Source organism: Streptococcus oralis (assembly GCF_016028255.1).
GTDB classification, from domain to species: Bacteria; Bacillota; Bacilli; order Lactobacillales; family Streptococcaceae; genus Streptococcus; species Streptococcus oralis_AC.
The window spans coordinates 1,959,707-2,017,377 of sequence record NZ_CP065707.1 but is presented as its reverse complement, the minus strand read 5'-3'; the positions used below and the strand labels follow the sequence as shown (position 1 = coordinate 2,017,377).

Annotated in this window: 46 protein-coding genes, 20 tRNA genes, 3 rRNA genes and 2 pseudogenes (1 of these 71 cut by a window edge); 62 read left to right on the top strand and 9 right to left on the bottom strand. The window is 41.0% G+C overall.

Annotation, left to right across the window (positions count from 1 at the left end):
- Positions 1-243: 243 nt before the first annotated feature.
- From rbfA to I6G42_RS09825, 23 genes are all read left to right on the top strand, one after another.
- On the top strand, positions 244-594 hold the full coding sequence (gene rbfA / locus I6G42_RS09935; RefSeq protein ID WP_001273601.1) for a 30S ribosome-binding factor RbfA: 351 nt from the start codon (positions 244-246) through the stop codon (positions 592-594).
- A gap of 96 nt (positions 595-690) precedes the next feature.
- A complete protein-coding gene (locus tag I6G42_RS09930; protein WP_000368739.1) occupies positions 691-924 on the top strand; it encodes a DUF1858 domain-containing protein in 234 nt (77 codons plus the stop codon).
- A complete protein-coding gene (locus I6G42_RS09925) occupies positions 924-2,258 on the top strand; it encodes a DUF438 domain-containing protein (RefSeq protein WP_038804487.1) in 1,335 nt (444 codons plus the stop codon). Before I6G42_RS09930 ends, I6G42_RS09925 begins: the two co-directional genes overlap by 1 nt.
- Before the next feature lie 9 nt (positions 2,259-2,267).
- Positions 2,268-2,522, top strand: coding sequence for a DUF1912 family protein (locus I6G42_RS09920; RefSeq protein WP_000119707.1), 255 nt, complete (start codon positions 2,268-2,270; stop codon positions 2,520-2,522).
- Between the two features lie 97 nt (positions 2,523-2,619).
- On the top strand, positions 2,620-3,015 hold the full coding sequence (locus I6G42_RS09915) for a helix-hairpin-helix domain-containing protein (protein WP_038804486.1): 396 nt from the start codon (positions 2,620-2,622) through the stop codon (positions 3,013-3,015).
- Between the two features lie 254 nt (positions 3,016-3,269).
- Positions 3,270-3,830, top strand: a complete 561-nt coding sequence (locus tag I6G42_RS09910; RefSeq protein ID WP_038804485.1) for a GNAT family N-acetyltransferase — start codon at positions 3,270-3,272, stop codon at positions 3,828-3,830.
- Positions 3,830-5,155 carry an ABC transporter permease gene (locus I6G42_RS09905; protein WP_227698173.1) on the top strand — a complete coding sequence of 442 codons (1,326 nt, stop codon included), beginning with the start codon at positions 3,830-3,832 and terminating at the stop codon, positions 5,153-5,155. Before I6G42_RS09910 ends, I6G42_RS09905 begins: the two co-directional genes overlap by 1 nt.
- 26 nt (positions 5,156-5,181) lie before the next feature.
- Positions 5,182-7,833, top strand: a complete 2,652-nt coding sequence (locus I6G42_RS09900) for a valine--tRNA ligase (RefSeq protein ID WP_038804484.1) — start codon at positions 5,182-5,184, stop codon at positions 7,831-7,833.
- A 59-nt stretch (positions 7,834-7,892) separates the two neighbouring features.
- Positions 7,893-10,124, top strand: coding sequence for a DUF262 domain-containing protein (locus I6G42_RS09895; RefSeq protein ID WP_000213323.1), 2,232 nt, complete (start codon positions 7,893-7,895; stop codon positions 10,122-10,124).
- Between the two features lies 1 nt (position 10,125).
- On the top strand, positions 10,126-11,301 hold the full coding sequence (locus I6G42_RS09890) for an AAA family ATPase (RefSeq protein WP_000244297.1): 1,176 nt from the start codon (positions 10,126-10,128) through the stop codon (positions 11,299-11,301).
- A complete protein-coding gene (locus I6G42_RS09885; RefSeq protein ID WP_001005796.1) occupies positions 11,298-12,107 on the top strand; it encodes a hypothetical protein in 810 nt (269 codons plus the stop codon). The genes I6G42_RS09890 and I6G42_RS09885 overlap by 4 nt, the downstream gene beginning before the upstream one ends.
- A gap of 22 nt (positions 12,108-12,129) precedes the next feature.
- Positions 12,130-13,362, top strand: coding sequence for a DNA cytosine methyltransferase (locus I6G42_RS09880; RefSeq protein WP_000185420.1), 1,233 nt, complete (start codon positions 12,130-12,132; stop codon positions 13,360-13,362).
- A 171-nt stretch (positions 13,363-13,533) separates the two neighbouring features.
- Positions 13,534-15,111 carry a hypothetical protein gene (locus I6G42_RS09875; protein WP_038804483.1) on the top strand — a complete coding sequence of 526 codons (1,578 nt, stop codon included), beginning with the start codon at positions 13,534-13,536 and terminating at the stop codon, positions 15,109-15,111.
- 131 nt (positions 15,112-15,242) lie between these two features.
- Complete coding sequence (gene rpoE / locus I6G42_RS09870; protein WP_000418420.1) at positions 15,243-15,833, top strand: DNA-directed RNA polymerase subunit delta; 591 nt, start codon at positions 15,243-15,245, stop codon at positions 15,831-15,833.
- A 331-nt stretch (positions 15,834-16,164) separates the two neighbouring features.
- Complete coding sequence (locus I6G42_RS09865) at positions 16,165-17,772, top strand: CTP synthase (RefSeq protein WP_038804482.1); 1,608 nt, start codon at positions 16,165-16,167, stop codon at positions 17,770-17,772.
- Positions 17,773-17,947: 175 nt separating this feature from the next.
- The gene (locus I6G42_RS09860) at positions 17,948-18,247 is read left to right on the top strand and encodes a DUF4651 domain-containing protein (RefSeq protein ID WP_038804481.1); all 300 of its coding nucleotides are present in this window, start codon (positions 17,948-17,950) and stop codon (positions 18,245-18,247) included.
- Positions 18,244-18,561, top strand: a complete 318-nt coding sequence (locus tag I6G42_RS09855) for a thioredoxin family protein (RefSeq protein ID WP_038804480.1) — start codon at positions 18,244-18,246, stop codon at positions 18,559-18,561. The genes I6G42_RS09860 and I6G42_RS09855 overlap by 4 nt, the downstream gene beginning before the upstream one ends.
- A 15-nt stretch (positions 18,562-18,576) precedes the next feature.
- Positions 18,577-19,203, top strand: coding sequence for a YtpR family tRNA-binding protein (gene ytpR, locus I6G42_RS09850; protein WP_038804479.1), 627 nt, complete (start codon positions 18,577-18,579; stop codon positions 19,201-19,203).
- A 42-nt stretch (positions 19,204-19,245) separates the two neighbouring features.
- On the top strand, positions 19,246-20,007 hold the full coding sequence (locus I6G42_RS09845) for an SDR family NAD(P)-dependent oxidoreductase (protein WP_038804477.1): 762 nt from the start codon (positions 19,246-19,248) through the stop codon (positions 20,005-20,007).
- Positions 20,008-20,083: 76 nt separating this feature from the next.
- Complete coding sequence (locus I6G42_RS09840) at positions 20,084-20,479, top strand: single-stranded DNA-binding protein (RefSeq protein ID WP_038804476.1); 396 nt, start codon at positions 20,084-20,086, stop codon at positions 20,477-20,479.
- A 156-nt stretch (positions 20,480-20,635) separates the two neighbouring features.
- Positions 20,636-20,920: a co-chaperone GroES gene (gene groES, locus I6G42_RS09835; protein WP_038804475.1), complete on the top strand. Its 285-nt coding sequence runs from the start codon at positions 20,636-20,638 to the stop codon at positions 20,918-20,920.
- Positions 20,921-20,935: 15 nt separating this feature from the next.
- Entirely contained in the window at positions 20,936-22,558 is a 1,623-nt protein-coding gene (groL, locus tag I6G42_RS09830) for a chaperonin GroEL (protein ID WP_038804474.1), read from the top strand.
- A gap of 124 nt (positions 22,559-22,682) precedes the next feature.
- On the top strand, positions 22,683-23,450 hold the full coding sequence (locus tag I6G42_RS09825; protein WP_000567567.1) for an epoxyqueuosine reductase QueH: 768 nt from the start codon (positions 22,683-22,685) through the stop codon (positions 23,448-23,450).
- A gap of 71 nt (positions 23,451-23,521) precedes the next feature.
- Here I6G42_RS09825 and I6G42_RS09820 read toward each other — a convergent pair whose 3' ends face one another.
- Both I6G42_RS09820 and recX read right to left on the bottom strand, forming a co-directional pair.
- Positions 23,522-24,055, bottom strand: coding sequence for a DUF402 domain-containing protein (locus tag I6G42_RS09820; protein WP_038804473.1), 534 nt, complete (start codon positions 24,053-24,055; stop codon positions 23,522-23,524).
- An 88-nt stretch (positions 24,056-24,143) separates the two neighbouring features.
- Positions 24,144-24,920: a recombination regulator RecX gene (recX, locus tag I6G42_RS09815; RefSeq protein ID WP_038804472.1), complete on the bottom strand. Its 777-nt coding sequence runs from the start codon at positions 24,918-24,920 to the stop codon at positions 24,144-24,146.
- Between the two features lie 37 nt (positions 24,921-24,957).
- Between recX and rlmD the strand changes: the two genes are divergently transcribed.
- The 24 genes from rlmD to I6G42_RS09695 all read left to right on the top strand — a co-directional run bounded on the left by rlmD (position 24,958) and on the right by I6G42_RS09695 (position 33,256).
- Positions 24,958-26,328: a 23S rRNA (uracil(1939)-C(5))-methyltransferase RlmD gene (gene rlmD, locus I6G42_RS09810; RefSeq protein WP_038804470.1), complete on the top strand. Its 1,371-nt coding sequence runs from the start codon at positions 24,958-24,960 to the stop codon at positions 26,326-26,328.
- A 58-nt stretch (positions 26,329-26,386) separates the two neighbouring features.
- Positions 26,387-26,458: transfer RNA gene (locus I6G42_RS09805), tRNA-Glu, on the top strand.
- Positions 26,459-26,691: 233 nt separating this feature from the next.
- Positions 26,692-28,238 (top strand): 16S ribosomal RNA (locus I6G42_RS09800).
- A gap of 51 nt (positions 28,239-28,289) precedes the next feature.
- Positions 28,290-28,362 (top strand) — tRNA-Ala (locus tag I6G42_RS09795).
- A gap of 122 nt (positions 28,363-28,484) precedes the next feature.
- Positions 28,485-31,388 (top strand): 23S ribosomal RNA (locus I6G42_RS09790).
- 77 nt (positions 31,389-31,465) lie between these two features.
- Positions 31,466-31,580: ribosomal RNA gene (gene rrf, locus I6G42_RS09785) — 5S ribosomal RNA — on the top strand.
- Together the 16S, 23S and 5S rRNA genes with 20 tRNA genes alongside form the textbook arrangement of a ribosomal RNA operon.
- A gap of 29 nt (positions 31,581-31,609) precedes the next feature.
- Positions 31,610-31,682: transfer RNA gene (locus I6G42_RS09780), tRNA-Val, on the top strand.
- A 2-nt stretch (positions 31,683-31,684) separates the two neighbouring features.
- Positions 31,685-31,757 (top strand) — tRNA-Asp (locus tag I6G42_RS09775).
- A 22-nt stretch (positions 31,758-31,779) separates the two neighbouring features.
- Positions 31,780-31,852, top strand: a tRNA-Lys gene (locus I6G42_RS09770).
- Between the two features lie 5 nt (positions 31,853-31,857).
- Positions 31,858-31,939, top strand: a tRNA-Leu gene (locus I6G42_RS09765).
- Positions 31,940-31,951: 12 nt separating this feature from the next.
- Positions 31,952-32,024: transfer RNA gene (locus I6G42_RS09760), tRNA-Thr, on the top strand.
- A gap of 21 nt (positions 32,025-32,045) precedes the next feature.
- Positions 32,046-32,117 (top strand) — tRNA-Gly (locus I6G42_RS09755).
- A gap of 7 nt (positions 32,118-32,124) precedes the next feature.
- Positions 32,125-32,210 (top strand) — tRNA-Leu (locus I6G42_RS09750).
- Positions 32,211-32,221: 11 nt separating this feature from the next.
- Positions 32,222-32,295: transfer RNA gene (locus I6G42_RS09745), tRNA-Arg, on the top strand.
- 16 nt (positions 32,296-32,311) lie between these two features.
- A tRNA-Pro gene (locus tag I6G42_RS09740) sits at positions 32,312-32,385 on the top strand.
- Between the two features lie 5 nt (positions 32,386-32,390).
- Positions 32,391-32,464, top strand: a tRNA-Met gene (locus tag I6G42_RS09735).
- 13 nt (positions 32,465-32,477) lie between these two features.
- A tRNA-Ile gene (locus tag I6G42_RS09730) sits at positions 32,478-32,551 on the top strand.
- Positions 32,552-32,562: 11 nt separating this feature from the next.
- Positions 32,563-32,652, top strand: a tRNA-Ser gene (locus I6G42_RS09725).
- A 12-nt stretch (positions 32,653-32,664) separates the two neighbouring features.
- Positions 32,665-32,738: transfer RNA gene (locus tag I6G42_RS09720), tRNA-Met, on the top strand.
- 3 nt (positions 32,739-32,741) lie between these two features.
- Positions 32,742-32,814 (top strand) — tRNA-Phe (locus tag I6G42_RS09715).
- Positions 32,815-32,829: 15 nt separating this feature from the next.
- Positions 32,830-32,900: transfer RNA gene (locus tag I6G42_RS09710), tRNA-Gly, on the top strand.
- 34 nt (positions 32,901-32,934) lie between these two features.
- Positions 32,935-33,008: transfer RNA gene (locus I6G42_RS09705), tRNA-Ile, on the top strand.
- A 6-nt stretch (positions 33,009-33,014) separates the two neighbouring features.
- Positions 33,015-33,102, top strand: a tRNA-Ser gene (locus I6G42_RS09700).
- Positions 33,103-33,168: 66 nt separating this feature from the next.
- Positions 33,169-33,256, top strand: a tRNA-Ser gene (locus I6G42_RS09695).
- 47 nt (positions 33,257-33,303) lie between these two features.
- On the opposite strand, the pseudogene I6G42_RS09690 reads toward I6G42_RS09695, so the two are convergent.
- Positions 33,304-34,420, bottom strand: a pseudogene (locus I6G42_RS09690) (ISL3 family transposase).
- A gap of 220 nt (positions 34,421-34,640) precedes the next feature.
- Here I6G42_RS09690 and I6G42_RS09685 point away from each other — a divergent pair.
- The gene (locus tag I6G42_RS09685; protein WP_038804463.1) at positions 34,641-35,345 is read left to right on the top strand and encodes a hypothetical protein; all 705 of its coding nucleotides are present in this window, start codon (positions 34,641-34,643) and stop codon (positions 35,343-35,345) included.
- Positions 35,346-35,447: 102 nt separating this feature from the next.
- Here the strand turns inward: I6G42_RS09685 and birA are convergent, their stop codons facing one another.
- Both birA and I6G42_RS09675 read right to left on the bottom strand, forming a co-directional pair.
- A complete protein-coding gene (birA, locus tag I6G42_RS09680) occupies positions 35,448-36,386 on the bottom strand; it encodes a bifunctional biotin--[acetyl-CoA-carboxylase] ligase/biotin operon repressor BirA (protein ID WP_038804462.1) in 939 nt (312 codons plus the stop codon).
- Entirely contained in the window at positions 36,383-37,243 is an 861-nt protein-coding gene (locus I6G42_RS09675) for an AraC family transcriptional regulator (RefSeq protein ID WP_038804460.1), read from the bottom strand. The genes birA and I6G42_RS09675 overlap by 4 nt, the downstream gene beginning before the upstream one ends.
- A gap of 107 nt (positions 37,244-37,350) precedes the next feature.
- On the opposite strand from I6G42_RS09675, the gene I6G42_RS09670 reads away from it, so the two are divergent.
- The 11 genes from I6G42_RS09670 to I6G42_RS09620 all read left to right on the top strand — a co-directional run bounded on the left by I6G42_RS09670 (position 37,351) and on the right by I6G42_RS09620 (position 50,132).
- Positions 37,351-39,513 (top strand): alpha-galactosidase, encoded by a 2,163-nt coding sequence (locus tag I6G42_RS09670; protein WP_038804459.1) that lies wholly within the window; start codon positions 37,351-37,353, stop codon positions 39,511-39,513.
- Between the two features lie 12 nt (positions 39,514-39,525).
- Positions 39,526-40,785 (top strand): extracellular solute-binding protein, encoded by a 1,260-nt coding sequence (locus I6G42_RS09665; RefSeq protein ID WP_038804458.1) that lies wholly within the window; start codon positions 39,526-39,528, stop codon positions 40,783-40,785.
- Positions 40,786-40,798: 13 nt separating this feature from the next.
- Positions 40,799-41,665, top strand: coding sequence for a carbohydrate ABC transporter permease (locus I6G42_RS09660; protein WP_038804457.1), 867 nt, complete (start codon positions 40,799-40,801; stop codon positions 41,663-41,665).
- A gap of 13 nt (positions 41,666-41,678) precedes the next feature.
- Entirely contained in the window at positions 41,679-42,512 is an 834-nt protein-coding gene (locus I6G42_RS09655) for a carbohydrate ABC transporter permease (RefSeq protein ID WP_038804456.1), read from the top strand.
- Positions 42,513-42,793: 281 nt separating this feature from the next.
- Positions 42,794-44,236, top strand: coding sequence for a sucrose phosphorylase (gene gtfA / locus I6G42_RS09650; RefSeq protein ID WP_038804455.1), 1,443 nt, complete (start codon positions 42,794-42,796; stop codon positions 44,234-44,236).
- 132 nt (positions 44,237-44,368) lie between these two features.
- The gene (locus tag I6G42_RS09645; protein WP_038804468.1) at positions 44,369-45,562 is read left to right on the top strand and encodes an O-antigen ligase family protein; all 1,194 of its coding nucleotides are present in this window, start codon (positions 44,369-44,371) and stop codon (positions 45,560-45,562) included.
- 143 nt (positions 45,563-45,705) lie between these two features.
- Positions 45,706-46,149, top strand: coding sequence for a MarR family transcriptional regulator (locus I6G42_RS09640; protein ID WP_038804454.1), 444 nt, complete (start codon positions 45,706-45,708; stop codon positions 46,147-46,149).
- Positions 46,150-46,152: 3 nt separating this feature from the next.
- Positions 46,153-46,917 carry a nuclear transport factor 2 family protein gene (locus I6G42_RS09635; protein WP_038804453.1) on the top strand — a complete coding sequence of 255 codons (765 nt, stop codon included), beginning with the start codon at positions 46,153-46,155 and terminating at the stop codon, positions 46,915-46,917.
- Between the two features lie 14 nt (positions 46,918-46,931).
- The gene (locus tag I6G42_RS09630) at positions 46,932-47,894 is read left to right on the top strand and encodes a zinc-binding dehydrogenase (protein WP_038804452.1); all 963 of its coding nucleotides are present in this window, start codon (positions 46,932-46,934) and stop codon (positions 47,892-47,894) included.
- Positions 47,891-48,619, top strand: coding sequence for an ABC transporter ATP-binding protein (locus tag I6G42_RS09625; protein WP_038804451.1), 729 nt, complete (start codon positions 47,891-47,893; stop codon positions 48,617-48,619). Before I6G42_RS09630 ends, I6G42_RS09625 begins: the two co-directional genes overlap by 4 nt.
- Positions 48,612-50,132, top strand: coding sequence for an ABC transporter permease/substrate-binding protein (locus tag I6G42_RS09620; protein WP_038804450.1), 1,521 nt, complete (start codon positions 48,612-48,614; stop codon positions 50,130-50,132). Before I6G42_RS09625 ends, I6G42_RS09620 begins: the two co-directional genes overlap by 8 nt.
- A gap of 90 nt (positions 50,133-50,222) precedes the next feature.
- Here the strand turns inward: I6G42_RS09620 and I6G42_RS09615 are convergent, their stop codons facing one another.
- Positions 50,223-50,555 (bottom strand): hypothetical protein, encoded by a 333-nt coding sequence (locus I6G42_RS09615; RefSeq protein ID WP_038804449.1) that lies wholly within the window; start codon positions 50,553-50,555, stop codon positions 50,223-50,225.
- Positions 50,556-50,581: 26 nt separating this feature from the next.
- Complete coding sequence (locus I6G42_RS09610) at positions 50,582-51,136, bottom strand: TetR/AcrR family transcriptional regulator (RefSeq protein WP_038804448.1); 555 nt, start codon at positions 51,134-51,136, stop codon at positions 50,582-50,584.
- 130 nt (positions 51,137-51,266) lie between these two features.
- Between I6G42_RS09610 and I6G42_RS09605 the strand changes: the two genes are divergently transcribed.
- Together I6G42_RS09605 and I6G42_RS09600 are read left to right on the top strand one after the other, a co-directional pair.
- The gene (locus tag I6G42_RS09605) at positions 51,267-52,166 is read left to right on the top strand and encodes a cation diffusion facilitator family transporter (RefSeq protein WP_038804447.1); all 900 of its coding nucleotides are present in this window, start codon (positions 51,267-51,269) and stop codon (positions 52,164-52,166) included.
- A 109-nt stretch (positions 52,167-52,275) separates the two neighbouring features.
- Positions 52,276-54,801: an ATP-binding cassette domain-containing protein gene (locus tag I6G42_RS09600; protein ID WP_038804446.1), complete on the top strand. Its 2,526-nt coding sequence runs from the start codon at positions 52,276-52,278 to the stop codon at positions 54,799-54,801.
- 102 nt (positions 54,802-54,903) lie between these two features.
- Here I6G42_RS09600 and I6G42_RS09595 read toward each other — a convergent pair.
- A pseudogene (locus I6G42_RS09595) lies at positions 54,904-56,180 on the bottom strand (ISL3 family transposase).
- A 128-nt stretch (positions 56,181-56,308) separates the two neighbouring features.
- On the bottom strand, positions 56,309-57,313 hold the full coding sequence (gene galR, locus I6G42_RS09590) for a DNA-binding transcriptional regulator GalR (RefSeq protein WP_038804445.1): 1,005 nt from the start codon (positions 57,311-57,313) through the stop codon (positions 56,309-56,311).
- Positions 57,314-57,477: 164 nt separating this feature from the next.
- On the opposite strand from galR, the gene I6G42_RS09585 reads away from it, so the two are divergent.
- Positions 57,478-57,671, top strand: partial view of a galactokinase gene (locus I6G42_RS09585; protein ID WP_038804444.1) — the 5' end (the start) only. 985 nt of this gene lie beyond the right edge of the window; the window shows 194 of its 1,179 coding nt (coding positions 1-194); the start codon lies at positions 57,478-57,480; its stop codon lies beyond the right edge, outside the window.

Genomic DNA, 57,671 nt, shown 5'->3' with positions numbered 1-57,671 from the left:
GCTCCTTTCTTAGGTGGTGAGGGACGCAAGCAAACCGATGGTTTCATTGCTTATTTTTGAGCCTAGAGTCTCAAAAATCCCCTGTGATGGAACTGATAAATCAGTTCCATCACTTTCACCACGGCGAAAGAAGCAGATGAGTTCAAATTGCACTTCGTTTCAATTTGAACTGAAAATCAAGAAATTTAAAAATAGCTAGGTCTGCTGGCCTGGCTTTTGGTTCAAAGTAGAGAAAGGAATATCATGGCAAATCATTTCCGTACGGATCGTGTGGGCATGGAAATCAAGCGTGAAGTCAATGAGATTTTGCAAAAGAAAGTCCGTGATCCACGTGTCCAAGGTGTGACCATTACAGATGTTCAGATGCTAGGTGACTTGTCTGTCGCCAAGGTTTACTACACCATTTTGAGTAACCTTGCTTCGGATAATCAAAAAGCTCAAATCGGGCTTGAAAAAGCAACCGGTACTATCAAACGTGAACTTGGTCGCAATTTGAAATTGTACAAAATCCCAGATTTAACCTTCGTCAAAGACGAATCCATTGAATATGGAAACAAGATTGACGAGATGCTACGCAATCTGGATAAAAACTAAGAAAGAGGGGGTGCCCCTCTTTTTTGGTGTATGCTAATCGTCCTTATGGTATAATATAAGCAGTAAAATCATTTTAGAACATACATGGAGATCGTCATGGATAATATCATCGATGTGTCAATTCCCGTTGCAGAAGTGGTAGACAAGCACCCAGAAGTCTTGGAAATCCTAGTGGAGCTCGGTTTTAAACCTCTTGCTAATCCCTTGATGCGTAACACAGTCGGTCGCAAGGTATCGCTCAAACAGGGTTCTAAGCTTGAAGGAACTCCTATGGACAAGATTGTCCGCACGCTAGAAGCGAACGGCTATGAAGTGATTGGATTAGACTAATGGCAGATGAACGGATTCATATCCTACGGGATATTTTGCTAGAATTGCACAATGGCGCCTCTCCCGAGTCGGTTCAGGAGTGTTTTGATGCAACCTTTACAGGTGTCTCAGCTATTGAGATTTCCCTCATGGAGCACGAGCTGATGAACTCAGACTCAGGTGTTACCTTTGAAGATGTCATGGAGCTCTGTGATGTCCATGCCAATCTTTTTAAAAATGCTGTTAAGGGCGTCGAAGTTGAGGATACTGAACACCCTGGCCACCCAGTTCGCGTTTTCAAGGATGAAAATCTGGCTCTCCGTGCAGCTTTGATTCGCATTCGGAGACTGTTGGATACCTATGAGTCTATGGAAGATGAGGAAATGCTGGTAGAGATGCGCAAGGGCTTGGTCCGTCAAATGGGGCTGTTGGGGCAATTTGATGTCCACTACCAGCGTAAGGAAGAGCTCTTTTTCCCCATCATGGAGCGCTATGGACACGATTCACCTCCAAAAGTTATGTGGGGAGTGGATGACCAGATCCGAGAACTCTTTCAGACAGCTCTAGAGACGGCTAAGGCACTACCAGAAGTGTCGATTAACACTGTAAAAGAAGATTTCGAAGCTTTTGCGACAGAGTTTGAAAGTATGATTTTCAAGGAAGAGTCCATCCTCCTCATGATTCTTCTTGAGTCCTTCACCCAGGATGACTGGATTCAGATTGCGGAGGAGAGCGATGCCTACGGCTATGCCATTATCCGTCCGTCTGAAAAATGGGTGCCAGAACGTCAGAGTTTTGTCGAGGAAAAGAGTAGAGAGGAGCCCGTGCAGCTAGACACGGTTGAAGGTCAAGTTCAGCAAGTCATCAATACGCCTGAAGGCCAGTTCACCATTACCTTTACCCCTAAGGAAAAGGAAGCGGTGCTGGACCGCCATAGTCAACAGGTATTTGGCAATGGCTATCTTTCCGTCGAGCAGGCCAACCTCATCCTCAATCACCTCCCTATGGAGATTACCTTTGTCAATAAAGATGATATTTTCCAGTATTACAATGACAATGCGCCAGCCGATGAGATGATTTTCAAACGGACGCCGTCTCAAGTCGGGCGCAATGTAGAACTCTGCCATCCGCCCAAATATCTAGAAAAGGTGAAGGCTGTTATGAAAGGTCTTCGTGAAGGAGTCAAGGACAAGTATGAGATGTGGTTCAAGTCTGAGTCGCGAGGCAAGTTTGTCCACATCACCTATGCCGCAGTACACGATGAAAATGGGGAATTCCAAGGCGTGTTGGAGTATGTTCAGGATATCCAGCCCTACCGTGAGATTGACACGGACTATTTCCGTGGATTAGAATAAGGAGAATCAATGAGTTACGAACAGGAATTTATGAAGGAATTTGAAGCTTGGGTTAATACCCAGATCATGATCAACGACATGGCGCATAAGGAAAGTCAAAAAGTTTACGAAGAAGACCAAGACGAGCGGGCCAAAGATGCCATGATTCGCTACGAAAGCCGCTTGGATGCTTATCAGTTCTTGCTTGGTAAGTTTGAAAATTTCAAGGCGGGCAAGGGATTTCATGATTTGCCAGAAGGATTGTTTGGCGAGCGAAATTATTAAAATAGTGATACTTTCTTGATTTTTTATCGAAATCTTGATAGAATATCTTTATTAAATCCTTGTCAGATCAGGGATTTTTTATTGAAAGGATTTTATCATGTCAAAGAAACTCCAACGTAAAAAACAATTAAGAAACAGTCTTCGTCGTTCAGGTGCATTTTCAAGTACTGTGACCAAGGTTGTAGAAGAGACCAAGAAAGTCGTGAAACACGCAGAAAAGTCTGCCAGCGAAGCAGGAAAAGTTGTCTCTAAAAAAGTGGAACAAGCAGTAGAAGCAACTAAAGAACAAGCTCAAAAAGTAGCCAATTCTGTAGAAGATTTCGCAGCTACTTTGGGTGGCCTCTCAGTAGATCGTGCGAAGACTTTCTATGATGAAGGCATCAAGTCGGCTGCTGACTTTAAAAACTGGACGGAGAAAGAACTCCTTGCCTTAAAAGGAATTGGCCCAGCTACCATCAAGAAATTAAAAGAGAACGGAATCAACTTCAAGTAATCTTTCTTGAGCCTTGCTTTTCCGAGAAAAACTTGCTACAATAGAGCCATTAGAGGTGTTTTGAATCCCACATTTTACAGAAAGTGGCGGCGCTGAGAAGTCCACAAATGTGTCAAAACTGGTTGCTGATGGATAAAAATGAAATAAACAAAGATGCGGGCATCTGCCCGAAACTGGGTGGTACCGCGGATAATACATTCGTCCCTGTCATGGATATGGCAGGGGCGATTTTTTGTAGAAAGCGAGGTAGAAGGATGACAAGAGCTGAGTTGCCAGAAAGAATCGAAACAGAACGTCTCGTTTTACGAGTCCGAACAGTGGCTGATGCCGAGGATATCCATGCCTACGTCAGTCTCCCAGAGGTCGCCTATCCAGCAGCATTTCACCCCGTCAAGACCTTGGAAGATGAGATTTATTATCTAGAGCATATCCTTCCCGAGCGCAATCAAAAGGAAAATCTCCCAGCGGGCTATGGAATTGTCGTTAAAGGGACCGATAAGGTCATCGGCTCTGTTGATTTCAATCATCGACACGAAGACGATGTACTGGAAATTGGCTATACCTTGCACCCAGACTATTGGGGACGAGGCTATGTTCCAGAAGCTGCGAGTACCTTGATTGACCTAGCTTTTAAAGAATTGAATCTGCATAAGATTGAACTGACTTGTTTTGGCTCCAATGTCCAAAGTCAACGAGTTGCAGAGAAACTTGGTTTCACCCTTGAAGCTCGTATCCGAGATCGCAAAGATGCTCAAGGAAACCGCTGTGATAGTCTGATATATGGCTTGCTGAGGAGTGAGTGGGAGGTGAAATAATGAATATAATGAAAAAAATACTTTCATACGTCATAGCTTTAGTTCCAATCTTATTATTAATTTCTTTATTATTTTTACTACCTATTGTTTTTTTAATATCTTTAGTTCCAAATAATTATTTACCTACATCCCCGATTTGGATAATAGAAGGCTTGATAGGAATCTTAATATTAGGGTATGGCATCAGGTTAAACAGATTTCCAATAAATTTAAAAGCTAAAAAAGTTTATTGGGCTATGTTCATATTATCAATCATTATAGCTACTATATTAGCTCTATATTTCAAGAATTTACTAATTATTTCTATTTTTTGCCAGTTATTCTTGCTTATAACCTATGTTTTGATATTTGAACAAAGATTTACAGGCTTTAAAACTTATCTTCAAAGAAGTAGGAGTGCACTTGTAGTCTTCAATCTATTTGATACTTTTTTTGTTCTTTTATATTATTTTTTAAAATATATTATACGAAACAATAAGGATAAGATTGATAATTTTTTAAATGAGTTACCAATAACTTATGTTACCATAGAGTGGATTTTTATTATTTTATCTATGTCTGTATTATTCATACTGTTGCCTGCCTTTAGAGGATATTTATCAGTTTGGTTTTATAAAAAACAAAATGGAATTCACAAACAATCAGGAAGAGTATTTTGGAATTCGAATATTACAGCATATGGTGTATCAATTATGTCGTTATGCCTATACATATCTATGTTTTTCCGAATCAGCTCTCTTAATGATAGTAGAGCCTTAGTTTACTTAATGCTTATGTCTTTTACTGTTTATTTTTGGACAATTGTTTGTGAAGGGATTGATAGAAGGGGAGAAGATAAAGAAAAAGTCTTATCGAATTGGGCTTTGATTGGTTTGTTGTCGATTTTTTTGATTCTTTTAGATCAGATTGAAAGTGATTTAATTGGCATTTTAACATGGTTTTTACCCATGCTATTGCCAACTTTTATAGGGAAAGTGAATAGCATAATACCAAAAGGTTATTCAAAGTCTCCTACCCCTTTTATGAAGAAACATCTTTACTGGCTACAAATGATGAGTTTTAATACATTGTTTATATTTAACATAATATCCTCTATATCAACGAAACAATTAATAAAAAATGAAAAAATAGAACAAATAAATGAATTGAAAATTTTTCTTATCTCTTTATTTGATAGCGAATCGTCTTCAAATTTTGCATCAGGAGTTTTGGTTTCATCTACTATGTTGCTAATTTCTATAGCTGTTGCTTATGGGCTAAGTAAATTAATTGTATATTTAATACGGAGATATTATATAGAGGCTTCAAATAGATATTTTAATTAGATTATATTTATAGAAAGGACAAACACATGTCTAAAGAACTTTCACCTAAATACAATCCAGCCGAGGTTGAGGCTGGTCGTTACCAAAAATGGCTTGATGCCGATGTTTTCAAGCCTTCAGGCGATCAAAAGGCTAAGCCTTATTCTATCGTCATTCCACCACCAAACGTAACTGGGAAACTCCACCTTGGTCATGCTTGGGATACGACTCTTCAGGATATCATCATCCGTCAAAAACGTATGCAAGGTTTTGATACGCTTTGGCTTCCAGGGATGGACCACGCAGGTATTGCAACTCAGGCTAAGGTTGAGGAACGCTTGCGTGGTGAAGGTATTAGTCGTTACGACCTCGGTCGTGAAAAATTCCTCGATAAGGTCTGGGAATGGAAAGACGAATATGCCACTACCATCAAGGAACAATGGGGCAAGATGGGGCTCTCTGTAGATTACTCTCGCGAGCGTTTCACTCTTGATGAAGGTTTGTCAAAAGCCGTTCGCAAAGTCTTCGTAGACCTTTACAAGAAAGGCTGGATCTACCGTGGTGAGTTTATCATCAACTGGGACCCAGCAGCTCGCACAGCCTTGTCTGATATCGAGGTGATCCACAAGGATGTCGAAGGTGCCTTCTACCACATGAATTACATGCTGGAAGACGGTTCACGTGCCCTTGAAGTTGCGACAACTCGTCCTGAGACCATGTTTGGGGACGTTGCGGTTGCGGTTAATCCAGAAGACCCACGCTACAAGGACTTGATTGGTAAAAACGTCATCCTTCCAATCGCTAACAAACTCATCCCAATCGTTGGAGATGAGCATGCTGATCCTGAGTTTGGTACTGGTGTCGTGAAAATCACACCTGCCCACGATCCAAACGACTTCTTGGTTGGTCAACGCCATAACTTACCACAAGTTAACGTCATGAACGATGACGGAACCATGAACGACTTGGCCTTTGAATTTGCAGGCATGGATCGTTTTGAAGCTCGTAAGGCAGTCGTTACTAAGTTGGAAGAAATCGGTGCCCTCGTTAAAATCGAAAAACGTGTTCACAGTGTTGGTCATTCAGAGCGTACAGGTGTCGTAGTGGAGCCACGCTTGTCTACGCAATGGTTCGTGAAGATGGACCAATTGGCCAAGAATGCCATTGCCAACCAAGACACAGAAGACAAGGTAGAATTTTACCCACCTCGTTTCAACGATACCTTCCTTCAATGGATGGAAAATGTCCACGACTGGGTAATCTCTCGTCAGCTCTGGTGGGGTCACCAAATCCCTGCTTGGTACAATGCTGAGGGTGAAATGTACGTCGGTGAAGAAGCTCCTGAAGGTGACGGATGGACTCAGGACGAAGACGTCTTGGACACTTGGTTCAGCTCTGCCCTTTGGCCATTCTCAACCATGGGCTGGCCTGATGTAGACTTTGCAGACTTCAAGCGTTACTTCCCAACTTCAACCTTGGTAACAGGCTACGACATCATCTTCTTCTGGGTGTCTCGTATGATCTTCCAATCCTTGGAATTCACTGGCCGTCAGCCATTCCAAAACGTTCTTATTCACGGTCTCATTCGTGACGAGCAAGGACGCAAGATGTCGAAATCTCTCGGTAACGGGATTGACCCGATGGATGTCATCGAGAAATACGGTGCCGATGCCCTTCGTTGGTTCCTTTCAAACGGTTCTGCACCAGGGCAAGACGTGCGCTTCTCTTATGAGAAAATGGATGCATCATGGAATTTCATTAACAAGATCTGGAACATCTCTCGCTATATCCTCATGAACAATGAAGGCTTGACTCTTGAGCAAGCAACTGCCAATGTGGAAAAAGTTGTTAACAAGGAAGCTGGAAATGTCACAGACCGCTGGATTCTCCACAACCTCAATGAAACGATCGGCAAAGTCACTGAAAACTTTGACAAGTTTGAGTTTGGTGTAGCTGGCCACATCCTTTACAACTTCATCTGGGATGAGTTTGCGGACTGGTACGTTGAGTTGACCAAGGAAGTCCTTTATAGCGATAATGAAGAAGAGAAAGTCATCACACGTTCTGTTCTCCTTTACACTTTGGACAAGATCCTTCGACTCCTTCACCCAATCATGCCATTCGTGACAGAGGAAATCTTCGGACAAATCTCAGAAGGCTCTATCGTTACAGCAGAATACCCAACTGTTAATCCAGCCTTTGAAGACCTCGCTGCTCACACTGGTGTAGAAAGCCTTAAAGACTTGATCCGTGCTGTTCGTAATGCGCGTGCAGAAGTAAACGTTGCACCAAGCAAGCCTATCACTATCCTTGTTAAGACAAGCGATAGCGACTTGGAAACTTTCTTTAACAGCAATGTCAACTACATCAAACGCTTCACAAATCCAGAGCATTTGGAAATTGCCTCAACCATCCCTGCCCCTGAACTCGCCATGTCAAGCGTCATCACAGGAGCGGAAATCTACTTGCCACTCGCTGATCTCCTCAATGTCGAAGAAGAACTAGCTCGTCTCGACAAGGAACTGGCTAAATGGCAAAAAGAACTGGATATGGTTGGTAAGAAGCTCTCTAACGAACGCTTCGTAGCCAATGCCAAACCAGAAGTCGTCCAAAAAGAACGCGACAAACAAGCCGACTACCAAGCCAAGTACGACGCGACCGTAGCACGTATTGATGAGATGAAGAAGTTGGTGAAATAAACACAGAAACACGGTTGAATGCCGTGTTTCCTACTACATTAGATAGAAAGTATAGTTATATGACTACTCGAAATGATAATACTGATTTGAAGAAGAAGGTTCAAATCATTTGTTTGTATTTCTCAAAATTGCATAGCGACGATAAAAGAAGAAGAAAAATTATTAGTAAATATCGTGAACTTGAAATGTTAACAGGAATTAAAGCTAACACAATCCGACAATGGACTGATTCATTTGATCCTTATTTTGATAATGGTAGAAAAGGATTCTATCAAAGGAATTTAGAGACTTCAAATAAGAATCTTTGGGAGATTTATAAGGAATATGAAGGTTTTTCATTAAGTGAACTTCAAAATAAGGTGTCTGAGATATATAAAGAATTAGACAAGAATTCATATTTCCTTTGTATAGGAGGCAAAGAAGTATATCTTTATAGTATCAAAACTAAAAAAGAAGAAACTTCAACCTCTCTCTACAATTTAGATGCTACTACCGAAATAATTGATTATAATGTTCGAATCGATAATCTGAACCGATACAATCCTAAAACATCAAATAGTCAAAAACTTAAAGTCGGTGATTTTTTATTCCTATCCCTAGGAGGAGATAATGAGAAATGGAAGAAATGGGAAAATGGACTGACAGCTATTGGTCAGGTAGAAAATATTTATGTGGAAAATTCATCTAAAAATTATGAAATAAGTGCTAGAGTTTTAATTAAGCTACCTACAGAAATAACACCATCAGATCTATATTATTATCCAGATACTTCAAATGAATTTAATATTGGTCCTAGTCTCAAAGGAACTCCTAATCAAGCTATTAATCGTGTTTCAACAAAAGGTGCGCTTTCTATCTTTAGTGCTATTTGTGACCTTTTTCCTGATTATGAACATAGCATAAAACTTTTGATTGGCGATGAGAATTTCAAACATTTAGATAAAGTACCTAAATTATTGACAGGGGGTGAACATGAAGAAAATAATATAATAGATACTCTCGAGCTTGATTATGAAGGTAGTTCTGATTTAATAGATAAAGTTAATAAACTAGATATTACCTCTGATACTTATGGAGAAATATCAGATATACATGTAAAATTAATAGCTAATCAAGTTGAATTTGACGAAGCTAAGGATAGCTTGATGAAATCCTCTTTAATTGAACAAGAAAAAAAAATATCCGTCTCTTCTCGCCCTCTAAGTATAACAGATATTAAAAAACTATATAACCGTTTTTGTGACTATAAAAATGATGTTAAAACAGACAATGATATAAATGAATATCAAAATGATTATTCAAATTTAGTAGGTGCGTTGATACTTGAGCCTAATTTTCAGCGAGAATATGTTTGGGGAAAGCTAAAACAACGTCAATTAATTGATAGTATTATTTTAGGTATTCCCTTACCAACATTTTATTTTTCTACTGATAAAAATGGTAATTTTTTAGTAGTTGATGGAAAGCAACGATTGAAGGCTATATTAGATTTTTTAAATGGAGAATTATCTTTACCGAAAGAATATTCATTTTTGTCTAAGAATAAAGAGAATAAGGAGGTATATTTTAATGACCTTGAAACAATAGTCAAAACAAAAATCGAAGATTTTAGCTTATCATGTTATGTAGTCAATTCTACTCTTATACCCAGTATACAAAATTTGATTTTCATGAGAGTGAATCGTGGAGGGATGGCGTTAAATCAACAAGAGATAAGAAATGCTTCCAATGTTGGGAAATCAACCTACTTATTAAATAAAATCTCTAATACTAAGGAGTTAGAGATTGTGCCACTTAAGAGAAAGAAAGATCAGTATTTGGCCATTAGATTTTTTGCATTTTACTTAGTTCAGAATAATTTAGACTTCAATGGTATATATAATTTTGAAGAGCAATATGACGGAATGGATAATTTTTTAGATTTAGTGATGAAGTTTCTTAATATACAAACAAATCAAAAAATTGAAGAATATTTTGATTTGTATCAAACTAGATTACTCTTAGCACTAAAATTGTTTGAGATTTCATCAACTAGACCATTCAGTCGGACCGGTTACTCTGTTGTAAATATGAATATTTTTGAAACTTGGATGTTGATTCTTTCACAATTTGATATATCAATTATTGAAGAGAATGAAAAATTATTCTTGGAGGTTTATGAATCTATATTAAAAAGTAATGATTTTATTGATAATATTTTATACTTACGAGATCAGAAAGATAGAATAATTTGGAGACTTAACTTTATTTCTTCAAAAATAAAAGAAATTAATTTAAAGCTAGGAGAATAAAATGGTTTTACGTTCGGTGACTATAAATAATTATAAATCATATGCAGTCGAAACAACTATTAATTGCTCGAAATTAAATGTTTTAGCCGGTACAAACTCAAGTGGGAAAACATCATTTATTGAAAGCTTATTGATTTTAGGTCAGTTAAGAGATGTGAATTTTTTTAATGGACATTTAAAAAAATTGGGTGATATATCTAATTTAAAAAATAAACAACTGAGTTCAAATGAAATAAATTTTATTTATAAATTTGATGATAGAGATTTTAATTTGTCGATAAATGATATAAACCCAAGTAAAATTAACGAAGATGAGTTTAATCTTATATATTTAGCAGCTGAGAGGATTGGCATACAAGATAGTTATCCCAAAAATAGGAATGAGAAACTATTTGATGCCGATGGCACAGGATTAATATCACTACTATTTGAAAGAAAAGATGATAAATCTTTTATAAAAGACAACATGAGCTTATTTACTAAGGATAATCCTGTTTTCACAGAATTTGAAAATCTTTATTTTTTTGAAAACGATCCAGAAGAACAGATTAAGCTGAGTTTACAAGGAAAAAAATATGTTGATTATACCAATGAGAATGGGGCTTTTTTAAATATTGTTAACATGTGGTTTCAAGAATTGACTGGATATACTGTTGAAATAAGACAAATGAGTTCCCAATTATTGCAGTTGATTTATCAAAAAGATGGATATGAGTTTGAACCTCAGCATGTAGGGACAGGTATAACGTTTATATTATTCCAATTGATTGCGTTAATGGCTACACCTAAAGATTATATAGTAATAATAGAAAACCCAGAAATTCATTTGCATCCTAGTCTTCAATCACGACTCATGTATTTTTATAGATGGATATCAAATGAAGAACGGCAAATATTTATTGAAACTCATAGTGATCATATTTTTAATGTTGCAAAGTACTTTAAATTTAGAAAGGATAATTGTATAGTTAATTTCTTTAAAATAGAGGAAATAAAATCTGTTGAACACGGTACTTTGAACACTGTAGTCATTAAAGAGGTTCAATTAGATTCAGAAGGAAATATCTTAGATTACCCAGATGGTTTGTTTGATCAATATTTGATTGACAATTCTAGATTTTATAAAGAAGTTTTTAAAGAAAATGGATTAGGAAGGGGAAGTTTAGGAAAATCGTGAACGAAAGTGATTATAGTAAACTTGAAAGAAAAATTTCGTTCTTTATACCTGTTTTTATAAAGTATAATTTTGCGAAAGATACTGTATCTAATGAATTATCAATAATAATAGATTTGTTAGAAAATAAAATGCTTTTACCTGTTTTTTCTAGAAATTTTAAATCGGATTTATCAGAATGCTTTAGTTTTAATGATAAAAATTTAAGTCTTAAGATTATGCAAATTTTTGGTTATATAAAAAAATTTAAGAATAATGATGAACTTATTGTAGCTCCACAGAATCAAAAAAGGTTAACTAAAACTATCCAATACTTCTCGGATTTAATCTCACAATGTGGGGAAGATACAGGTAAAATCAATTATTTTATACAAAAAAATTTTATGACTTTCCCTGGAATGTATTTTAATCTTATAAGTCAGCAAAAATGTGAAAGCTTTCTTACGGATACTGAATACAATAATGAAATTATTCAATTTAAGAGTGTTTATTTCGAAAAATACAATGGGAGGTGCAAATCTTTAGCGAAGCATTGTGACACAGAATATTCTGGAAAGTATCGAATAGATCAAATGGACACTCAAACCAATGACAAAAAAGAAGGTGAAAAGTTAAATTTGCCTCATTTTCATATTGATGATGATTATTCGTTCTATTTAATTGATCAATTTTTTGATATTGAGACTAATGTTAAAAATCATTGGAAACACTATAAGAATAATACAAAATATAATTTAACAAGTGAGATATGCGAATTAATTACAAAGCCTGAATTTGACTTTCAAGTTCCAATAAATATTATAATTTAGTTTTTAGAAAGCAGGTAACTACATGACAAATTCTGTAAGTTCGAACCGCTCTGAGAAGTACAACATTGCAGCTTTCTTCTCAGGTGTTGGGGGAATTGAGTTGGGATTTGAACAGACCAACGAGTTCAGAGTGGTGTATGCCAATGAGTTTGATAAGTATGCGCGTCAGACTTATCAGTTAAACCATCCAGATACCTATTTGGATGGCCGTGATATTCATGATGTTCAACCAGAGGATATTCCGGTTGAGCGCGTGGATATTATTATGGGAGGTTTCCCTTGCCAGGCCTTTAGTATTGCGGGTTATCGCAAGGGCTTTGATGATGATCGTGGCGATCTTTTCTTTGAGTTGCTTCGCATGATTGAAGGACGTAAACCTCGTGCCATTTTTATCGAAAACGTCAAGAACATGGTCGGTCATGACCATGGCAATACCTTCAAGGTTATTCGCGAAGCCTTGACGGAGAACAACTACTTCATCAAGTGGAAGGTTCTTAACGGGAAGGACTACGGAAATATCCCACAAAACCGTGAGCGGATCTACATTGTTGGTTTTGATACCAAGGAAGCTTATGACTTGTTTGAGTTCCCAGAGGAAATCAAGCTGACTACGACTCTTCAGGATGTGATTAACTTCGGCGATAAGCTAGACGAGGTCTACTACTACCGTGAAGGAAAACAGAATTTCTACGACCAGTTAAAGTTTGAAGTCACCAGTCAAGATACGGTTTACCAGTGGCGCCGTCAGTATGTCCGTGAAAATAAAAACGGTGTCGTACCTACCTTGACAGCCAATATGGGAACAGGTGGACATAACGTTCCATTGATTCTGACAGATAGTGGCGAGATTCGCAAGTTGACTCCCAAAGAAACCTTTAATGTTCAAGGTTATCCTAAGTCCTTTAAAATCCCAGAAGGGGTTTCCAATGGTCAGCTCTACAAGCAAGCTGGAAACAGTGTGGTTGTTCCCGTGATTAAACGTATCGCGGAAAATGTTGCCAAGGCCTTGAATAAAAGCAAGGGGCAATCTCAGCTTCATCGTTCGGGAAAAATTGCAATTATCTACATTAAGATGAATGGTCAGTTTGAAGGTGAGTCGTATGTCAAAGATTTTGTACGGAATGAAGCTGAGGCATACGAAAAAATCTATACTGAATACAGAGATAATCTTGAGGTTATTTCTTCTAAACAGTATAGATCATTGATTCGTAATAAAAAAAGTAAAGAGTTTTATATGCTATCCATAAATAGATAATAAATATTTGTGTTTTGTTGTTTCGGATGAAGAGCTTATTACATTGTCCGAAAATCGTGGCAATCTGATAAATTAGAGTATTTTTGATAGTTTTTCCGAAATATATAAGTGGTAACTAGTGCTTAAACTAGTCTTGTTACAAATATAATATAGGTAAGTGAGACATAATTTATGTGGGAATATCTAAAGTCTGAACAAAAAGAAAAATACAAAACCTTAATTACTAACTTTGCTAGTTTGAGTCAAGCTTTCTCTCAAAAGGCAGAATCTGAAGATGAGGGACAAACAGAGAATTATGTGGCTCCGATTGTTAACTCCAAGTTTCAGGAGACTGTTTTCCAGAAGGCTTTTAATGCCGTAGGGGAAGATATCGCTAATACTTCCTATGATGTTTCTGTCGTTGTAGATGAAAATCATAAATACCTAGTGGGTATCAAATCTTTTGGGATTAATTCGGGAGACCAAAAAATTGCCCAATTCAAGAAAGATTCTCAATCTTGGACAGACTTGTTGGGTGATATCAAGTTTTATGCAGATATTGCTGCTGATAAAGAAACAGCAGACAAGGAAAACTATCAACGTTATGAAGAGTTGGCACGAAAGATTTCGACTTTGAGAAACCAGAGAATTGAATCCTCTAAGGCACAAATTAAGGGTTTCAGCTCGGATTCGGTCAATGTTGAAGCTGTTTATCATGTTTTGATGCCAACACCAAAGGGAGAAAATCCTAAGATTTTTGTCGGCGAAACGACTTATTTACCAGTCGATATTGATAATCTGGTCATTGAAGGATCAACCACCAAAAACAATCCAACTAATTTCCGATTTACAGATGGACAACACCACTACAAGTATACAGCAGCTGACAGCCAGCTTCACATGACTTTTAACAATAAAGACATTGTGGTAGACACTTGGGATGTCCATTACATCGAAGATCCTTTTTCTCTCTTTGAAAATCTTCATTTGCTGACAGCTAAAAAGGAACAAACCGACATCTTAGAAACAGTTTCTTGGGTGATTACAGACAAACATGGAAATGTGGAAGAAAACTCTGGTTTCAATGCCTTTAACGGCGGTTCAAAATTAGCTAAGAAAGATCGTCTGCCACGAATTTTAAAGATTCAGGATAAATTTAAGGATAGTCTTGCTCCAGAGGAACTAGCTTTTGTGACCTTCTCTCTGGAAGAAATACTCTTGAAGAAATGGACCAGCAAGGAAGAAAAAGCTCAGATGAAAGCTATTCGTGAGGATTTGATTCACTTTGTTCACAATACTGGCAATAAAAAACTCATTAAAGAAATTGAACAACTCGTCTATCGTCCAGTTAGCGAGGTTTACATTCCTCTGCCTGACTCAAAAAATTTCCATGATGAAAGACCTGATTTCTTTGGTCCTGGGTTTGGGACCTTTGAAGCCGGTACCAAAAAACTAGCTCTAGCGAAAGAGGAAAGAACTTTTAAACTACGTTTCTTATCTTCTGGAGATGTTATCAATGCCTATATCAACCAAGAAGCTGGCAAGGCGATTCAATCCACTGATAAGCAAGAAATTCTTGGGAATTGGATTTTGCGTGGCGTTTTCCAGTTGAAGGAACGAGAAGTCTTGACAGGTCAACGACTCAATGAGCTGGAAATCAATGGCATACGATTGACCAAATTTAAAAATGGTGAAATTGGTATTGAATTTATCTGGATTGATACCGAAAACCCACCTAGCGACACCATCGGCTGGGTAGCAAAGAAATAAAAAGTCCTGTCACTTTCTCCCATTTAACCTTTGACTATTCCGCAAAATTATCGTACAATAAAGAGTACATGATAAAATGAGGTCAGAGTCTGTTCGCTCTGGCGATAGTAGTAAAAATGAGGAGAAACGCTTTGGAATTAGAAGTATTTGCTGGGCAAGAAAAAAGTGAACTATCTATGATTGAGGTGGCGCGTGCTATCTTGGAACTTCGTGGTCGCGATCATGAGATGCATTTTAGCGATCTTGTAAACGAAATTCAAAACTACCTTGGAACATCAAACAGCGATATCCGCGAAGCTTTGCCTTTGTTCTACACAGAGTTGAACTTTGACGGTAGCTTCATCTCTCTTGGGGACAACAAATGGGGTCTTCGTTCATGGTATGGTGTAGACGAAATCGACGAAGAAATCATCGCTCTTGAAGAAAGTGACGACGATGAAGTAGCACCAAAAGCTAAGAAGCAGCGTGTCAATGCCTTCATGGATGGTGATTCAGATGCCATTGACTACAATGCAGATGATCCAGAAGACGAAGATGCATACGAAGCAGATCCAGCTCTTTCATACGATGATGAAAATCCAGATGATGAGAAAAATGAAGTGGAAGCTTACGATGCAGAAATCAACGAAATCGCTCCTGATGACTTGGGTGAAGACGTGGATCTCAACGAAGAAGACGACGAGTTTTCAGACGATGACGCTGAAACAAGTGAAGAAGAGTAAAAGACTTCACAGAGGAGATTGCCTGATCTCCTTTTTTGTTGCTTGGGCAAAGTAGTTGAGTGATACATCCGTTTGGATGCGACTCTTTAGTTGGTTTTCTGAAAGCAATCTTCTTATTTTCAGGTTTTACCAATTCGAGTTGACAAATGTTCTGCTTTAAGGTATCATATTGTTCGGGCACCTCTTTTAGAGGTCGGGGCTCCCTAGTTACTAGGGGGCTATTTTTGTTTTTTTCAGGAAGTTTTCTTGAAAAGTCGTTATCCATAAGGGTCTTGTTTTCGATCTCCCCTCGTAGTTAACAAGGCCTTGAGCATTTTAGAAAGAGGAATCTATGTCTACGAAATATATTTTTGTAACTGGTGGTGTGGTGTCGTCTATTGGGAAAGGGATTGTGGCAGCAAGTCTGGGTCGTCTCTTGAAAAATCGTGGTCTAAAAGTGACTATTCAGAAGTTTGACCCTTATATCAATATCGATCCGGGAACCATGAGTCCTTACCAGCACGGAGAAGTCTTTGTGACAGATGATGGGGCTGAGACAGATTTGGACTTGGGTCACTATGAACGTTTCATCGATATCAACCTCAACAAATATTCAAACGTGACAACTGGTAAAATTTACAGTGAAGTTCTTCGTAAAGAACGCCGTGGCGAGTACCTTGGCGCAACTGTTCAAGTCATTCCTCATATCACAGATGCTTTGAAGGAAAAAATCAAGCGTGCCGCTGTAACGACCGACTCGGATGTCATTATCACAGAGGTTGGTGGAACCGTTGGGGATATCGAGTCCTTGCCATTTCTAGAGGCCCTTCGTCAGATGAAGGCAGATGTGGGTGCAGATAACGTCATGTACATCCATACAACCTTGCTTCCTTGCCTCAAGGCTGCTGGTGAGATGAAGACCAAGCCTACTCAGCATTCTGTAAAAGAATTGCGCGGTTTGGGAATCCAGCCAAATATGTTGGTCATTCGTACCGAGAAACCAGCTGGTCAAGGAATTAAAAACAAATTAGCACAGTTCTGTGATGTGGCACCAGAAGCCGTTATCGAATCGTTGGACGTTGAACACCTTTACCAAATTCCATTGAATTTACAGGCACAAGGTATGGATCAAATTGTCTGTGAGCATTTGAAACTAGACGCACCAGCAGCGGATATGACAGAGTGGTCAGCTATGGTGGATAAGGTCATGAATCTCAAGAAACAAGTCAAGATTTCCCTTGTTGGTAAGTATGTGGAGTTGCAAGATGCCTACATCTCAGTGGTTGAAGCCTTGAAACACTCTGGTTATGCCAACGACGCAGAAGTGAAGATTAATTGGATCAACGCCAATGATGTGACAGCAGAGAATGTGGCAGAACTCTTGTCTGATGCGGACGGAATCATCGTACCAGGCGGTTTCGGTCAACGTGGTACGGAAGGGAAAATTCAAGCCATCCGTTATGCGCGTGAAAATGATGTTCCAATGTTGGGAGTCTGCTTGGGAATGCAGTTGACTTGTATCGAGTTTGCTCGCCACGTTTTGGGCCTTGAAGGGGCTAATTCTGCAGAACTTGTACCAGATACAAAATACCCTATCATTGATATCATGCGTGACCAGGTTGATGTTGAGGATATGGGTGGAACCCTTCGTTTGGGACTTTACCCATCTAAGTTAAAACGTGGTTCTAAGGCAGCGGCTGCTTATCACAATCAAGAAGTGGTGCAACGCCGTCACCGTCATCGTTATGAGTTTAACAACGCCTTCCGTGAGCAGTTTGAGGCAGCAGGTTTTGTCTTCTCAGGTGTTTCTCCAGATAATCGTTTGGTAGAAATTGTGGAAATTCCTGAAAATAAATTCTTTGTAGCGTGTCAGTATCACCCTGAACTTTCCAGCCGTCCAAACCGTCCAGAAGAACTCTACACCGCCTTTGTTACTGCAGCGGTTGAAAATAGTCACTAGTTATCTTCTAATCTCTGAAAGTAATCTCAGAGATTTTTAAATCCATTCAGGAAATTCTTGCTAACTCAGGCGCTTGCCAATAAGAATCAGAAGTCTTCTCCCCTCACCGAGGGAAGAGATTTTCCATGCTCGTAAACGGCTTCCCTATTTGTCCTAGAGCCCTTTTTGTGTTACAATGAATGGTATGAAAGCTAAGAAATTATGGATGACTGGCTTGACTGTGGCTGGTCTAAGTGCCCTCGCTTTGGGTGCCAAAAAAGCAGCAGATAACCACAAACTTATGAAGACTCAAGAAGAGTTGACCGCTATCGTGCGTGATCTTTTTTCAGATATGGGTGAGATTGCCACTCTCTATGTTCAAGTCTACGAAAGTAGTCTAGAGCGACTTGCCGGAGGAGTCATCTTCGAGGATGGTCGTCATTATACCTTTGTCTATGAAAATGAAGATCTGGTCTATGAGGAGGAAGTCTTATGATTATTCCCAGTAGTATAGAAGAACTAGCAGGTTTTGTCGAGCAAGATGGCAAGAAGGTTTTCCTTTTTGTGGCGGACTGGTGTGGCGATTGTCGTTATATCTATCCATCCTTGCCAGAGATTGAGGAGACCAATCCAGAGTTCACCTTTATTCGTGTGGACCGTGACCAGTATATGGATTTGGCCAAACTCTGGGATGTATATGGAATCCCTAGCCTTGTTGTTCTAGAAAAGGACAAGGAAATCGGCCGTTTTGTCAACCGTGACCGTAAAAGCAAGGAACAAATTAACGACTTTTTAGCAGAACTGAAGTAGGAGAAAAAGGAAACAATGATTTTTACATATAACAAAGAACATGTTGGCGATGTCCTTATGGTCATCGTGAAAAATAGCGGCGAAGCCGAGTTGGACGTGGAGCGCAAAGGCAAGATAGCCCGTGTTTTCCTAAAAGAAAATGGGGAAACAGTGGCTTGGAATATTTTTGAAGTTTCAAGTTTATTTGAAATTGCAGAGCGTGGTCAAGTCTTTTTATCGGATGAGCAAGTAGCACGTTTAAACCAAGAGTTGCAGGCGGAAGGCTTTACAGAAGAAATTGTCAACGACAAAGAGCCCAAGTTTGTTGTCGGTGAAATTGTCGAGATGGTAGCTCACCCGGATAGTGACCACCTCAACATCTGCCAAGTTGCAGTCGCAAGTGATAAGACAGTGCAAATCGTTGCAGGGGCTCCTAATGCGCGTGTCGGGTTGAAAACTATTGTAGCTCTTCCTGGAGCGATGATGCCAAAAGGCAATCTCATTTTCCCAGGTGAACTTCGTGGTGAGAAGAGTTTTGGCATGATGTGCAGCCCTCGTGAATTGCATCTGCCAAATGCTCCGCAAAAACGTGGGGTTATTGAGTTATCAGAAGCCCAAGTTGTCGGAACTCCATTTGACCCAGCCAAACACTGGACGGCCTAGGAAAGTTGTCAGTATCTGATAGACCAGATAGAAGGAAATAAGATGGCAAAAAATGTAGTGATTACAGGAGCAACATCAGGAATCGGTGAAGCGATTGCGCGTGCTTATCTGGAGCAGGGGGAGAATGTCGTTCTAACAGGGCGACGAACAGACAGACTAGAAGCCCTTAAGTCGGAATTTGCAGAAACTTTTCCAAATCAAACAGTTTGGATCTTTCCACTGGATGTCACGGATATGACCATGGTAAAGACTGTCTGCTCCGATATTCTGGATGCTATAGGGCAGATTGATATCTTGGTCAATAATGCCGGACTAGCTCTTGGCTTGGCTCCCTATCAAGACTATGAAGAGTTGGAGATGCTGACCATGTTGGATACCAATGTCAAGGGGTTGATGGCAGTTACTCGTTGTTTCTTGCCAGCAATGGTAAAAGCCAATCAGGGTCATATTATCAACATGGGGTCAACCGCAGGAATCTATGCCTATGCTGGGGCAGCTGTTTACTCAGCCACCAAGGCTGCTGTTAAGACTTTTTCAGATGGCCTGCGAATCGATACCATTGCAACGGATATCAAGGTGACCACCATTCAGCCTGGAATTGTCGAAACAGATTTTTCTGCGGTACGTTTCCACGGTGACAAAGAGCGTGCTGCCACCGTCTATCAGGGAGTTGAGGCCTTGCAAGCTCAGGATATTGCAGATACAGTGGTCTATGTGACCAGTCAGCATCGTCGTGTGCAGATTACAGATATGACTATTATGGCCAATCAACAGGCGACAGGTTTCATGGTGCATAAAAAATAAAGAATTTTCTCAAAAAGTTACAAATTTCTGTAACTTTTTTTGATTTCCTACGAATAGATAAGTAGGAGGATGAAAAATGTATAATAAAGTTATCTTGATTGGACGTTTAACGTCTACACCAGAATTGCACAAAACCAACAATGACAAGTCAGTGGCTCGCGCAACTATTGCTGTGAACCGTCGTTACAAAGACCAAAATGGGGAACGCGAAGCTGACTTTGTCAATCTGGTTCTTTGGGGAAAATTGGCTGAAACCATGGCAAGTTACGCGACCAAAGGAAGCCTCATTTCAGTAGATGGGGAACTACGTACCCGTCGCTTCGAGAAAAATGGCCAGATGAACTACGTGACTGAAGTTCTTGCCACAGGATTCCAACTTTTGGAAAGCCGCGCCCAACGGGCTATGCGTGAAAATAACGCTGGACAGGATTTGGCCGATTTGGTCTTGGAAGAGGAGGAATTGCCATTTTAAGCATTGAAAAGTCTGAGTTGGTCTCAGGCTTTTTTATATTGAGAAAGTCAGACTTTTTTCTTGACTATTTCTGACCAAGTGATACAATAGAACTATAAATTAGCACTCAGTCACAAAGAGTGCTAATAATATCTAGTTTATCATGGAGGAAAACAGATGTTGAAACCATTAGGAGACCGTGTGGTCTTGAAAATCGAAGAAAAAGAACAAACTGTTGGAGGCTTTGTCCTTGCGGGCTCAGCCCAAGAAAAAACAAAAACAGCCCAAGTTGTAGCTACTGGACAAGGTGTTCGTACCTTGAATGGTGACTTGGTTGCTCCAAGCGTTAAGTCTGGAGACCGTGTCTTAGTTGAAGCTCACGCAGGTATTGATGTCAAAGATGGAGATGAAAAGTATATCATCGTTGGCGAAGCTAATATTTTGGCTATCATTGAAGAATAGAAGGAGAAAGTAAGTATGTCAAAAGAAATTAAATTTTCATCTGATGCTCGTTCAGCCATGGTTCGTGGTGTTGATATCCTAGCAGACACTGTTAAAGTAACCTTAGGACCAAAAGGTCGGAATGTTGTGTTGGAAAAATCATTTGGTTCGCCCCTCATCACCAATGACGGTGTGACCATTGCCAAAGAAATTGAACTAGAAGACCATTTTGAAAATATGGGTGCCAAATTGGTATCAGAAGTAGCTTCAAAAACCAATGATATCGCAGGTGACGGAACGACAACTGCAACAGTCTTGACTCAAGCTATCGTCCGCGAAGGAATTAAAAACGTCACTGCGGGTGCTAATCCAATCGGCATCCGTCGTGGGATTGAAGCAGCGGTTGCCGCAGCCGTAGAAGCCTTGAAAAACAATGCCATTCCAGTTGCTAATAAAGAAGCCATCGCTCAGGTTGCTGCCGTGTCTTCTCGTTCTGAAAAAGTCGGTGAGTACATTTCTGAAGCTATGGAAAAAGTTGGCAAAGATGGAGTCATCACCATTGAAGAGTCACGTGGTATGGAAACAGAGCTTGAAGTCGTGGAAGGAATGCAGTTTGACCGCGGTTACCTTTCACAGTACATGGTGACAGATAGCGAAAAAATGGTGGCTGACCTTGAAAATCCATACATTTTGATTACTGATAAGAAAATTTCAAATATCCAAGAAATCTTGCCACTTCTAGAAAGCATTCTCCAAAGCAATCGTCCACTCTTGATTATTGCGGATGATGTAGATGGCGAAGCTCTTCCAACTCTTGTATTGAACAAGATTCGTGGAACATTCAATGTAGTAGCAGTTAAGGCACCTGGTTTTGGTGACCGCCGTAAAGCTATGTTAGAAGACATCGCTATCTTGACAGGCGGAACAGTCATCACAGAAGATCTTGGTCTTGAGTTGAAAGACGCTACTATTGAGGCGCTAGGTCAAGCAGCGAGAGTAACTGTGGACAAAGATAGCACTGTTATCGTAGAAGGTGCTGGAAATCCTGAAGCGATTTCTCACCGTGTTGCGGTTATCAAGTCTCAAATCGAAACTACAACTTCTGAATTTGACCGTGAAAAATTGCAAGAACGCTTGGCAAAATTGTCAGGTGGTGTCGCAGTCATCAAGGTCGGAGCTGCAACTGAAACTGAGTTGAAAGAAATGAAACTCCGCATTGAAGATGCCCTCAACGCTACTCGTGCAGCTGTTGAAGAAGGAATCGTTGCTGGTGGTGGAACAGCTCTTGTAAATGTCATTCCAGCTGTTGCTGCCTTGGAATTGACAGGAGATGAAGCGACAGGACGCAATATTGTTCTCCGTGCCTTGGAAGAACCTGTTCGTCAAATCGCCCACAATGCAGGATTCGAAGGATCTATCGTTATCGATCGTTTGAAAAATGCGGAAGTCGGTACAGGCTTCAACGCAGCAACTGGCGAGTGGGTCAACATGATTGAAGAGGGAATCATCGACCCAGTTAAAGTGAGCCGTTCAGCTCTACAAAATGCAGCATCTGTAGCCAGCTTGATTTTGACAACAGAAGCAGTCGTAGCTAATAAACCAGAACCAGCAGCCCCAGCTCCAGCAATGGATCCAAGCATGATGGGCGGGATGATGTAAAAGCAACTTATAAAAAACACAAAAGGAGGGAAGAACATTCCCTCCTTTTAAGGTTTTCTCTTCTAAATAGATTTGAGCTCTCCTAACTTATATGATAAAATAAGACTAGAAGAAGGAGAAGAACATGATTGATGTAGAAGAAATTCTGAGCAAGATGAATCCCAATCAGAAGATTAATTATGACCGTGTCATGCAGAAAATGGTTCAGGTTTGGGAGAAAAATGAGCAACGTCCCACTATTCTCATGCATGTTTGCTGTGCTCCTTGTAGTACCTACACCCTAGAGTATCTGACCAAGTACGCTGATGTGACCATCTATTTTGCCAATTCCAATATCCATCCCAAGGCAGAATACCACAAGCGAGCTTACGTCACCAAGAAATTTGTCAGTGATTTCAATGAGCGAACAGGAAATACGGTTCAGTATTTAGAAGCGCCTTATGAACCCAATGAATACCGGAAGTTAGTCAGAGGACTGGAAGAAGAACCAGAAGGTGGTGACCGTTGCAAGGTTTGTTTTGACTACCGTTTGGACAAAACAGCACAGGTAGCTATGGACTTGGGCTTTGACTACTTTGGTTCAGCTTTGACCATCAGTCCCCACAAGAATTCTCAAACCATCAACAGCATCGGAATCGATGTACAAAAGATTTATACCACCCACTATCTTCCAAGTGATTTCAAGAAAAATCAAGGCTACAAGCGCTCGGTAGAGATGTGCGAGGAGTATGATATCTATCGTCAATGTTATTGTGGATGCGTCTATGCAGCTCAAGCCCAGAACATAGATCTTGTTCAGGTTAAGAAGGATGCCACAGCTTTCTTGCTGGATAAGGATGTTGAAAAAGACTATTCCCATATCAAGTTTACTGTCACTAAATTAGATATATAGCAATTAACCCAGCTGTAAAGCTGGGTTTTTAAAATAAAAAAAACCAGGGCTCACACCCCAGTTTGACAACTTTACCGATTCTTTAGTTCTATGTAGCGTTTGTACCAAATGTTGACATAGGCCTCTGAGAAAGGACCGCGTCCATTGTTGATCCAATCAACAAGGATTTTAACATGCTCTTTCAAAATATAGTCTAAATCATCAGAATACTTCATTTTGCGTTTATGGCGCTCATACTCTTCAACGTCCAAGAGACGCTTTTCACCATCAGTGAAGACCTTGACATCCAAATCATAATCAATGTATTTCAGGGCTTCCTCATCTAGATAGTAAGGACTCGCCATATTGCAATAGTAGGAAATCCCATTATCACGAAGCATAGCAATGATATTAAACCAATATTTTTTGTGAAAGTAAACAATAGCCGGTTCTCGAGTCACCCAACGACGACCGTCACTTTCGGTAACAAGTGTGTGGTCGTTGACGCCAATAATAGCGTTCTCTGTTGTTTTTAGTACCATGGTGTCCCGCCAAGTACGGTGAAGACTCCCATCATGCTTATAACTTTGAATTGTAATAAAGTCGCCTTCTTTTGGAAGTTTCATAACTAACCAACTTTCTACAATTTATAAGTTTATCGTTTACTATTATATCATAAATTGGTCTAATTTTTTTGAATTTTACATGAAAATGTTAAAGATATTCTCTGAGAGCGCTCGCTATATCCGAAAAATCATAGCCTTTTCTAGCTAATACTTGAGTTAAACGTTGCTTTAGTTCGTAACCTTCATATTTGCGAGCGTATTTAGTATATTGTTTGTCTAACTCTTTGAAAATGAGTTCTTGAGTCGTTTCTTGGTCGACTTGACTGTCCAAGTCATCAAAGGCACTTTTAGTATCGGGATAGGAGAAGCCCTTGTTAGTCAAGTTTTGGATAATCTTATCTTGCAAGGCACGAGCGGGAAGTTTTCCATTGTATTTTTTAAGCAGTTTTTCTGCAACACGTTGAGCAACCTCTGAAAAATCAAAATCCTTTAAAACCTCTTCAATAGTTGATTTGGTAATCCCTTTTTGAGACAGTTTTTGAGCTAGCACATAAGGTCCCTTATCTCCAGAAAGTTGATTGGCATTGATGATAGAGTAGGCATACTGACGATCATTAATCCAGTTATCCTCTTTAAGGTTAGCGATAACTTGACTAATGATTTTTTCTTCAATATCATACTTTTTCAGATACTCACGAACTTCCTTTTCGGTTCGAGCTTTAAATGATAGATGGTAGAGGGCGAGATTCTTACCATAAGAAAACTGAGCAAAGCCCTGTATCTCGATTAATTCTTCCTTGCTAACCACCTTATCTTTAGACAACATAAAACGGACAATGGTATCTTCCGTGATATAAGAGGTTTGCTGTCCATCTAGTTCCATCAAGTAGAGACGTTTTTTCTTTTCAAGTTTTGTGATTTTCATAGTTCTATTATACCCTAAAATGTGATAAGATAGGGGTATGAATCTGAAAGTCAAACAAAAAATACCTTTAAAAATCAAGCGGATGGGTATCAATGGTGAGGGAATCGGTTTTTACCAGAAAACCCTCGTTTTTGTACCAGGGGCCCTCAAAGGAGAAGATATCTATTGTCAGATTACTTCCATTAAACGAAACTTTGTTGAAGCCAAATTACTAAAGGTTAATAAGAAGTCTAAATTTCGAGTCGTACCGGCTTGTACGATTTATAATGAATGTGGTGGATGCCAGATCATGCACCTCCACTACGATAAACAGTTAGAGTTCAAAACGGATTTGCTCCACCAAGCCCTGAAAAAATTTGCTCCTGCAGGATATAAAAACTATGAAATTCGTCCAACTATCGGAATGTCAGAACCAAAATATTACAGAGCAAAACTGCAATTTCAAACACGAAAATTCAACAATCAGGTCAAGGCAGGCTTGTATGCACAAAACTCTCATTACCTCGTAGAGTTGAAAGACTGCTTGGTGCAAGATAAGGAAACCCAAGTGATTGCAAATCGCCTAGCTGAGCTTCTCACTTACCATCAAATCCCCATCACCGATGAGAGAAAAACGCTAGGTGTTCGCACCATCATGGTACGCCGAGCGAGAAAAACGGGTCAAGTTCAGATTATCATTGTCACGAATCGCCAGCTTAATTTGAATCAACTAGTCAAAGACCTAGTCAATGATTTTCCAGAAGTTGTCACGGTTGCTGTCAATACAAATACAGCAAAAACAAGTGAAATCTATGGTGAAAAGACGGAAATTATTTGGGGCCAAGAGAGTATTCAAGAAGGAGTACTTGACTATGAGTTTTCCCTCTCGCCCCGTGCCTTCTATCAGCTCAATCCAGAGCAGACAGAGATTCTCTATAGTGAAGCAGTTAAAGCTCTAGATGTTAGCAAAGAAGATCATCTGATTGATGCCTATTGCGGTGTTGGGACGATTGGATTCGCCTTCGCAAAGAAGGTCAAGAGTCTCAGAGGGATGGATATTATTCCAGAAGCCATTGAAGATGCCAAGCAAAATGCTCAAAGAATGGGTTTTGACAATACCCATTACGAAGCGGGGACAGCTGAAGAAATCATTCCACGCTGGTATAAAGAAGGCTACCGAGCAGATGCATTGATAGTCGACCCTCCTCGTACAGGCTTAGATGATAAGCTGTTGGAAACCATTCTGGCTTATGTTCCAGAAAAAATGGTCTATGTATCCTGCAATGTTTCGACCTTGGCGCGAGATTTAGTTAAACTAGTGAAAGTCTATGATCTCCAGTATATCCAGTCGGTCGATATGTTTCCCCACACTGCACGGACAGAAGCAGTGGTTAAGTTAGTGAAAAAAAGAAAAAATCAACTTCACTGAAAAAAGTCCTTGACAAAGTTTGAAAAGTAGGTATAATAGAAAGAGTTGAAAAGCTCAAGGTCCGTTGGTCAAGGGGTTAAGACACCGCCTTTTCACGGCGGTAACACGGGTTCGAATCCCGTACGGACTATGTGTGTATCGCAGGGACGAAAAAAGTAAAAAAAGTTTCAAAAAAGTGTTGACATAGGTCAACAGCTGTGATATACTAATATAGTTGTCGCTTGAGAGAGATTGAGTGACAAAGACCTTTGAAAACTGAACAAGACGAACCAATGTGCAGGGCACTATAACAAAGGTTATAGTACTGAACAATGAAAAAAACAATAAATCTGTCAGTGACAGAAATGAGTGAGAACTCAAACTTTTAATGAGAGTTTGATCCTGGCTCAGGACGAACGCTGGCGGCGTGCCTAATACATGCAAGTAGAACGCTGAAGGAGGAGCTTGCTTCTCCGGATGAGTTGCGAACGGGTGAGTAACGCGTAGGTAACCTGCCTGGTAGCGGGGGATAACTATTGGAAACGATAGCTAATACCGCATAATAGCAGTTATTGCATGATAACTGTTTGAAAGGTGCAATTGCACCACTACCAGATGGACCTGCGTTGTATTAGCTAGTTGGTGGGGTAACGGCTCACCAAGGCGACGATACATAGCCGACCTGAGAGGGTGATCGGCCACACTGGGACTGAGACACGGCCCAGACTCCTACGGGAGGCAGCAGTAGGGAATCTTCGGCAATGGACGGAAGTCTGACCGAGCAACGCCGCGTGAGTGAAGAAGGTTTTCGGATCGTAAAGCTCTGTTGTAAGAGAAGAACGAGTGTGAGAGTGGAAAGTTCACACTGTGACGGTATCTTACCAGAAAGGGACGGCTAACTACGTGCCAGCAGCCGCGGTAATACGTAGGTCCCGAGCGTTGTCCGGATTTATTGGGCGTAAAGCGAGCGCAGGCGGTTAGATAAGTCTGAAGTTAAAGGCTGTGGCTTAACCATAGTACGCTTTGGAAACTGTTTAACTTGAGTGCAAGAGGGGAGAGTGGAATTCCATGTGTAGCGGTGAAATGCGTAGATATATGGAGGAACACCGGTGGCGAAAGCGGCTCTCTGGCTTGTAACTGACGCTGAGGCTCGAAAGCGTGGGGAGCAAACAGGATTAGATACCCTGGTAGTCCACGCCGTAAACGATGAGTGCTAGGTGTTAGACCCTTTCCGGGGTTTAGTGCCGCAGCTAACGCATTAAGCACTCCGCCTGGGGAGTACGACCGCAAGGTTGAAACTCAAAGGAATTGACGGGGGCCCGCACAAGCGGTGGAGCATGTGGTTTAATTCGAAGCAACGCGAAGAACCTTACCAGGTCTTGACATCCCTCTGACCGCTCTAGAGATAGAGCTTTCCTTCGGGACAGAGGTGACAGGTGGTGCATGGTTGTCGTCAGCTCGTGTCGTGAGATGTTGGGTTAAGTCCCGCAACGAGCGCAACCCCTATTGTTAGTTGCCATCATTCAGTTGGGCACTCTAGCGAGACTGCCGGTAATAAACCGGAGGAAGGTGGGGATGACGTCAAATCATCATGCCCCTTATGACCTGGGCTACACACGTGCTACAATGGCTGGTACAACGAGTCGCAAGCCGGTGACGGCAAGCTAATCTCTTAAAGCCAGTCTCAGTTCGGATTGTAGGCTGCAACTCGCCTACATGAAGTCGGAATCGCTAGTAATCGCGGATCAGCACGCCGCGGTGAATACGTTCCCGGGCCTTGTACACACCGCCCGTCACACCACGAGAGTTTGTAACACCCGAAGTCGGTGAGGTAACCTTTTAGGAGCCAGCCGCCTAAGGTGGGATAGATGATTGGGGTGAAGTCGTAACAAGGTAGCCGTATCGGAAGGTGCGGCTGGATCACCTCCTTTCTAAGGATAAGGAACTGCGCATTGGTCTTGTTTAGTCTTGAGAGGTCTTGTGGGGCCTTAGCTCAGCTGGGAGAGCGCCTGCTTTGCACGCAGGAGGTCAGCGGTTCGATCCCGCTAGGCTCCATTGGTGAGAGATCACCAAGTAATGCACATTGAAAATTGAATATCTATATCAAATAGTAACAAGAAAATAAACCGAAACGCTGTAGTATTAAAAGAGTTACTGACTGAAAGGTCAGAAAATAAGGTTAAGTTAATAAGGGCGCACGGTGGATGCCTTGGCACTAGGAGCCGAAGAAGGACGTGACAAACGACGATATGCCTTGGGTAGCTGTAAGTAAGCGATGATCCAGGGATTTCCGAATGGGGGAACCCAACAGGTACTACCTGTTACCCATATCTGTTAAGGATGTGAGGAGGAAGACGCAGTGAACTGAAACATCTAAGTAGCTGCAGGAAGAGAAAGCAAAAGCGATTGCCTTAGTAGCGGCGAGCGAAACGGCAGGAGGGCAAACCGAAGAGTTTACTCTTCGGGGTTGTAGGACTGCAATGTGGACTCAAAGATTATAGAAGAATGATTTGGGAAGATCAGCCAAAGAGAGTAACAGCCTCGTATTTAAAATAGTCTTTGTACCTAGCAGTATCCTGAGTACGGCGGGACACGAGAAATCCCGTCGGAATCTGGGAGGACCATCTCCCAACCCTAAATACTCCCTAGTGACCGATAGTGAACCAGTACCGTGAGGGAAAGGTGAAAAGCACCCCGGGAGGGGAGTGAAATAGAACCTGAAACCGTGTGCCTACAACAAGTTCGAGCCCGTTAATGGGTGAGAGCGTGCCTTTTGTAGAATGAACCGGCGAGTTACGATATGATGCGAGGTTAAGTTGAAGAGACGGAGCCGCAGGGAAACCGAGTCTGAATAGGGCGCATTAGTATCATGTCGTAGACCCGAAACCATGTGACCTACCCATGAGCAGGTTGAAGGTGCGGTAAGACGCACTGGAGGACCGAACCAGGGCACGTTGAAAAGTGCTTGGATGACTTGTGGGTAGCGGAGAAATTCCAAACGAACTTGGAGATAGCTGGTTCTCTCCGAAATAGCTTTAGGGCTAGCGTCGACATTAGAGATTCTTGGAGGTAGAGCACTGTTTGGGTGAGGGGTCCATCCCGGATTACCAATCTCAGATAAACTCCGAATGCCAAAGAATTATGGTCGGCAGTCAGACTGCGAGTGCTAAGATCCGTAGTCGAAAGGGAAACAGCCCAGACCACCAGCTAAGGTCCCAAAATAATTGTTAAGTGGAAAAGGATGTGGGGTTGCACAGACAACTAGGATGTTAGCTTAGAAGCAGCTATTCATTCAAAGAGTGCGTAATAGCTCACTAGTCGAGTGACCCTGCGCCGAAAATGTACCGGGGCTAAAACAATTTACCGAAGCTGTGGATACCTTTATAGGTATGGTAGGAGAGCGTTCTATGTGTGATGAAGGTATACCGTGAGGAGTGCTGGAACGCATAGAAGTGAGAATGCCGGTATGAGTAGCGAAAGACAGGTGAGAATCCTGTCCACCGTAAGACTAAGGTTTCCAGGGGAAGGCTCGTCCGCCCTGGGTTAGTCGGGACCTAAGGAGAGACCGAAAGGTGTATCCGATGGACAACAGGTTGATATTCCTGTACTAGAGTATGTAGTGATGGAGGGACGCAGTAGGCTAACTAAAGCAGACGATTGGAAGTGTCTGTCTAAGCAGTGAGGTGTGATATGAGTCAAATGCTTATATCTATAACATTGAGCTGTGATGGGGAGCGAAGTTTAGTAGCGAAGTTAGTGACGTCACACTGCCAAGAAAAGCTTCTAGCGTTTAAACATACTCTACCCGTACCGCAAACCGACACAGGTAGTCGAGGCGAGTAGCCTCAGGTGAGCGAGAGAACTCTCGTTAAGGAACTCGGCAAAATGACCCCGTAACTTCGGGAGAAGGGGTGCTGACTTTACGTCAGCCGCAGTGAATAGGCCCAAGCAACTGTTTATCAAAAACACAGCTCTCTGCTAAATCGTAAGATGATGTATAGGGGGTGACGCCTGCCCGGTGCTGGAAGGTTAAGAGGAGTGCTTAGCGGTAACGCGAAGGTATGAATTGAAGCCCCAGTAAACGGCGGCCGTAACTATAACGGTCCTAAGGTAGCGAAATTCCTTGTCGGGTAAGTTCCGACCCGCACGAAAGGCGTAATGATTTGGGCACTGTCTCAACGAGAGACTCGGTGAAATTTTAGTACCTGTGAAGATGCAGGTTACCCGCGACAGGACGGAAAGACCCCATGGAGCTTTACTGCAGTTTGATATTGAGTGTCTGTACCACATGTACAGGATAGGTAGGAGTCTATGAGATCGGGACGCCAGTTTCGAAGGAGACGTTGTTGGGATACTACCCTTGTGTTATGGCCACTCTAACCCGGATAGGTTATCCCTATCGGAGACAGTGTCTGACGGGCAGTTTGACTGGGGCGGTCGCCTCCTAAAAGGTAACGGAGGCGCCCAAAGGTTCCCTCAGAATGGTTGGAAATCATTCGCAGAGTGTAAAGGTATAAGGGAGCTTGACTGCGAGAGCTACAACTCGAGCAGGGACGAAAGTCGGGCTTAGTGATCCGGTGGTTCCGCATGGAAGGGCCATCGCTCAACGGATAAAAGCTACCCTGGGGATAACAGGCTTATCTCCCCCAAGAGTTCACATCGACGGGGAGGTTTGGCACCTCGATGTCGGCTCGTCGCATCCTGGGGCTGTAGTCGGTCCCAAGGGTTGGGCTGTTCGCCCATTAAAGCGGCACGCGAGCTGGGTTCAGAACGTCGTGAGACAGTTCGGTCCCTATCCGTCGCGGGCGTAGGAAATTTGAGAGGATCTGCTCCTAGTACGAGAGGACCAGAGTGGACTTACCGCTGGTGTACCAGTTGTCTTGCCAAAGGCATCGCTGGGTAGCTATGTAGGGAAGGGATAAACGCTGAAAGCATCTAAGTGTGAAACCCACCTCAAGATGAGATTTCCCATGATTTTATATCAGTAAGAGCCCTGAGAGATGATCAGGTAGATAGGTTAGAAGTGGAAGTGTGGTGACACATGTAGCGGACTAATACTAATAGCTCGAGGACTTATCCAAAGTAACTGAGAAAACTTAGCGTATGGTTTTTCTAATTATTTGATAGATATTCAATTTTGAGTAGGTATTACTCAGAGTTAAGTGACGATAGCCTAGGAGATACACCTGTACCCATGCCGAACACAGCAGTTAAGCCCTAGAACGCCGGAAGTAGTTGGGGGTTGCCCCTGTGAGATATGGAAGTCGCTTAGCAGAATAGGAAGTTTAGAGGCTTCCTTTTTGGGAGTTTAGCTCAGCTGGGAGAGCATCTGCCTTACAAGCAGAGGGTCAGCGGTTCGATCCCGTTAACTCCCATAGGTCCCGTAGTGTAGCGGTTATCACGTCGCCCTGTCACGGCGAAGATCGCGGGTTCGATTCCCGTCGGGACCGTAAGATAACGGAAGTTATTTTAGACTCGTTAGCTCAGTTGGTAGAGCAATTGACTTTTAATCAATGGGTCACTGGTTCGAGCCCAGTACGGGTCATATTTGCGGGTTTGGCGGAATTGGCAGACGCACCAGATTTAGGATCTGGCGCTTAACGGCGTGGGGGTTCAAGTCCCTTAACCCGCATAGTAGAAATTAGCCGGCTTAGCTCAGTTGGTAGAGCATCTGATTTGTAATCAGAGGGTCGCGTGTTCAAGTCATGTAGCCGGCATTAGAACTAGAAGAGGTCGATGCGAACGTAGTTCAGTGGTAGAACACCACCTTGCCAAGGTGGGGGTCGCGGGTTCGAATCCCGTCGTTCGCTTAGAGAGGCCGGGGTGGCGGAACTGGCAGACGCACAGGACTTAAAATCCTGCGATTGGAAACGATCGTACCGGTTCGATCCCGGTCCTCGGCATATAATAATGAGCACCCTTAGCTCAACTGGATAGAGTACCTGACTACGAATCAGGCGGTTAGAGGTTCGAATCCTCTAGGGTGCATTTTTTCTATTTAACTCGGGAAGTAGCTCAGCTTGGTAGAGTACTTGGTTTGGGACCAAGGTGTCGCAGGTTCGAATCCTGTCTTCCCGATTGATGGCGGTGTAGCTCAGCTGGCTAGAGCGTCCGGTTCATACCCGGGAGGTCGGGGGTTCGATCCCCTTCGCCGCTATAAAGATCTTGTTGGACCTTTAGCTCAGCTGGTTAGAGCTCTCGGCTCATAACCGAGTGGTCGTAGGTTCAAGTCCTACAAGGTCCATTGTATATTTTGGAGGATTACCCAAGTCTGGCTGAAGGGAACGGTCTTGAAAACCGTCAGGCGTGTAAAAGCGTGCGTGGGTTCGAATCCCACATCCTCCTTTTTATTATTAACGCGGGATGGAGCAGCTCGGTAGCTCGTCGGGCTCATAACCCGAAGGTCGTAGGTTCAAATCCTGCTCCCGCAATTTGGCTCGGTAGCTCAGTTGGTAGAGCAATGGATTGAAGCTCCATGTGTCGGCGGTTCGATTCCGTCTCGCGCCATTTTATAATGGTTATGCGGGTGTAGTTTAGTGGTAAAACTACAGCCTTCCAAGCTGTTGTCGCGAGTTCGATTCTCGTCACCCGCTTTGAACTTTGTTCAAATTACCAAGTTTTTAACTTGGGCGCGTAGCTCAGGTGGTTAGAGCGCACGCCTGATAAGCGTGAGGTCGGTGGTTCGAGTCCACTCGTGCCCATTAATAGGAGAATTACTCAAGAGGCTGAAGAGGACGGTTTGCTAAATCGTTAGGTCGGGTAACTGGCGCGGGGGTTCGAATCCCCCATTCTCCGTATACAGAGAGCTATAAAGCGAGTGTAGGAGTTTAAATCAACTTATACCTATTAATTAAATATTTTGGAGAATTACTCAAGAGGCTGAAGAGGACGGTTTGCTAAATCGTTAGGTCGGGTAACTGGCGCGGGGGTTCGAATCCCCCATTCTCCGTGATACAATTTGAGAATCTTTATCAACTCTAGTGGGTTGAAGAAAAGCTAAGATCGAGAAAGGACGAATTTCGTCCTTTCTTTTTTGATGTTGAGAGCGATGAAAATCCTTTTTTTGAAGTTTTCAAAGTTCCGAAAACCAAAGGCATTTCGTTTGATGAGTTTAATGAGATTATTAGTCGCTTCCAATTTTGCGTTGGAATAAGGTAACTGAAGGGCGTTGACAATCTTCACTTTATCCTTGAGGAAGGTTTTAAAGACAGTCTGAAAAAGAGGATGAACCAGCTTGAGATTATTTTCAATGAGTTCGAAAAAATTCTCTGCCTCCTTGTTCTGAAAGTTAAAAAGCAAGAGCTGATAGAGATTATAGTGTTTTTTCAGGTCTGGCGATAAAAGCGTTTATGACTTAGTTTCCGACTCTCCTGTTGGATGAGTTTCCAGTAGCGTTTGATTGCCTTATATTCGTGCGATCTCCTATCAAACTGATTCATGATTTGGATGCGAAGGCAGCTCATAGCACGGCCGAGATTTTGTACAATGTGAAAGCAATCGAGGATGATTTTAGCAGAAGGAAAGAGTTTCTTAGCGATGTCGTAATAGGAGCTAAACATGTCCATTGTAATGACTTTCATTCCATTTCGGACCTGTCTAGAATAACGAAGGAAATGATTGCGAATCGTTGCTTGAGTCCGTCCGTCTAAGATAGCTAGGATCTTATTTGAATCAAAATCTTGTGCAATGAAGCTCATCTTGCCTTTCTTGAAGCTGTATTTATCCCAAGACATGTGAGTTGGAAGATAAATCTGTCTTGAATTTAAACTCTTTCAGTTTACGAATGACGGTGGAAGTGGAGATAGTCAAGCTTTCAGCGATGGCTGTTATAGGGACTTTCTCGACTAATTTTTGAGCGATTTGGTGGTTTTTCTTGACTAAGGGAGTCTCTGCGACAGCCATTTTTCCACGGACTTTACAGCGAAAACACCGTTTTCTCAATCGAATCAGCCTTTTGTATCTCGCACCTTCTAGATAAGGGATTTTAGATTTTTTTGAAAATCATATTTCTTCAGTGATTTCCTGTTGGGGGATCCATATTGATAATATCTACACTCTTGATGTTAGGGTCTTTAATATCAAGTAGTTTTGTGATAAAATGCAATAGTTCCATAAGATTCTTTCTAATGATGGTTTGGTCGCTTTTCATTATAGATCTTTTGGGACTTTTTTCTAGGCTCCATAATCTCCATAGTGGTTTTACTCACTACAGAATTATAGAGCTTTATTATCTAATGCTGTTTCTGTAACTTTCATACTAGAAAAAATCATAAATAGACTAGATTTAGTGGTATACTAAGGTTAGGGCCTTTAAGTGGCTGGGGTTAATCGAGATGAAAAATGGAGTAAAATTTCATAGTATTTTTTATAGATTTATACTATTTATCTTTGTAGTATTTCTAACTGTGATTTCAATGATCTTAGATGCAAAAAAAGCGCAAATTTGCTTTTTTAACCTATCTTTGACTATCGGACAAGAGGAGTTGAAGGTTGTTACAGTTGTGGTTTTGCTCCTTACTTTTCTTCTATCTTTCATGTTCAAATGGAAGTGTTTAATCCATAAAACTGGGATTTATCTAAGAAAAATTGATTTATTTATAGCTTGGGATGAGATTAGAGGTCTTAGCCATGTCTGGATAAATGAATATCATCGTGGACCTCATGGTTTCCTGTTCTATAATCGTAAGACGCTGGTTATTTATAGAGAAAATTATCAACCGGTTTGCCTTTATAATATTTCATTATTGGCCTTATATGTGGCTAAATGTTATCATCCAAAATTGAAAACTAATATAGTCTCAGCAACGTTAGCAAGTCTCTTCAATATGGCTTTAAATGCATGCTTCTTGTACGAGATGTTTAGTAAAAATTTGGTGAATATAAAAGCTGAAGTCTTTATGTTTTGGCTGCTTTTGTATGCTGTTAAAGTTTTTGCACTTCCATTGGTCATGCTTGGACACGAAAATCACTGCTATGGGGTTTCTTTGGCACATAGCACGGCATATAAAAAGCATGCCTCAAAAGCTATCCACCTGTAAATTGTTGACAGGAAGCCAGCTATTTATATATCTGTTACTTTCTATATTCAAAAAGCACTATATGTTACTAGTTGAGGTTCTAGACACCATATAGTGCTGTTATTAAGTCCAGCTAGTGAGTGAGATTTCACCACTATTGAGCCAGATTTCTGTCTGGTCATCAAGCTGGATAAGGAGTTGTCCTTTGTCGGAGATGTCCTTGGCGACTCCTTTTTTTTCAGTCTGTTCTTGGATAAAACTGACCTCTCTTCCTAGAACAAGAGAGTGTTCTTTATAAAGATAGAGTAGTTCTTCGGGTGCTGTTTGGTAGAAACAACGCCAAATTTCTGAGATTAGTTCGTTTCGTGTGATAGGAGCTGGTGGTATAAAGAGACTTCCAGCTTTTTCTTTTATCTCTTTGGGAAAATCGCTGATGGCAAAGTTGATTCCAACGCCGATAATGACATCTGTTACTAGACCTGTTTCCACGGACGTCATGGCTTCGGTGAGGATACCTGCTATTTTTTTATTTTTAAAGTAGATATCATTTACCCATTTGATACCCACGTCAATCAAGGTGAGGTTTTTAATGGCTTTGTAAATGGCACCTGCTGTAAGTAATGTGTAGGCAGGAAGCTGGTCATAGGTGAGATTTGGCTGAATATGTAATGACATATAAATACCTCCCTGAGCAGGAGAGTAGTAAGGGCGCTGAAAGCGGCCACGACCTGCTGTTTGACATGTGGAAAGATAGAGACTATTTCCCAGGCTTCCACCTTCAATACCTTCTTTTGCATCTGTTTGGGTTGATTTGGTCTCAGGCTTGTAGAGAATGCTTAAGTTGGTTTTCTCTTGAATCAAATCAGGTAGGATCAAATCGCCTTGAATAAGTTTGTAACCTTTATTTTTAATACTGTCAATCACGAGCCCTTCTTGTTGGAGGCGTTGAATTGCCTTCCATATGGATGTACGACTTAACGACAGTTCTTCTGCAATTTTTTCTCCGCTAACATAGTCGTTTTCTCTAGCTAATATTTGGTAGACTAGTTGGTGTGATTTCATTGATTTTCCTTTCTAGCTAAGAGGGAGTGAGAGAGTTCTTTTCGAGTTTGACTCGGTGTTTTTTGAAAAAACTGCTTGTAGGCTTTTGAAAAATGTAGTGGATCTGAGAAACCCACGGAGTATGCAATGACTTTAATAGATTCTTCAGTATGTTCCAGAAGTTGTTGTGCACGATGCATCCGAACGTAGAGTAGATACTCTTTTGGAGAGAGTTGGTGAAATTCTTTAAACACACTAGTTAAGTAACTTCTATGAACCGATAGCTCTTTAGCTAAATCTTGAATGGTGAGCGATTGTGGATAGTGACTATCTATCAATCGTTTGCAGTCAAGATAGAGTTGGTGGGTTGATGAAATATTCTTTTTTTTCTGATTAGGAGCAATCGTTCCTAAATGAAACATCAATTCATGAAGTTGCCCCATGATATGGAGTTGTGCTAGTTCGTTTGATTTTGTTACCTGAGCAAAACGGACAATATTTTCAATGAGTTTTGCAGTTGTCTGTGTATGACAGTTTTTTGACTGGATGAGGTAGGATTGATCAGAAATTTGAGACAGAGCAAAATAGTCAGGTGCCCTCCCTCCAGTAATCCCTAACCAGTAGTAAGCCCAAGGATTCTGGCTATCTGCTTGATAGAAGGTTAATTCATCTGGTTTTAGTAAAAAGAAATCTCCTGCCTTTAAATCAACAATTTTACCCTTATAATGGAATTGACCTTTTCCTTTAGTAATGTAATGTAGTACATAGGTATCTCGAATAGCTGGGCCAAAAGAGTAGTTAGGCGTACATTCTTCATAACCGTAAAAGCTAAGAGAAAGATCAATTGTTCCAGTCTGGTATTCTGAAAAAACGAGCATGTGCCACCTCCTACCTAACATTTTACCATACTTTGTAGACATTTCTCTATTTTAGAAAGCGCTTTTATTTGATAAAATTTTATCAAGAAATCGAAGAGGTGAAATATATGGGAGTTCGAATAGAGAATAATCTATTTTACGTTGAGAGTAAAGGTCTAAGTTTGATTATTGAAAATAGGGATGGGTTCTTATTATTAAAACATTTAGGAAAGACTATTAAGGACTATAGAGGTTCTAATAGTGTTTATGAACGCGATCATGCTTTTTCTGGTAATCCAATAGCTACTAATCGAACCTTTAGTTTGGATACGCAACGTCAGATTTTTGGACAACATGGCTTAGGTGATTTTAGAAGACCAACTTTACAGGTTCAACATGACGCAACTGAAGTAACAGACTTTCGATTTGTAGAAGCAAAGATTTTAAAAGGTCAGAATGGTCCACAGGGCTTACCTTCTCCTCACAGCATGGATGGTACAGAGACTCTTGTCTTGATTTTAAAAGATCCTCAAGCTAAACTTAGTCTGACTTTGTATTATACAGCTTTTGATAATGATGCGACAATTGCTAGTTACAGCAAATTGGAGAATAATAGCAATCAGGAAGTTGTCATCCACAAGAACTTTTCTTTTATGGCTGATTTTCCCGCTGCGGCTTACGAAATTGTAACTCTGCAGGGTGCTTATGCTCGTGAAAAGACTGTTCGACGTCAACAGGTAGAACAAGGAATCTTTTCAATTAGTTCGAACCGTGGTGCTTCTGGTCATGCTCAAACACCAGCTCTTCTATTATGTGATCAAGGAGTCACAGAGGATGATGGGAATGTGTTTGCTCTGCAACTACTGTATAGTGGAAACTTTGAAGCTTTTGTTCAAAAGAATCAATTGAATGAAGTTCGGGTGTCGATTGGCATTAATCCAGAAAACTTTTCTTGGAAGTTAAATCCTAAGGAAAACTTTGAAACACCGGTAGCTTTAGTGACCTATTCAGACAAGGGATTAACTGGTATTAGTCATGAAAGTCAGAATTTTGTACTTAAGCACATTATGCCAAGTCAGTTTTCTAAAAAAGAGCGTCCAATTCTAATTAATAACTGGGAAGCTACTTACTTTGACTTTCAGAGAGAAAAACTATTAGAATTGGCAGATGAAGCTAAGAAAGTTGGAATTGAACTTTTTGTATTAGATGATGGGTGGTTTGGTAATCGCTTTGATGATAATCGGGCTTTAGGTGATTGGGTTGTGAATGAGAAAAAACTGGGTGGAAGCCTTGAAAGTCTGATTTCAGCGATCCATGAAAGAGGTTTGCAGTTTGGGCTTTGGTTAGAACCTGAAATGATTTCTGTAGATAGCGATTTGTATCGCAAACATCCTGACTGGGCTATTCAGGTTCCAGGTTATGAGCATACCTATTCTCGAAATCAATTAGTACTTAATCTTGCCAATCCTCAGGTAGTAGAATATCTGAAAAATGTTTTAGATGAACTCCTCTCTCATCATAAGATTGACTACATCAAATGGGATATGAATCGTAATATTACTAATCTGGGGAATGGTTCAGCCTACTTGGATACCCAGATGCAGTCTCATCAGTATATGTTAGGGCTTTACGAACTTGTTTCTTATCTTACAGAGAAGCACGGCCATATTCTCTTTGAGTCCTGCTCTGGTGGTGGTGGACGAAATGATCTTGGTATGATGCGTTATTTCCCACAAGTCTGGGCTAGTGATAATACTGATGCCATAGCACGTTTACCAATTCAATACGGTTCATCCTATCTCTATCCAACCATTTCTATGGGGGCTCATGTGTCAGCAGTACCAAATCATCAGATGGGACGAATGACACCATTGGAAACTCGTGGTCATGTGGCAATGATGGGAAATCTGGGTTATGAGCTTGATTTGACAAGTTTATCAGATGAAGAGAAGTCTGAGATTGCTAATCAGGTGAACTTGTATAAAGAAGTGCGGCCAGTAGTCCAGTTGGGAAACCAGTATAGGTTAATCAATCCCGATGCTGAATCCAATGAAGCAGCTGTACAATTTAACTATGGAAATCAAACGATTGTAACCTACGTCCGAGTCCTATCAGTTGTGGAAACAATGGAAACAACTTTAAAGTTAAAAGATTTGGATGAAGAGGGACGGTATGAATTACAGGAAAATGGTGTAGTTTACTCAGGTGCAGAACTCATGTATGCGGGTATTACTATGGAGCTTCCGCAGGGAGATTATCTCAGCAGGCAGTTACATTTCATTAGAAGATAAGGAGATAAAATCATGAGATGGTATAACAAGATGAGCTTAATTGCTGCTACAGGACTCTGCCTTTTGGGGCTGTCAGCTTGTAGTAGTCAAGAAGAGTCAACTGATGGCAAGGTAACGATTGAATATTTCAATCAGAAGGGTGAAATGGTTGATACCCTTCGTGAGATTGCCAAAGACTTTGAAAAAGAAAATCCGAATGTGCATATTAAAGTAGTGAATGTCCCTAACGCTGGGGAAGTACTCAAAACTCGCGTTCTGGCTGGAGATATTCCTGATGTTGTTAATATCTATCCCCAGTCTATTGAATTACAAGAATGGGCTAAAGCTGGATACTTTGAAGATTTATCTAATAAAGACTATCTTAAGAGAGTTAAGAATCATTACGCAGATAAATATGCGATAGATGGAAAGATTTACAATATCCCTTATACTGCTAATGCTTATGGTATCTATTACAACAAGGATAAATTTAAAGAACTGGGATTGAAAGTTCCAGAGACTTGGGAGGAATTTGAGGAATTAGTTGATACGATTATAGCAAAAGGGGAAACACCTTTTGCCATTGCAGGAGCAGATACTTGGACCTTGAATGGTTATCATCAGTTAGCTCTTGCCACTTCTACAGGTGGCGGTAAGGAAGCGAATGATTACCTACGTTTTTCCAAGCCAAATGCCATAAAGTCTTCAGATTCAGTGCTTAAAGATGATTTCAGGCTGTTAGATTTATTCCGCAAAAAAGGTTCCATGCAAACCAACTGGCAAGGAGCAGGCTATACTGACGTTGTCGGTGCCTTCGCTAGAGGCGATGCCCTGATGACTCCAAATGGTTCTTGGGCTATCACAGCAATCAATGCGCAAGACCCTAAGTTTAATGTTGGAACGTTCCCTTTCCCTGGAAAGCAAAAAGGACAAAGCTTGACCATTGGAGCAGGAGACCTATCTTGGTCTATCTCGTCAAGTAGTAAGCACAAGAAAGAAGCCAATGCTTTTGTTGAATATATGTCACGTCCAGAAGTTATGCAGAAATATTATGATGTGGACGGCTCACCAACAGCTATTGAAGGTGTCAAGGAAGCTGGGTCAGATGCACCGCTAGCTGGTCTTGCTGAACTAGCATTTACAGATCGACATCTCGTTTGGCTAGCTCAAGACTGGACCAGTGAAAGTGATTTTTATACCTTGACTGGGAACTATATTACAACTGGAAACAAAGAGGATATGGCGAAAGCACTAAATGCATTCTTCAATCCGATGAAAGCAGACGTAGAGTAGGAGTAGATCTACTATGAAAAAATTGATTGAGAAATATTGGGGCTGGCTCTTTGTCCTTGTTCCCCTTGTACTACAGGCTGTATTCTTCTATGTACCCATGTTTCAAGGTGCCTTCTACAGCCTGACTAACTGGACTGGTTTGACCTATAATTATAAGTTTGTCGGACTCAATAACTTTATGCTCCTCATGAGCGATCCTAAGTTTATGAACGCTATAGGCTTTACATTGATCATTACTATTTGTATGGTGGTTGGTGAGATTATTCTGGGGATCTGGATAGCCCGAGCTCTCAACTCGAAGATAAAGGGGAAAACTTTCTTCCGAGCTTGGTTTTTCTTCCCAGCTGTCCTATCTGGATTGACTGTGGCTCTCATCTTTAAGCAACTTTTCAACTACGGATTGCCAGCTATAGGGAATTCCTTAGGAATTGAATTTCTTAAAACCAGCCTTCTAGGAACGAATGGCGGTGCAATCTTTGCAGCAATCTTCGTCTTGCTTTGGCAAGGGGTAGCCATGCCTATTATCATCTTCTTAGCTGGTCTTCAGTCTATCCCGACTGAGATTACAGAAGCAGCTAGAATTGATGGAGCTAGCAGCAAACAAATCTTTTGGAAGGTGGAACTTCCTTATCTTCTACCAAGCGTTTCCATGGTCTTTATCTTGGCTCTAAAAGGTGGTTTGACAGCATTTGACCAGGTTTTTGCCATGACAGGTGGCGGTCCGAATAATGCGACCACCTCTCTAGGACTTCTGGTATACAACTATGCCTTTAAGAGCAATCAATTTGGTTATGCCAATGCCATTGCAGTTATCTTGTTCCTCTTGATTGCGGTTATTTCTATTGTCCAGTTGAGAGTATCTAAGAAATTTGAAATCTAAGAGGAGAAACCTGATGAAAAATGCAGAAAGAAAAGCTAATTTCAGTAAATATATCTTGCTAACACTGGGATCTATTATCATCTTAATTCCACTCTTAGCAACAATATTTAGTTCCTTTAAGTCTACCAAAGACATCGTTAATAATTTTTTCGGATTTCCGACTCAACCGACCTTAGAGAATTTTCAACGCCTTTTGGCTGATGGTATCGGAGGCTACTATTGGAATTCAGTTGTAATCACGGTTCTATCTTTGGCTGTTGTCATGATTTTTATCCCCATGGCTGCTTACTCTATAGCACGTAATATGTCTAAGAGAAAAGCTTTTGGTATTATGTATACGCTTTTGATTTTAGGGATTTTTGTTCCTTTTCAAGTTATCATGATTCCTATTACAGTTATGATGAGTAAGCTAGGACTAGCCAACACTTGGGGATTAATTATCCTTTATCTGGCTTACGCTGTTCCACAGACTCTCTTTCTCTATGTAGGCTACATTAAGATTTCCATTCCAGACAGTCTGGATGAAGCAGCAGAAATTGACGGTGCTGGAAAGTTTACTACCTATTTTAAGATTATCTTTCCTATGATGAAGCCCATGCATGCGACAACTTTGATTATCAATGCTCTCTGGTTCTGGAATGACTTTATGTTGCCACTCTTGATTCTGAATAAGGATTCCAAGATGTGGACTTTACCTCTCTTCCAATACAACTACCAAGGTCAGTACTTCAATGACTATGGCCCAAGTTTTGCATCTTATATTGTGGGAATTGTAACGATAACCATTGTCTACCTCATCTTCCAAAAACATATCATTTCAGGAATGAGTAACGGGGCAGTGAAGTAACAAGATACAAAGCCCGTTAAAAGCTCACAGTGAAAATAGGGAATCTGAATAAGAAGCCTTGGCTTCTTGGAAGATTCATCTTTTTCACACAGAGCTTAGGGCGTGTTCAATTAAGATACAAAGGAACAGTTCAGCTTATTGACAATTCTATGTAGAAAAAAGAAAGTAGTACTTAGTTGCTTGCAGTCTATATTAGTACTGAACAAAAATCTAAAAATATCTTTCATTTACAAAGCCAGGTCATATAAGACTTGGCTTTCATCAGAAAAAGGAGACCATCTATGACCATTCAAAATAAAACCATGTTGATTACTTACTCAGATAGTCTTGGAAATAACCTTAAAGACTTGTATGAGAATTTGGAAGAACATTTTGGCGATGCTATTGGGGGAGTTCACCTTCTACCATTTTTCCCGTCAACAGGAGATCGTGGATTTGCACCAGTTGACTATGATGAAGTGGATCCAGCGTTTGGTGATTGGGAGGATGTTAAGCGTTTAGGTGAGAAATATTATCTTATGTTTGACTTTATGATTAACCATATTTCTCGTCAATCTAAGTATTATAAGGACTATCAAGAAAAACATGAAGCTAGTGAATTCAAAGATCTCTTTTTAAACTGGGACAAGTTTTGGCCGGAAAATCGTCCGACACAAGCTGATGTAGACCTAATTTACAAGCGTAAGGATCGTGCACCAAAGCAAGAAATTCTTTTTGCAGATGGTTCAGTAGAACATTTGTGGAATACCTTTGGTGAAGAGCAGATTGATCTTGATGTGACCAAAGAAGTAACGATGGCATTCATCCGTAAGACGATTCAACATCTAGCAGGTAACGGGTGTGATTTGATTCGCCTAGATGCCTTTGCTTATGCAGTGAAGAAATTGGATACCAATGATTTCTTTGTGGAACCAGATATTTGGAATTTATTGGACAAAGTTCGAGATATCGCTGCTGAGTATGGGACAGAGCTCTTACCTGAGATTCATGAACACTATTCGATTCAGTTTAAAATAGCGGACCATGATTACTATGTTTACGATTTTGCTCTTCCAATGGTGACTCTTTATACTCTTTACAGTTCCAGAACAGAGCGCTTGGCTAAGTGGTTAAAGATGAGCCCGATGAAGCAATTTACGACTCTAGACACCCATGATGGGATTGGAGTGGTGGATGTCAAGGATATCCTGACTGATGAGGAAATTGACTATGCTTCAAATGAGCTCTATAAGGTTGGAGCTAATGTTAAACGTAAGTACTCCAGTGCAGAGTATAACAATCTAGATATCTACCAAATCAATTCAACCTATTATTCTGCGCTTGGAGATGATGATATCAAGTACTTCCTCGCTCGTCTGATTCAAGCTTTTGCTCCAGGCATTCCTCAGGTTTACTATGTGGGTCTATTAGCAGGAAAAAATGACTTGAAATTATTAGAAGAAACCAAAGAAGGTCGAAATATTAATCGTCATTACTATAGTAATGAGGAAATAGCAGAAGAAGTTCAACGTCCTGTGGTGAAGGCCCTTCTTAATCTATTTTCTTTCCGTAATCGGTCAGAGGCCTTTGACCTAGAAGGGACTATTGACGTTGAAACACCAACAGCTCATAGCATTGTAATCAAACGTCAAAATAAAGACAAGTCCGTAACAGCAGTAGCAGAAATTGATTTGCAGAGTCAGACCTATCAAGTAGTGGAAAACGGCAGAAAAATTCAGTTCTAATGCTATATTAATGAAAGAGTTTTTTTGTGACGAAAACGTGTTCATTGTTCCCAAATGACGGAAAAAATGGTAGAATATAAAGATAGTTTAGCATTTATCTTCTGGAGAAATCCAGAACAGAAAGGATCCGTTTTGAAATCAATTGGATTACTGGATAAGATAAGAGGGCTTTCGAAAAAAGATTTCTTTTTGTATTTGATGATCATAAGTATCTTTTTACCTTTTTATTTGTTCTTAGCTCTCTTTGCTTTATATTTGATAGGTTTACTTGTTACTGGGGAGATGAAGGGAATTATCAAAGGATTGGCCAAACATCCTGTACTTCTCTTTTTTATTGCCTACAGTAGTATCATCTCTATCGTCGCCAAGAACTGGCTTGGATTGGTTGCATCTTTACTGATGTTTCTCTTCCTCGTTTTCTTTAGTTATTACCAGAAACGTCTGACACATGCTTTCTTTCGACTGATACTGCAGACAATCTTGTTTGGTAGTGTGCTCTCTGCGGCTTTTGCTACCTTGGAGCATTTCCAAATTGTAAAGAAATTTAACTATGCCTTTCTTTCGCCCAATATGCAAGTATGGCACCAGAACCGTGCAGAGGTCACCTTCTTTAATCCTAACTACTATGGGATCATTTGTTGCTTCTGTATCATGATTGCCTTTTACCTCTTTACAACGACGAAGTTGAGATGGTTGAAAATCTTTTGTGTGCTAGCAGGTTTTGTGAATCTATTTGGTTTGAATTTTACGCAGAATAGAACAGCCTTTCCTGCCATCATTGCTGGTGCCATCATTTATCTCTTTACAACCATTAAAAACTGGCGCGCCTTCTGGCTCAGTATTGGAGTTTTTGGGATTGGCCTTTGTTTCCTCTTCTCAAGCGATTTGGGTGTCCGTATGGGAACCCTAGATTCTTCAATGGAAGAGCGTGTTTCAATCTGGAATGCGGGTATGACTTTGTTTAAGCAAAATCCGATCTGGGGTGAGGGTCCGCTGACCTATATGAATTCCTATCCGAGAATTCATGCACCTTACCACGAACACGCGCATAGTCTTTACATCGATACTATTTTAAGTTATGGTTTGATTGGAACCATTCTCCTATCCATTTCTTCGGTGATTCCGGTTCACATGATGATGGATATGAGTCAGGAGTCTGGTAAACGACCAATTATCGGTCTTTATCTCTCCTTCCTTACAGTAGTTGCTGTACATGGAATTTTTGACTTGGCTCTCTTTTGGATTCAGTCAGGATTCATCTTCTTGCTAATTATGTGCAGTCTACCACTGGAACATCGAACACTGGTGTCCGAAATGACAGATTAAGTTGATCAAGATTAGAGATCTTCTACTTTAGGTAGGAGGTCTTTTTTGTTGGTGGAAATTATTTCTAAATCGAAATAGTTGACAGATAGAACGATAGGTGTTACAATAAAAACAATTCTATATAGAAATAAATTGGAGGAATCATGAAGGATAGTCATTTAGTTGCCCATCATATTCGTTTGTTAAATGGGCGGATCTTTCAAAAGTTATTGAGTCAGGATCCTGAAGCTCTTTATCGGAGTGAACAGGGAAAGATTTTAGCGGTTTTATGGAATAGTGAAACTGGCTGTGCAACCGCGACAGATATTGCGCTGGCGACTGGTCTCACTAACAATACGCTAACGACGATGCTGAAAAAGTTGGAAGAGCAGGGTTTGGTGACCTTTAGTCAGTGTGGTTCAGACAAGCGAAAAAAATACGTCAAATTGACTGAGCGGGGTTGGTTCCAGAAAGAAGTTGGTCATCGTATTAGTCAAAAGTTGGATGCGATTTTTTACAAAGGTTTCTCAGAAGATGAAATTCGCCAGTTTGAAAATTATCAGGAACGTATTTTAGCCAATCTGAAAGAGAAAGAAAAAGAGGCTTAAATCATGTCAAAACAAGTCCAAAATGCGCAAAATTTATATATTCATGCCATTCAAGACGGGTGCGTTGCTGAGGCTCAAGCCCAATCTGTAGGAGATACCTACATTCAGCACTCTACAGGTGTGCCAGATGGGAAAGAAGGTTTTGCGACTTTCTTTGCAAATTTCTTTGAGCGCCACCCTGAGCGTGAGATGAAGATTGTTCGCACCATTGAGGATGGCAATCTGGTCTTTGTCCATGTCCATCAATTTCTCAATGGCGGGGAAGCTCAATGGGTAACGACAGATACTTTCCGTGCGGATGAGAATGGACGCATCGTGGAGCATTGGGATGTCATTGACTACTATCGAACACCTGAAAATGGCCAATTAGATCAGATTTTTGGTGATTTTGAGATCAAGGATTTGGACAAAACGGCAGAAAATAAAAAAACCGTTCGTCGTTTCTTGACAGAAATTTTCCAAAATGGGGAGCTGGAGCAGTGGAGTGATTATGTGGCAGACGATTTGATTCAGCATAATCATGAGATTGGACAAGGAAGTGATGCTTATAAAAACTATGTGGCTGAACATGAGATTACTTTCGACTTTGTTTTCCAGCTTTTGGGACAAGGAAACTATGTGGTCAGCTATGGCCAGACTCAGATTGATGGCGTTGCCTATGCCCAGTATGACATCTTCCGTTTGGAGAATGGCTTGATTGTTGAGCATTGGGACAATAAAGAAGTCATGCCTAAGGTAGAAGACTTGACCAACCGAGGAAAGTTTTAAAAGGAGATACTAAGATGAAAGCTGTGCTTGTTAAGGAAGCTGGGGGACCAGAAGTTCTGCAGGTTGTGGAAGTTCCAAAACCGACTGTTAAAGAAGGTTGGACCTTGGTCAAGGTGCAAGGATTTGGAATCAACCATAGCGAGATTTTTACTCGTCAAGGACTATCGCCCTCCGTTCAATTTCCACGGATTTTAGGAATTGAATGTGTGGGACTTGTAGAGGAAACCAATCGTCCCGATTTGCAGGTCGGGCAGCAAGTCATCTCCATCATGGGAGAAATGGGGCGTGCTTTTGATGGTGGTTATGCTGAGTATGTTTTGCTACCAGATGAACAGGTTTATCCTGTGAGGACAGAGCTTGCTTTGGAAAGTTTAATCGCTCTGCCTGAAACCTACTACACAGCATTTGGCTCTTATCTCAATCTCAAGATTGAGGAGGGAGACCGAGTTCTGGTTCGGGCAGCGACTAGTGGTGTTGGGATTGCTTTTGCAAAACTTCTCAAGGGGCAATTTCCAAATGTCTATCTAGCGGGAAGTAGCCGTAGTCTGGGCAAGGAAGAGCAACTAAAAGAGGCAGGATTTGATCAGGTAATTTTGGATAAGGATGGTGTCTTGCAAACGGAAGAGCAGTTTGACAGGGTTCTGGATCTTGTCGGTCCGAGTGCCATTCTTGATACATTTGCTCGGACGGCAGATGGTGGTATAATATGCTCTTGTGGCTTGCTGGGCGGTCAATGGACTATTCCAGACTTTGATCCTATTGAAATGCTTTACCGCAATCTCTACTTGACTACCTTTGCTTCTGGCAATGTGTCTCAAGACAAGCTACAAGCTTTGGTGGACTTTGTGGAGTATTATCAGGTGGATGTGCGACCTGAAAAAGTATTTTCTATTGAGCAAATTCAGGATGCGCATGCTTATCTGGAAAGTAGCCAGTCTTTTGGCAAGGTTATCGTAAAAAATGAGGAGAAAGAATGATTGAATATAAAAATGTAGCGCTACGCTACACAGAAAAAGATGTCTTGAGAGATGTCAATTTACGAATTGAGAATGGGGAGTTCATGGTTTTAGTGGGTCCTTCTGGATCTGGTAAGACGACCATGATTAAGATGATTAATCGTCTCTTGGAACCAACTGATGGAAATATCTATATGGATGGTAAACGCATCAAAGACTATGATGAGCGTGAACTTCGTCTTTCTACTGGTTATGTTTTACAGGCTATTGCTCTTTTTCCCAATCTAACGGTTGCGGAAAATATTGCCCTGATTCCTGAAATGAAGGGGTGGACTAAGGAAGAGATTGCTCAGAAAACAGAAGAGCTTTTGGCTAAGGTTGGTTTGCCAGTAGCTGAGTATGGACATCGACTTCCTAGTGAATTATCTGGTGGAGAACAGCAACGGGTGGGCATTGTTCGTGCCATGATTGGTCAGCCTAAGATTCTCCTCATGGATGAGCCTTTTTCAGCCTTGGATGCGATTTCGAGAAAACAGTTGCAGGTTTTGACGAAAGAATTGCATAAAGAGTTTGGGATGACAACGGTTTTTGTGACCCATGATACGGATGAAGCTTTGAAATTGGCGGACCGTATTGCTGTCTTGCAGGATGGAGAAATTCGTCAGGTGGCGAATCCCGAGACGATTTTAAAAGCTCCTGCCACAGAATTTGTAGCAGACTTGTTTGGAGGTAGTGTTCATGGCTAATTTGATATCAACTTTTCAGGATCGTTTTAGTGATTGGTTGACAGCTCTATCTCAACATTTGCAGTTGTCACTTTTGACCTTGTTACTAGCTATTTTTATAGCGATTCCTTTGGCTGTTTATCTTCGCTATCATGAGAAGTTGGCCGACTGGGTCTTGCAGATTGCAGGGATTTTCCAGACCATTCCGTCTTTGGCCTTGTTGGGACTCTTTATCCCCTTGATGGGAATTGGAACCTTGCCTGCTTTGACAGCACTAGTGATTTATGCGATTTTTCCGATTTTGCAAAATACCATCACTGGGCTAAAGGGAATTGATCCGAGTCTGCAAGAGGCTGGGATTGCCTTTGGGATGACTAGGTGGGAGCGTCTCAAGAAGTTTGAAATTCCACTTGCCATGCCTGTCATCATGTCTGGAATTCGGACGGCAGCTGTATTGATTATCGGTACGGCAACCTTGGCGACCTTGATTGGTGCAGGTGGACTGGGTTCCTTTATCCTTTTGGGAATTGACCGTAATAATGCCAGTCTGATTTTGATTGGGGCTCTTTCTTCTGCAGTGCTTGCCATTGCCTTTAACTTCCTACTAAAAGTGATGGAAAAAGCAAAATTGCGGACGATTTTCTCTGGTTTTGCCTTGGTGACAATATTACTTGGTCTGTCTTATAGTCCAGCCATTTTGGCTCAAAAAGAGAAAGAAAACTTGGTGATTGCTGGAAAATTAGGACCAGAACCCGAAATTTTGGCCAATATGTATAAGTTGCTGATTGAAGAAAATACCAGTATGACCGCGACTGTTAAACCGAATTTTGGGAAAACAAGCTTCCTCTATGAAGCTCTGAAAAAAGGGGATATTGATATCTATCCTGAATTTACCGGTACAGTGACTGAAAGTTTGCTTCAACCAGTACCTAAAGTAGGTCATGAGCCAGATCAGGTTTATCAAGTGGCGCGTGATGGCATTGCCAAACAGGATCATCTGGCCTATCTCAAACCTATGTCTTATCAAAATACCTACGCTGTAGCTGTTCCGAAAAAGATTGCTCAAGAATATGGCTTGAAGACCATTTCGGACTTGAAAAAAGTAGAAGGACAGTTGAAGGCAGGCTTTACTCTCGAGTTTAATGATCGTGAGGATGGAAATAAGGGCTTGCGATCAATGTATGGTCTCAATCTCAACGTAGCGACCATGGAGCCAGCTCTTCGCTATCAGGCAATTCAGTCGGGCGATATTCAAATTACAGATGCCTATTCGACAGATGCAGAATTGGCGCGTTATGATTTGCAGGTCTTGGAAGATGACAAGCAACTCTTCCCCCCTTATCAAGGGGCACCACTTATGAAAGAAGCTCTTCTCAAGAAACATCCTGAGTTGGAGACAGTTCTCAATCAACTGGCTGGTAAAATTTCTGAAAGCCAGATGAGCCAGCTCAACTACCAAGTGGGTGTCGAAGGCAAGTCAGCAGAACAAGTAGCCAAGGAGTTTCTACAAGAACAAGGTTTGTTGAAGAAATAAATGGAGAGGAAAGCCAGTGGAAGCCACTAGCAATTTTCTTCAGCAGATAAAATCCCATCTCGAATTATAGACGAGATGGGATTTTTAATGTTAGAGTAAGATAAACAAGAGAGCAATCAAAGCCGCTAGTGTGCCCCTTATAATGTGGTGCGATATATGTTGGTTTTCTTGCTGTCGCCCATTCCAGTAAGCACCGTAGCAGATGATGCTAGAGCCCACTATCCATAAGATGATCGTTGCTAGTGGAACGAAGAAAAAGATAGCAAGAGCTAGTGAAGTAAGACAACTGCCGACCAAGATGCACGTGTTTCCCAGACTGTAGTTCTTTTCTTTCATGGCTGCGAAAGCTGCCGCGAGATGAAGGAGGGAGAAAATAAGAGCCAATACAATCGTTAGAATTCCTAGGATAATAGAAGTTAACATGGTTGATTCCTTTCTTCGTGATAGGATTAAATTTCGAGTGATTTTGTAGAAGTCATCTCAATCACATCTAAGTAAAATCTCACCACTTGGTCTTCGGTATAAGATTTTCCTTTTTTAAGCCACCAGGTCAGTGTTTCGATAAAATTGGTTACTACAAAATGTTTGAGGTAGGAAGCCGGTATGTTTGGATAGGCCTCTTGCAAATCCTCCGCTACCATGGGGTAAACATGGTGTTCGAGTTCCTTGTGTAGTTGGCGGAGAAAGTAGTCGTTTTTGGAAAAAAGGAGACTGGTGACATGGTCTTGGTTTTTTTGAAAATGTAAAAAGATATGTGCGAGGTAGTCCTCGGTAGTCAAGTGTCCTTCCCTTTCAAAGAGATGATGAAAGAGGTAGCGGCAGAGTTCATCTAAAAGGAGTTCCTTGCTTTCATAGTGACAGTAAAAAGTAGAACGTCCAACATCTGCTAGGTCAATGATATCCTGGACAGTAGTGGCATCATAGCCTTTGTCGTTCAAAACTTGTAGAAAAGCTTGATAAATGGCTTTTTTCGTCTTGCTAACCCGACGATCTCTTTTTTGCATATAGACACTTGAGACAAACTGTTCAGAACTGAATAAGGCTGACAGTTTGCTTCTATCCTTTCTTTGGATTTTATTAGATAATACAAATGAAAGAAGTATATATACCTATTATACCAAAGGAGGGAAAGAAATGAGTTCTAAAACATCTATCTGGCTAGCCTTTTTCTTGAATCTATCATTTTCTGTTGTCGAATTTATTTTTGGGGGCATCTTCAATTCAAGTGCGGTCTTAGCGGATGCGGTTCATGATTTGGGCGATGCCCTTGCCATAGGCTTATCAGCTTGCTTGGAAACTATTTCCAATCGTCAGGAAGACAAACGTTATACTCTTGGCTACAAACGCTTCAGTTTGCTAGGTGCCATGCTGACTGCCTTGATCCTTTTGACAGGATCTTTCATGGTGCTCTTGGAGAATATTCCTCGTCTCCTATCCCCTCAGCCTGTCAACTACCAAGGGATGCTGTGGTTGGGGATTCTTGCGATTCTTATCAATCTCTTGGCTAGTCTAATCGTTCGTAAGGGTCAGACCAAGAATGAAGCTATCCTGACCTTGCATTTTTTAGAAGATATTCTGGGTTGGCTAGCGGTCATTCTGGTTGCTGGTGTTTTGTATGTGACAGATTGGTACTTTCTCGATCCACTCTTGTCTCTTTTGATTTCTAGCTTTATCCTCTGGAAAGCCATTCCTCGCTTTTGGTCAACACTTAAGATTTTCTTAGATGCTGTGCCTGAAGGGATCGAGACTGCTAAGCTAGAGAAAGAGTTAGCAGCGCTAGATAATGTTAAAAGTGTTAATCAACTCAGTATTTGGTCCATGGATGGTCTGGAAAATGACGCCATTGTTCATGTTTGCCTAGAAGAGATTGAACATATGGAGTATTGTAAAGAATCCATTCGTAATTTACTCAAAGATTATGGTTTTCAAAATGTTACCATTGAAGTTGATGCAAACCTAGCAAGTCACCAAACCCATAAGCGAAAAATTGAGGAGTTGGAAGTAGGTCAAAGTCATGGACATTATCATTCATAAGAAGTCGATTTTCTATTTGTTGATTATTTTTGATGAATTGTAAATGTAACATATTTACTCCATTATGAAATTGTGATAGACTACATATATCACTGAAAGGAGATAGACGATGTTACAGCTACAACACATTTCAAAAGTCTATCATACGGGCGATCAAGAGTTCCACGCGCTAAAGGATATCTCGATTCGCTTCCGTGAGAATGAGTTTGTCTCCATTCTTGGGCAATCGGGTTCTGGGAAAACCACCCTATTAAATATCATCGGGGGACTCGACCAATACACATCTGGTGATTTACTCATCCAAGGAAAATCAACAAAGCAATTTAAAGACCGCGATTGGGATAGCTACAGAAACCACACCATCGGTTTCATCTTTCAGTCTTATAATCTCATCGGGCACCAAACTGCACTCTCTAACGTAGAAATTGCAATGACTCTTTCGGGTGTTTCAAAAGCAGAACGTAAGAAACGTGCTATCGAAGTGCTCGAACGCGTAGGCCTAAAAGACCATTTATATAAGAAACCAAGTCAAATGTCTGGGGGACAAATGCAACGAATCGCGATTGCGCGTGCTCTTGTTAATGATCCAAAAGTCGTTTTAGCCGACGAACCGACAGGAGCGCTCGATTCTGAGACTTCTGTTCAAATCATGGATTTATTAAAAGACATCGCCAAGGAACGTTTGGTTATCATGGTGACGCATAACCCAGAGCTGGCACAGAAGTACTCCACACGTATCGTACAAGTATTAGATGGAAACATCTTGAGCGACTCAAATCCATGCGAACCAACAGAGGAGACAAAGCAAGTCGACATCCAGTTCACGAAGACGAAGATGAGCTTTATAACCGCCCTTGTACTTTCCTTTAATAACCTATTGACGAAGAAAGGTCGTACCTTACTAACAGCTTTTGCGGGTTCTATCGGGATTATCGGGATTGCTCTTATCTTAGCCCTTTCCAATGGTGTGAGTGACTACGTTAAAAAGGTGCAGGAAGATACCCTCGTCTCTCTTCCACTGACGATTAGCGAGCAGAACCAGAGCAACTTGTTGGCGACCTCTCCAGATTTGAGCGAGAAGCCTTACAAGGATAATCATGAGCTCGGTATCAATACGGTTTTAACGAATTTATTGAAAAAACAAATCGGAAAGAACGACCTAGCTTCCTTCAAGACTTACTTGGAGGAACACGCTTCGAAGGTCGAATCTCTCACAAAAGACATTCGTTACCGATACAATTTACAACCGTTTATCTATGCAAGTGATACTTCCAACGGACCCAAAAGTATTCTGCCTTCAACCTTAGCTGATGAAGTAGAGACAGCGAACCAAACGATGAAGGGATACTTACAAAACCTCAACTACTGGAGTGAACTTTCTAGTGATTCTTCAATGCTAGAAAGCAAGTACGACGTGTTGGAAGGACGCTTCCCACAAGATAAGTCCGAGCTCGTCCTTATCGTAGATGAAAACAATCAAATTAGCGATTTGTTGCTCTATAGTTTACGTATCAAAGATCCCAGTGAATTGAACGATACGAAGAAGCTCGACGAACTCTCTTCTCAAACGTATCAATATAGTGATTTTATCGGAAAAACTTTCAAAGCAGTTGTCAATACAAAGCGTTTTGTGAAAGAAAATAACTTATGGCTCAATAAGATTGATAATGCTTCTTATATGAAAACTCAAATCGAGAATGGGCTTCAACTTAAAATTGTGGGTGTCCTTCGCCAAAAAGACGGCACAAGTTCAGGCGTGAATGCTCCTTCAGGAGGAATCGCCTACACAAGCGCCCTTATTGATTATACTTCCGAACACATTCAAAATAGTGATATCGTTAAGGAACAGGAAGCCAATCAAAATCTAAATGTATTTACGGGTAAAGACTTTGCCAAAGATCCTAAACCATTCAGTTCGGAGAATTTAACCGAAGAAGAAAAAATTCAGTTGGCTAAAATGACACCTGAAGAACAGGCGCAGTATGTCCAACAATATAACGACAATTCGGCTTCAACTTACGAGGAAAACCTCGCAAAAATGGGCGTCATCAACAAATCCAAACCAGCTGCCATTGAGCTCTACACCTCTTCGTTCCAACAAAAACAAGACTTAAAAGAGTTCATAAACGCCTATAACACAGCGAAAAAAGAAGCTGGAGAAGACGATAAAGTACTCGCTTATTCAGATGATATCCAATCTATCATGTCTTCAATTACGACATTGGTTGGCGTAGTGACAACAGTACTCGTTGGCTTTGTGGCCATCTCACTCATTGTATCTTCTATAATGATTTCGATTATCACGTACATTTCAGTTCTCGAACGTACAAAAGAAATCGGAATCCTACGTGCAATGGGGGCTTCGAAGAAAGATATTCGTCGTATCTTCACTGCTGAAACAGCCATTGAAGGATTGATCTCTGGGGTGCTCGGTATCACGATTACCTTTCTTGCGACATTCCCAATCAATGCGATTGTTGCGAAAATGACAAATGTAGGAAATGTAGCGCAATTACCAATAGAAGTAGCTCTAATCCTTATCGGTATTTCGATTGTCCTTACCATGTTAGCCGGTCTAATCCCTTCACGCATCGCTGCTAAGAAAGACCCAGTCGAATCGCTTCGTAGCGAATAACAACTAAACCACAAAAAGGTGGATAAAGGCCTACTTCTTTATCCACCTTTTTCTGGCTCTTTGTCAACTGTAGTGGGGTGAAGAGTAGTGGGTTGAAGTCAGCTAAGATCGAGACAGGACGAATTTCGTCCTGTCTTTTTTGATGTTGAGAGCGATGAAAATTCTTTTATTGAAGTTTTCAAAATTCCGAAAACCAAAGGCATTTCGTTTGATAAGTTTAATGAGATTATTAGTCGCTTCCAATTTTGCGTTGGAATAAGGTAACTGAAGGACGTTGACGATTTTCTCTTTGTCCTTGAGAGAGGTTTTAAAGACAGTCTGAAAAAGAGGATGAACCAGCTTTAGATTGTTCTCAATAAGTCCGAAGAATTTGTCAGGTTCCTTATTCTGAAAGTGAAAAAGCAAGAGCTGATAGAGCTTATAGTGGTGTTTCAAGTCTTCTGAATAGCTCAAAAGCTTGTCTAGAATTTCTTTATTCGTCAAGTGTATACGAAAAGTAGGGCGATAAAATCGCTTATCGCTGAGTTTACGACTATCTTGTTGAATGAGCTTCTAGTAACGTTTGATAGCCTTATATTCATGAGATTTTCGCTCAAACTGATTCATAATTTGGACCCGCAAACGACTCATAGCACGGCTGAGATGTTGTACAATGTGAAAACGATCTAGAACGATTTTAGCACTGGGAAAAAGCTGTTTAGCTAAGCCATAGTAAGGGCTAAACATATCCATCGTAATGATTTTCACCTGACAGCGAACGGTTCTATCGTAGCGAAGAAAGTGATTTCGGATGATAGCTTGTGTTCTACCTTCAAGAACAGTGATGATATTGAGCTTTTCAAAATCTTGCGCAATGAAACTCATCTTCATCTCCCGATTGAAATAGTCACTCCTCTGACTGTTTCAACGTCCCAAGACATAATCTCAGGAAGACGGCTAAAGTCAGGCTTAAAGTGAAAGTCATTAAGCTTGCGAATGACAGTTGAAGTTGAAATGGCCAGCTGATGAGCAATATCAGTCATAGACGTCTTTTCAATCAACTTTTGAGCAATCTTTTGGTTGATAATACGAGGGATTTGGTGATTCTTCTTGACAATAGAAGTCTCAGCGACCATCATTTTCGAGCACTGATAGCACTTGAAACGACGCTTTTTAAGGATAATTCTAGTAGGCATACCAGTCGTTTCAAGGTAAGGAATCTTAGAAGGTTTTTGAAAATCATATTTCTTCATTTGATATCCGCACTCAGGGCAAGATGGGGCGTCGTAGTCCAGTTTAGCGATGATTTCCTTGTGAGTATCCTTATTGATGATATCTAGAATCTGGATATTAGGGTCTTTAATATCGAGTAGTTTTGTGATAAAATGTAATAGTTCCATATGATTCTTTCTAATGATGGTTTGGTCGCTTTTCATTATAGATTATATGGGATTTTTTTCTACAACAAAATAGGCTCCATAATATCTATAGGGGATTTACCCACTACAAATATTATAGAGCCCTTTTTCTATTCGTTCCTCGTACTTTCTCTCAAAGTCAGTCTGGTTCCCAGCATAGTCAGGCTAGGAATTTTCCGACCGTGGAGGACTTCCTTGTTAAGAATATCCATACCTGCTCGGCCCATTTCCTCGGTATAGACGGTAATGCTAGAAAGAGGAGGATAGACCTGCTTGGTCAGGCTAGTGTCGTTAAAAGAAATGAGGCTGACGCGGTCTGGTAGGCTAATTCCAGCTTCTTGAAGGGCACGGAGGGCACCAATGGCTAAACTATCGCTGGCTGCGAAAAAGGCTGGTGGGAGTTGGTCTCCTAAGCTCTGAATGGCCTCCTTCATCAAGTCATAGCCAGACTGGGCAGTAAAGCTCCCCTGAAAGACCAGTTCTTCATGGTAGATTCCATTTGCTTGGGTATAGTCTTTGAAATTTTCTAGCCGCTTATCCTGGATAATTTCTTCCTGATCGGTTGTTTCCTCAAGTCCTGTTAGAATGCCAATCCGATCCAGCCCCTGACTGAGAAAATGGTCTACAACTTGTTTCACAGCAGTGTAAAAGTCAGTGATAATACAGGTATGACCTAGTGAGAGGGTGTCACTATCTATAAAGACTAAAGGTTTTTGGTATTCTTCAAAGGCAGAAATCTGAGCTCGGCTGAACTTTCCGATGCAGAGAATCCCAATCACTTCCTCGCTTAATGTAAAAGGATGGTCATTAAAATAGCGCAAGATATCATAGTCCAACTCTTGGGCTCTTTTTTCAATACCGAGACGAATCTGATAGTAGTAGAGATCGTCCAACTCCCCTTGTTCGCTGACCCATTGGATAATGGCAATCTTTTGCTTGGGTTTGTGGGATTCGCCTGTCTTGAGGTGCTTGGTGTAGCCCAGCTCCTCAGCGACGGTTAAAATACGGTGTCTAGTTTCTTCTGTAACAGATAGACTCTGGTCGCGATTGAGGACACGAGATACGGTCGCGATAGAGACAGAGGCTAGCTGTGCGATGTCTTTTAAGGTAGCCATAAATCCTCCTTCTTTTAGGTTAGTATATCATATTTTTCTGCTTTTTACTGATAGTTTAGTAAAAGTTTAGTAAAAAGGATTGACCTTGGCAAAAGCCTTGGATACAATAGAAGAAAACGATTACACGTTAAGGCGACTTAACGAACAGTCAAAGGAGAATTCATATGACACAACATCTTACTGCTGAAGCCCTTCGCAAAGACTTTCTTGCCGTTTTTGGTCAAGAAGCAGATCAAACTTTCTTTTCACCAGGGCGTATCAATTTGATTGGTGAACACACGGACTACAACGGTGGGCACGTTTTTCCAGCTGCTATTTCTTTGGGGACATACGGAGCGGCTCGCAAGCGTGACGACCA

Excerpts from the sequence above, each read along its gene's own strand:
- I6G42_RS09620 (WP_038804450.1), top strand. The coding sequence starts at position 48,612 with ATGGCTAATTTGATATCAACTTTTCAGGATCGTTTTAGTGATTGGTTG.
- I6G42_RS09630 (WP_038804452.1), top strand. The coding sequence starts at position 46,932 with ATGAAAGCTGTGCTTGTTAAGGAAGCTGGGGGACCAGAAGTTCTGCAG.
- I6G42_RS09895 (WP_000213323.1), top strand. The coding sequence starts at position 7,893 with ATGACTACTCGAAATGATAATACTGATTTGAAGAAGAAGGTTCAAATC.
- I6G42_RS09845 (WP_038804477.1), top strand. The coding sequence starts at position 19,246 with ATGGCAAAAAATGTAGTGATTACAGGAGCAACATCAGGAATCGGTGAA.
- I6G42_RS09655 (WP_038804456.1), top strand. The coding sequence starts at position 41,679 with ATGAAAAATGCAGAAAGAAAAGCTAATTTCAGTAAATATATCTTGCTA.
- I6G42_RS09905 (WP_227698173.1), top strand. The coding sequence starts at position 3,830 with ATGAATATAATGAAAAAAATACTTTCATACGTCATAGCTTTAGTTCCA.
- I6G42_RS09865 (WP_038804482.1), top strand. The coding sequence starts at position 16,165 with ATGTCTACGAAATATATTTTTGTAACTGGTGGTGTGGTGTCGTCTATT.
- groES (WP_038804475.1), top strand. The coding sequence starts at position 20,636 with ATGTTGAAACCATTAGGAGACCGTGTGGTCTTGAAAATCGAAGAAAAA.
- I6G42_RS09615 (WP_038804449.1), bottom strand. The coding sequence starts at position 50,555 with ATGTTAACTTCTATTATCCTAGGAATTCTAACGATTGTATTGGCTCTT.
- I6G42_RS09685 (WP_038804463.1), top strand. The coding sequence starts at position 34,641 with ATGAAAAATGGAGTAAAATTTCATAGTATTTTTTATAGATTTATACTA.
- I6G42_RS09825 (WP_000567567.1), top strand. The coding sequence starts at position 22,683 with ATGATTGATGTAGAAGAAATTCTGAGCAAGATGAATCCCAATCAGAAG.
- I6G42_RS09635 (WP_038804453.1), top strand. The coding sequence starts at position 46,153 with ATGTCAAAACAAGTCCAAAATGCGCAAAATTTATATATTCATGCCATT.
- I6G42_RS09875 (WP_038804483.1), top strand. The coding sequence starts at position 13,534 with ATGTGGGAATATCTAAAGTCTGAACAAAAAGAAAAATACAAAACCTTA.
- I6G42_RS09605 (WP_038804447.1), top strand. The coding sequence starts at position 51,267 with ATGAGTTCTAAAACATCTATCTGGCTAGCCTTTTTCTTGAATCTATCA.
- ytpR (WP_038804479.1), top strand. The coding sequence starts at position 18,577 with ATGATTTTTACATATAACAAAGAACATGTTGGCGATGTCCTTATGGTC.
- groL (WP_038804474.1), top strand. The coding sequence starts at position 20,936 with ATGTCAAAAGAAATTAAATTTTCATCTGATGCTCGTTCAGCCATGGTT.
- I6G42_RS09915 (WP_038804486.1), top strand. The coding sequence starts at position 2,620 with ATGTCAAAGAAACTCCAACGTAAAAAACAATTAAGAAACAGTCTTCGT.
- I6G42_RS09860 (WP_038804481.1), top strand. The coding sequence starts at position 17,948 with ATGAATGGTATGAAAGCTAAGAAATTATGGATGACTGGCTTGACTGTG.
- I6G42_RS09640 (WP_038804454.1), top strand. The coding sequence starts at position 45,706 with ATGAAGGATAGTCATTTAGTTGCCCATCATATTCGTTTGTTAAATGGG.
- I6G42_RS09625 (WP_038804451.1), top strand. The coding sequence starts at position 47,891 with ATGATTGAATATAAAAATGTAGCGCTACGCTACACAGAAAAAGATGTC.
- I6G42_RS09665 (WP_038804458.1), top strand. The coding sequence starts at position 39,526 with ATGAGATGGTATAACAAGATGAGCTTAATTGCTGCTACAGGACTCTGC.
- I6G42_RS09920 (WP_000119707.1), top strand. The coding sequence starts at position 2,268 with ATGAGTTACGAACAGGAATTTATGAAGGAATTTGAAGCTTGGGTTAAT.
- I6G42_RS09610 (WP_038804448.1), bottom strand. The coding sequence starts at position 51,136 with ATGCAAAAAAGAGATCGTCGGGTTAGCAAGACGAAAAAAGCCATTTAT.
- rlmD (WP_038804470.1), top strand. The coding sequence starts at position 24,958 with ATGAATCTGAAAGTCAAACAAAAAATACCTTTAAAAATCAAGCGGATG.
- I6G42_RS09840 (WP_038804476.1), top strand. The coding sequence starts at position 20,084 with ATGTATAATAAAGTTATCTTGATTGGACGTTTAACGTCTACACCAGAA.
- recX (WP_038804472.1), bottom strand. The coding sequence starts at position 24,920 with ATGAAAATCACAAAACTTGAAAAGAAAAAACGTCTCTACTTGATGGAA.
- I6G42_RS09910 (WP_038804485.1), top strand. The coding sequence starts at position 3,270 with ATGACAAGAGCTGAGTTGCCAGAAAGAATCGAAACAGAACGTCTCGTT.
- I6G42_RS09890 (WP_000244297.1), top strand. The coding sequence starts at position 10,126 with ATGGTTTTACGTTCGGTGACTATAAATAATTATAAATCATATGCAGTC.
- I6G42_RS09675 (WP_038804460.1), bottom strand. The coding sequence starts at position 37,243 with ATGCTCGTTTTTTCAGAATACCAGACTGGAACAATTGATCTTTCTCTT.
- rbfA (WP_001273601.1), top strand. The coding sequence starts at position 244 with ATGGCAAATCATTTCCGTACGGATCGTGTGGGCATGGAAATCAAGCGT.
- I6G42_RS09880 (WP_000185420.1), top strand. The coding sequence starts at position 12,130 with ATGACAAATTCTGTAAGTTCGAACCGCTCTGAGAAGTACAACATTGCA.
- I6G42_RS09600 (WP_038804446.1), top strand. The coding sequence starts at position 52,276 with ATGTTACAGCTACAACACATTTCAAAAGTCTATCATACGGGCGATCAA.
- I6G42_RS09855 (WP_038804480.1), top strand. The coding sequence starts at position 18,244 with ATGATTATTCCCAGTAGTATAGAAGAACTAGCAGGTTTTGTCGAGCAA.
- I6G42_RS09670 (WP_038804459.1), top strand. The coding sequence starts at position 37,351 with ATGGGAGTTCGAATAGAGAATAATCTATTTTACGTTGAGAGTAAAGGT.
- gtfA (WP_038804455.1), top strand. The coding sequence starts at position 42,794 with ATGACCATTCAAAATAAAACCATGTTGATTACTTACTCAGATAGTCTT.
- I6G42_RS09930 (WP_000368739.1), top strand. The coding sequence starts at position 691 with ATGGATAATATCATCGATGTGTCAATTCCCGTTGCAGAAGTGGTAGAC.
- I6G42_RS09820 (WP_038804473.1), bottom strand. The coding sequence starts at position 24,055 with ATGAAACTTCCAAAAGAAGGCGACTTTATTACAATTCAAAGTTATAAG.
- I6G42_RS09925 (WP_038804487.1), top strand. The coding sequence starts at position 924 with ATGGCAGATGAACGGATTCATATCCTACGGGATATTTTGCTAGAATTG.
- birA (WP_038804462.1), bottom strand. The coding sequence starts at position 36,386 with ATGAAATCACACCAACTAGTCTACCAAATATTAGCTAGAGAAAACGAC.
- I6G42_RS09660 (WP_038804457.1), top strand. The coding sequence starts at position 40,799 with ATGAAAAAATTGATTGAGAAATATTGGGGCTGGCTCTTTGTCCTTGTT.
- I6G42_RS09900 (WP_038804484.1), top strand. The coding sequence starts at position 5,182 with ATGTCTAAAGAACTTTCACCTAAATACAATCCAGCCGAGGTTGAGGCT.
- galR (WP_038804445.1), bottom strand. The coding sequence starts at position 57,313 with ATGGCTACCTTAAAAGACATCGCACAGCTAGCCTCTGTCTCTATCGCG.